46 protein-coding genes and 1 pseudogene are annotated in these 57,671 nt (G+C 71.3%); 24 read left to right on the forward strand and 23 right to left on the reverse strand.

What is annotated here, in order from left to right; genetic code table 11:
- Window positions 1–1,291, reverse strand: a 1,291-nt coding sequence (locus tag ACIQAK_RS31435; protein ID WP_366392522.1) for a condensation domain-containing protein, incomplete at its 3' end; no start/stop codon positions are given.
- An 845-nt stretch (window positions 1,292–2,136) separates the two neighbouring features.
- Between ACIQAK_RS31435 and glyA the strand changes: the two genes are divergently transcribed.
- The 7 genes from glyA (at window position 2,137) to ACIQAK_RS31470 (ending at window position 14,353) form a co-directional block, all read left to right on the forward strand.
- Entirely contained in the window at window positions 2,137–3,468 is a 1,332-nt protein-coding gene (gene glyA, locus ACIQAK_RS31440; protein ID WP_366392521.1) for a serine hydroxymethyltransferase, read from the forward strand.
- Between the two features lie 116 nt (window positions 3,469–3,584).
- Window positions 3,585–7,622, forward strand: coding sequence for an amino acid adenylation domain-containing protein (locus ACIQAK_RS31445; protein ID WP_366392520.1), 4,038 nt, complete (start codon window positions 3,585–3,587; stop codon window positions 7,620–7,622).
- 672 nt (window positions 7,623–8,294) lie between these two features.
- Window positions 8,295–9,059, forward strand: a complete 765-nt coding sequence (locus ACIQAK_RS31450; protein WP_366392519.1) for a DUF4097 family beta strand repeat-containing protein — start codon at window positions 8,295–8,297, stop codon at window positions 9,057–9,059.
- A 292-nt stretch (window positions 9,060–9,351) separates the two neighbouring features.
- A complete protein-coding gene (locus tag ACIQAK_RS31455; protein ID WP_366392518.1) occupies window positions 9,352–10,698 on the forward strand; it encodes a lysine N(6)-hydroxylase/L-ornithine N(5)-oxygenase family protein in 1,347 nt (448 codons plus the stop codon).
- 261 nt (window positions 10,699–10,959) lie between these two features.
- Window positions 10,960–11,520: a hypothetical protein gene (locus ACIQAK_RS31460; RefSeq protein WP_366392517.1), complete on the forward strand. Its 561-nt coding sequence runs from the start codon at window positions 10,960–10,962 to the stop codon at window positions 11,518–11,520.
- Window positions 11,521–11,638: 118 nt separating this feature from the next.
- Window positions 11,639–12,400, forward strand: coding sequence for a DUF4097 family beta strand repeat-containing protein (locus ACIQAK_RS31465; RefSeq protein ID WP_366392524.1), 762 nt, complete (start codon window positions 11,639–11,641; stop codon window positions 12,398–12,400).
- A 288-nt stretch (window positions 12,401–12,688) separates the two neighbouring features.
- Window positions 12,689–14,353, forward strand: a complete 1,665-nt coding sequence (locus ACIQAK_RS31470) for an MFS transporter (RefSeq protein WP_366392516.1) — start codon at window positions 12,689–12,691, stop codon at window positions 14,351–14,353.
- A 208-nt stretch (window positions 14,354–14,561) separates the two neighbouring features.
- Here ACIQAK_RS31470 and miaA read toward each other — a convergent pair whose 3' ends face one another.
- Window positions 14,562–15,500 carry a tRNA (adenosine(37)-N6)-dimethylallyltransferase MiaA gene (miaA, locus tag ACIQAK_RS31475; protein WP_366392515.1) on the reverse strand — a complete coding sequence of 313 codons (939 nt, stop codon included), beginning with the start codon at window positions 15,498–15,500 and terminating at the stop codon, window positions 14,562–14,564.
- A gap of 170 nt (window positions 15,501–15,670) precedes the next feature.
- On the opposite strand from miaA, the gene ACIQAK_RS31480 reads away from it, so the two are divergent.
- On the forward strand, window positions 15,671–16,018 hold the full coding sequence (locus ACIQAK_RS31480) for an antitoxin (protein WP_366392514.1): 348 nt from the start codon (window positions 15,671–15,673) through the stop codon (window positions 16,016–16,018).
- 59 nt (window positions 16,019–16,077) lie between these two features.
- On the opposite strand, the gene ACIQAK_RS31485 is transcribed toward ACIQAK_RS31480, so the two are convergent.
- On the reverse strand, window positions 16,078–16,782 hold the full coding sequence (locus ACIQAK_RS31485) for a class III extradiol dioxygenase subunit B-like domain-containing protein (RefSeq protein ID WP_366392513.1): 705 nt from the start codon (window positions 16,780–16,782) through the stop codon (window positions 16,078–16,080).
- A gap of 45 nt (window positions 16,783–16,827) precedes the next feature.
- Complete coding sequence (gene miaB, locus ACIQAK_RS31490) at window positions 16,828–18,348, reverse strand: tRNA (N6-isopentenyl adenosine(37)-C2)-methylthiotransferase MiaB (protein WP_366392512.1); 1,521 nt, start codon at window positions 18,346–18,348, stop codon at window positions 16,828–16,830.
- Between the two features lie 100 nt (window positions 18,349–18,448).
- On the opposite strand from miaB, the gene ACIQAK_RS31495 reads away from it, so the two are divergent.
- Window positions 18,449–19,447, forward strand: a complete 999-nt coding sequence (locus ACIQAK_RS31495; protein WP_366392511.1) for a TAXI family TRAP transporter solute-binding subunit — start codon at window positions 18,449–18,451, stop codon at window positions 19,445–19,447.
- Window positions 19,448–19,594: 147 nt separating this feature from the next.
- Here ACIQAK_RS31495 and ACIQAK_RS31500 read toward each other — a convergent pair whose 3' ends face one another.
- Both ACIQAK_RS31500 and ACIQAK_RS31505 read right to left on the reverse strand, forming a co-directional pair.
- Window positions 19,595–20,992, reverse strand: coding sequence for a HAMP domain-containing sensor histidine kinase (locus tag ACIQAK_RS31500; protein ID WP_366392510.1), 1,398 nt, complete (start codon window positions 20,990–20,992; stop codon window positions 19,595–19,597).
- A gap of 18 nt (window positions 20,993–21,010) precedes the next feature.
- Window positions 21,011–21,703 carry a response regulator transcription factor gene (locus ACIQAK_RS31505; protein ID WP_366392509.1) on the reverse strand — a complete coding sequence of 231 codons (693 nt, stop codon included), beginning with the start codon at window positions 21,701–21,703 and terminating at the stop codon, window positions 21,011–21,013.
- A gap of 354 nt (window positions 21,704–22,057) precedes the next feature.
- Here ACIQAK_RS31505 and ACIQAK_RS31510 point away from each other — a divergent pair, with 354 nt between their 5' ends.
- The 9 genes from ACIQAK_RS31510 to ACIQAK_RS31550 all read left to right on the forward strand — a co-directional run bounded on the left by ACIQAK_RS31510 (window position 22,058) and on the right by ACIQAK_RS31550 (window position 29,630).
- The gene (locus ACIQAK_RS31510) at window positions 22,058–22,843 is read left to right on the forward strand and encodes an amino acid ABC transporter ATP-binding protein (protein ID WP_366392508.1); all 786 of its coding nucleotides are present in this window, start codon (window positions 22,058–22,060) and stop codon (window positions 22,841–22,843) included.
- 32 nt (window positions 22,844–22,875) lie between these two features.
- Window positions 22,876–23,799, forward strand: a complete 924-nt coding sequence (locus tag ACIQAK_RS31515) for a glutamate ABC transporter substrate-binding protein (RefSeq protein WP_366392507.1) — start codon at window positions 22,876–22,878, stop codon at window positions 23,797–23,799.
- A 155-nt stretch (window positions 23,800–23,954) separates the two neighbouring features.
- On the forward strand, window positions 23,955–24,602 hold the full coding sequence (locus ACIQAK_RS31520; protein WP_366392506.1) for an amino acid ABC transporter permease: 648 nt from the start codon (window positions 23,955–23,957) through the stop codon (window positions 24,600–24,602).
- A complete protein-coding gene (locus ACIQAK_RS31525; RefSeq protein ID WP_366392505.1) occupies window positions 24,599–25,543 on the forward strand; it encodes an amino acid ABC transporter permease in 945 nt (314 codons plus the stop codon). Before ACIQAK_RS31520 ends, ACIQAK_RS31525 begins: the two co-directional genes overlap by 4 nt.
- A 167-nt stretch (window positions 25,544–25,710) precedes the next feature.
- On the forward strand, window positions 25,711–27,432 hold the full coding sequence (locus ACIQAK_RS31530) for an FAD-dependent monooxygenase (protein WP_366392504.1): 1,722 nt from the start codon (window positions 25,711–25,713) through the stop codon (window positions 27,430–27,432).
- Window positions 27,433–27,464: 32 nt separating this feature from the next.
- On the forward strand, window positions 27,465–27,551 hold the full coding sequence (locus tag ACIQAK_RS31535) for a putative leader peptide (RefSeq protein ID WP_311307652.1): 87 nt from the start codon (window positions 27,465–27,467) through the stop codon (window positions 27,549–27,551).
- 74 nt (window positions 27,552–27,625) lie between these two features.
- On the forward strand, window positions 27,626–28,252 hold the full coding sequence (locus ACIQAK_RS31540) for a cysteine dioxygenase (RefSeq protein ID WP_366392503.1): 627 nt from the start codon (window positions 27,626–27,628) through the stop codon (window positions 28,250–28,252).
- Window positions 28,243–28,773 carry a rhodanese-like domain-containing protein gene (locus ACIQAK_RS31545; RefSeq protein ID WP_401849557.1) on the forward strand — a complete coding sequence of 177 codons (531 nt, stop codon included), beginning with the start codon at window positions 28,243–28,245 and terminating at the stop codon, window positions 28,771–28,773. Before ACIQAK_RS31540 ends, ACIQAK_RS31545 begins: the two co-directional genes overlap by 10 nt.
- A 200-nt stretch (window positions 28,774–28,973) precedes the next feature.
- Window positions 28,974–29,630, forward strand: a complete 657-nt coding sequence (locus ACIQAK_RS31550; RefSeq protein WP_366392501.1) for a hypothetical protein — start codon at window positions 28,974–28,976, stop codon at window positions 29,628–29,630.
- Between the two features lie 93 nt (window positions 29,631–29,723).
- Here the strand turns inward: ACIQAK_RS31550 and recX are convergent, their stop codons facing one another.
- Window positions 29,724–30,416, reverse strand: a complete 693-nt coding sequence (recX, locus tag ACIQAK_RS31555) for a recombination regulator RecX (RefSeq protein WP_366392500.1) — start codon at window positions 30,414–30,416, stop codon at window positions 29,724–29,726.
- 3 nt (window positions 30,417–30,419) lie between these two features.
- Window positions 30,420–31,550: a recombinase RecA gene (gene recA, locus ACIQAK_RS31560; RefSeq protein WP_366392499.1), complete on the reverse strand. Its 1,131-nt coding sequence runs from the start codon at window positions 31,548–31,550 to the stop codon at window positions 30,420–30,422.
- 459 nt (window positions 31,551–32,009) lie between these two features.
- Between recA and ACIQAK_RS31565 the strand changes: the two genes are divergently transcribed.
- Both ACIQAK_RS31565 and ACIQAK_RS31570 read left to right on the forward strand, forming a co-directional pair.
- Window positions 32,010–33,599, forward strand: a complete 1,590-nt coding sequence (locus tag ACIQAK_RS31565; RefSeq protein ID WP_366392498.1) for a S8 family peptidase — start codon at window positions 32,010–32,012, stop codon at window positions 33,597–33,599.
- Window positions 33,600–33,955: 356 nt separating this feature from the next.
- A complete protein-coding gene (locus ACIQAK_RS31570) occupies window positions 33,956–36,811 on the forward strand; it encodes an AAA family ATPase (RefSeq protein ID WP_366392497.1) in 2,856 nt (951 codons plus the stop codon).
- Window positions 36,812–36,987: 176 nt separating this feature from the next.
- Here the strand turns inward: ACIQAK_RS31570 and ACIQAK_RS31575 are convergent, their stop codons facing one another.
- The gene (locus tag ACIQAK_RS31575; protein ID WP_366392523.1) at window positions 36,988–38,115 is read right to left on the reverse strand and encodes an AI-2E family transporter; all 1,128 of its coding nucleotides are present in this window, start codon (window positions 38,113–38,115) and stop codon (window positions 36,988–36,990) included.
- A 160-nt stretch (window positions 38,116–38,275) separates the two neighbouring features.
- Window positions 38,276–38,470: a DUF3046 domain-containing protein gene (locus ACIQAK_RS31580; protein WP_366392496.1), complete on the reverse strand. Its 195-nt coding sequence runs from the start codon at window positions 38,468–38,470 to the stop codon at window positions 38,276–38,278.
- A 79-nt stretch (window positions 38,471–38,549) separates the two neighbouring features.
- Between ACIQAK_RS31580 and ACIQAK_RS31585 the strand changes: the two genes are divergently transcribed.
- Window positions 38,550–39,464 (forward strand): hypothetical protein, encoded by a 915-nt coding sequence (locus ACIQAK_RS31585; protein WP_366392495.1) that lies wholly within the window; start codon window positions 38,550–38,552, stop codon window positions 39,462–39,464.
- 65 nt (window positions 39,465–39,529) lie between these two features.
- Here ACIQAK_RS31585 and ACIQAK_RS31590 read toward each other — a convergent pair whose 3' ends face one another.
- The 3 genes and pseudogenes from ACIQAK_RS31590 to ACIQAK_RS31600 form a co-directional block, all read right to left on the reverse strand.
- A complete protein-coding gene (locus ACIQAK_RS31590) occupies window positions 39,530–39,835 on the reverse strand; it encodes an AzlD domain-containing protein (RefSeq protein WP_366392494.1) in 306 nt (101 codons plus the stop codon).
- Window positions 39,832–40,656: an AzlC family ABC transporter permease gene (locus ACIQAK_RS31595; protein ID WP_366392493.1), complete on the reverse strand. Its 825-nt coding sequence runs from the start codon at window positions 40,654–40,656 to the stop codon at window positions 39,832–39,834. Before ACIQAK_RS31595 ends, ACIQAK_RS31590 begins: the two co-directional genes overlap by 4 nt.
- Window positions 40,657–40,762: 106 nt before the next feature.
- Window positions 40,763–41,171: pseudogene (locus ACIQAK_RS31600) on the reverse strand (AraC family ligand binding domain-containing protein); the annotation flags it as partial.
- 102 nt (window positions 41,172–41,273) lie between these two features.
- Between ACIQAK_RS31600 and ACIQAK_RS31605 the strand changes: the two are divergent.
- The 3 genes from ACIQAK_RS31605 (at window position 41,274) to ACIQAK_RS31615 (ending at window position 47,770) form a co-directional block, all read left to right on the forward strand.
- Entirely contained in the window at window positions 41,274–45,959 is a 4,686-nt protein-coding gene (locus ACIQAK_RS31605; protein ID WP_366392492.1) for a DEAD/DEAH box helicase, read from the forward strand.
- Between the two features lie 100 nt (window positions 45,960–46,059).
- Complete coding sequence (locus tag ACIQAK_RS31610; protein ID WP_366392491.1) at window positions 46,060–46,920, forward strand: DNA-formamidopyrimidine glycosylase family protein; 861 nt, start codon at window positions 46,060–46,062, stop codon at window positions 46,918–46,920.
- An 85-nt stretch (window positions 46,921–47,005) separates the two neighbouring features.
- Entirely contained in the window at window positions 47,006–47,770 is a 765-nt protein-coding gene (locus tag ACIQAK_RS31615) for an SDR family NAD(P)-dependent oxidoreductase (protein WP_366392490.1), read from the forward strand.
- Here ACIQAK_RS31615 and ACIQAK_RS31620 read toward each other — a convergent pair.
- From ACIQAK_RS31620 to ACIQAK_RS31665, 10 genes are all read right to left on the reverse strand, one after another.
- Window positions 47,718–48,017: a hypothetical protein gene (locus ACIQAK_RS31620; protein WP_366392489.1), complete on the reverse strand. Its 300-nt coding sequence runs from the start codon at window positions 48,015–48,017 to the stop codon at window positions 47,718–47,720. The genes ACIQAK_RS31615 and ACIQAK_RS31620 overlap by 53 nt on opposite strands.
- A 264-nt stretch (window positions 48,018–48,281) precedes the next feature.
- Entirely contained in the window at window positions 48,282–48,458 is a 177-nt protein-coding gene (locus tag ACIQAK_RS31625; RefSeq protein WP_356749259.1) for a CsbD family protein, read from the reverse strand.
- 36 nt (window positions 48,459–48,494) lie between these two features.
- The gene (locus tag ACIQAK_RS31630; RefSeq protein ID WP_366392488.1) at window positions 48,495–48,965 is read right to left on the reverse strand and encodes a DNA starvation/stationary phase protection protein; all 471 of its coding nucleotides are present in this window, start codon (window positions 48,963–48,965) and stop codon (window positions 48,495–48,497) included.
- A gap of 252 nt (window positions 48,966–49,217) precedes the next feature.
- Window positions 49,218–49,601 (reverse strand): helix-turn-helix domain-containing protein, encoded by a 384-nt coding sequence (locus ACIQAK_RS31635; RefSeq protein ID WP_003965837.1) that lies wholly within the window; start codon window positions 49,599–49,601, stop codon window positions 49,218–49,220.
- A 109-nt stretch (window positions 49,602–49,710) separates the two neighbouring features.
- Window positions 49,711–50,220 carry a nicotinamide-nucleotide amidohydrolase family protein gene (locus ACIQAK_RS31640; RefSeq protein ID WP_366392487.1) on the reverse strand — a complete coding sequence of 170 codons (510 nt, stop codon included), beginning with the start codon at window positions 50,218–50,220 and terminating at the stop codon, window positions 49,711–49,713.
- The gene (gene pgsA, locus ACIQAK_RS31645; RefSeq protein ID WP_366392486.1) at window positions 50,217–51,062 is read right to left on the reverse strand and encodes a CDP-diacylglycerol--glycerol-3-phosphate 3-phosphatidyltransferase; all 846 of its coding nucleotides are present in this window, start codon (window positions 51,060–51,062) and stop codon (window positions 50,217–50,219) included. The genes ACIQAK_RS31640 and pgsA overlap by 4 nt, the downstream gene beginning before the upstream one ends.
- Entirely contained in the window at window positions 51,059–52,540 is a 1,482-nt protein-coding gene (gene rimO / locus ACIQAK_RS31650; protein WP_366392485.1) for a 30S ribosomal protein S12 methylthiotransferase RimO, read from the reverse strand. The genes pgsA and rimO overlap by 4 nt, the downstream gene beginning before the upstream one ends.
- A gap of 160 nt (window positions 52,541–52,700) precedes the next feature.
- A complete protein-coding gene (locus ACIQAK_RS31655) occupies window positions 52,701–53,501 on the reverse strand; it encodes a RodZ domain-containing protein (protein WP_366392484.1) in 801 nt (266 codons plus the stop codon).
- A gap of 309 nt (window positions 53,502–53,810) precedes the next feature.
- Window positions 53,811–56,639 (reverse strand): DNA translocase FtsK, encoded by a 2,829-nt coding sequence (locus ACIQAK_RS31660; RefSeq protein ID WP_366392483.1) that lies wholly within the window; start codon window positions 56,637–56,639, stop codon window positions 53,811–53,813.
- A gap of 173 nt (window positions 56,640–56,812) precedes the next feature.
- The gene (locus ACIQAK_RS31665) at window positions 56,813–57,496 is read right to left on the reverse strand and encodes a response regulator (RefSeq protein ID WP_366392482.1); all 684 of its coding nucleotides are present in this window, start codon (window positions 57,494–57,496) and stop codon (window positions 56,813–56,815) included.
- Between the last annotated feature and the right edge of the window lie 175 nt (window positions 57,497–57,671).

Here is a 57,671-nt window from a genome sequence, read left to right on the forward strand (position 1 = left end):
CCGAATCACCCACCACCGCACGCAACACCCGCACGAACCGCTCCGCGAAACCCACCACCGAACCCCGGTCGAACAACTCCGTCGCATACTCCAGGGTGCAGAGCAGCCCCCCGCTCGACGGGTCGGCACCGAAGCTGAATTCCAGGTCGAACTTGGCGGTGTTCGACGTCGCCATCTCCATCGACGCGGTGATGCCCGGCAGTTCGACGTCCACCTGAGCCGTGTCCTGCCAGGCGAACATCACCTGGAACAGTGGGTGATAGGCCCGGGAACGCTCGGGGTTCAGCGTCTCCACCAACCGCTCGAACGGCACGTCCTGGTTGTCATAGGCGGCGAGCGCCTTGCCACGCACCCGCTCCAGCACCTCGTCGAACGTCGGATTGCCCGACAGATCGACACGCAGCACCCACGTGTTAACGAAGAAGCCGACCAGACCCGCCAGCGCCTCGTCATTACGACCCGCGATCGGCGAACCGATCGACACATCCTCACCACCACCGAGCTGCCCCAACAACACCGCCAGCACGGCCTGGAGGACCATCGGTTCGGACGCACCGGTGCGCTGTGCCAACGCCCGGACGTCCGCACGGTCGGAGGCATCGACGGTGAACCGCAGGACTCCACCGTCGTGCCCGGGCACCAGGGGGCGCGGGCGGTCCGTCGGCAGCGGGAGCTGCTGCGGAGCTCCCGCCAGCTCCTGCCGCCAGTAACCGAGTTGGCCGGCCATATCGCTCTCGGGGTCGTTCTCGTCGCCCAGCAGCTCCCGCTGCCACAGCGTGTAGTCCGTGTACTGCACCGGCAGCTCGTCCCACACCGGCGGCCGTCCCGCACACCGCGCCGAGTACGCCCGCGACAGATCCCCCGCCAACGGTCCCATGGACTCACCGTCGAAGGCGATGTGATGCATGACCAGTACCAGAAGGTGCCGGGCCGGCCCGGATCGCAGCAGCAGCGCACGCACCGGGATCTCGGCCGAGAGGTCGAACCGGTACCGCGCCGCCTCGGAGACAGCCGCCTCCTCGGCACCCGGCACGACCTCGCGCGTACGGAGGCCGAAGTCGAGGTCGGCCTCGGGGACGACCCGCTGGTAGGGCACACCGGACTCGTCCTCGACGAACACCGTCCGCAGACTCTCGTGCCGGACCACCACATCCCGCAGGGCCGCCTCCAAGGCGTCCACGTCGAGCGGGCCGTCGAGCCGCAGCACGACGGGAAGGTTGTAGGTGGCGGAGGGGCCCTCGAAACGGTGGAGGAACCACAACCGGCTCTGCGCGAAGGACAACTGGATCATTTCGCCTCTGCTTCCTTGGTCATCTGTTCGCGGACCGGGCCGGCCGGGGCACGCGCGGACGAGCACACTGCGTCAGCCCCCTGGGACTGACGCGGCCACGGCGATCCGAACTGCGGATAAACCGCAGCGGTACGGAGCAACGGAAATATCTGCGGTAATCCATCAACATGTCCCGACGCCTACACGCAGGCGTTCCGGTCAGGAGCGGTAAGGGTTCGCGAGTATCCAGGGAACGCCTTAAGGGACATCAATGGGCATGCATTCCCCGAGCTTCCGGCGTGGGCGCCGCACGGTCAAGCGGATTCACCCTCGTACCGCGCGGTCCCCGGGCATCCTGGTAATTCCGCTCCGCCCCGCCCTGCTGTCCCGTCGACCGGACAGCAGGGCGGCAGGGCGTCAGCAGGGACACGCACCAGCGTTGCCGACCAGTACTCTGCCCGCAGGAGCGCCGACCGGTTCACGAAATCGTTCGCCTCCGGCCCGGTCAGCACGTAGTGATATTCCGCGAAATCCGCTCGCCCCGTGCGGATCGGTCCGGGGCTCCGGACAATCGACCGGTACACACCACCGCGGGACGTGTCCGAGCGGCACCGCCGCTTATCCGCCCGCCCTTCAATTTCCCCGCGCCGTGCACATCGCACCGCGCGGTTGCGATGTGACACCACAGAGATTCATCCAGGTTGCATTGACTCAGAGACGCAGAGGTGCAGGAGATGGGCCGTCGATCGGACACCACAACCAGGGAACCGGCGCGCCAGGGCGCCGGTCGGGCACTGGCAGAGAGGGGCGTTCCCAGGGCGGCGCCCGTGACAGCGGGCGAGCAGGCGGAACTCACACGGGTCGGCATGGAGTCCCTGGGACGCACCGACCCCGAGCTGGCCGAGATGCTGGACGCAGAGGTGGCGCAGCAGCGGTCGACACTGGCCATGGTCGCGTCGGCGAGCATCGCGCACCCGTCGGTGCTGGCCGCGGGCGGGGCGGCACTGTCGAACGTCACGGCCGAGGGCTATCCGGGCGCCCGCTACCACCCCGGCGCCACCCAGTTCGACCGGGTCGAGAGGCTCGCGGTGTCGCGGGCCAAGCAGCTGTTCGGCGCGCAGTACGCGAACGTCCAGCCTCACTCCTGCTCCTCCGCCAATGTCGCCGTCCTGGCGGCGCTCGTCCCTCCGGGCGGCACGTTGCTCGCCCTTGACCTGGACGCCGGCGGGCATCTCACCCACGGATCCTCCGCTTCGGTGACGGGCCGTCACTTCAGCGCCGTACACTACGGTTTGGACACCACCGGCCGTATCGACTTCGGACAGGTCGAGGCCCTGGCCCAGGAGCACCGGCCGAAGGTGCTGATCGCCGGCGCGAGCGCGTACCCTCGCACGCTGGACTTCCCCCGCTTCCGCGAGATCGCCGACTCCGTCGGCGCGTTCCTCGTGGCGGACATCTCGCACATCGCGGGGCTGGTGGCCACCGGGGAGCACCCCAGTCCGATCGATGTCGCCCACGTCACGACGATGAGCACCTACAAGCAGCTGGGCGGTCCGCGCGGCGGGCTGATCCTCATCGGGCGCGAGCACCGCGCACCCGGCCCGGACGGGGCCACGCCCCTGTTCCGGCTGATGCAGCGCGCGGTGTTCCCCCAGTTCCAGGGCACGCCGAGCCCGGCCTCGATCGCCGCGAAGGCGCGGGCGTTCGCGGTTGCGTCGGGCCTGGAGTTCTTCCGTACCACGCAGTTGATCGTGGACGACGCCCGACGTCTGGCGGAAGAGCTGTCCGGGCTCGGCCACCGGGTGCTCACCGGCGGCACCGACAACCACATGATACTGACAGACGTGACCGTGCACGGGCTGACAGGCGTCATCGCCGAACGCGCCCTGGAGCACTGCGCGATCCTCGCCAACCGCAACCGGATCCCCGGTGATCGAAAGCCGCCGCTCGTCACCAGCGGCCTGCGGCTCGGCACGAACATTCTGGCACAACGCGGTATGGGCCCGGACCTGATGAAGGAGTGCGCGCACCTGCTCCACGCGGTGCTCTCGGCCACAACCGCGGTCAACGACACGGAGTTCCGCATCGATCCCCTGGTCGCCGAGGAGGTCCGTTCAGCCGTCGAGGAACTGTGCGCCCACCACCCTCTGCCATCCGCCCTGCCCGAATCCACACCGGCGACGGGTGCGGGCCGGTGAGCGTCGCTTCTCCGCTCGGGGACGTCACGGGCGACATCTCTGTGCTCATGCCCTCCGACCGGCCGCGGCGGCCGGACGCGCGGCCCCGGTGCTCGGCGGTGGTGCGAGGGGAGTCCGTGTTCCCCGGGACGCTCGACGGGGCCGCGCCGGAAGAGATCCTGCTGGCGGGGTTCGCCTCCCTCCTCCACCGCTGCACCGGCCAGCAGACGATCGGGCTGCGCAGGACGGAGGGCTCGGACCCGGCAGTCGGCGCGCGGGTGACGTTCGGTCCTGGCTCAGGACTGCGCTCCGTGGCGGCGGCCGTCGCCACGGACCCGGACGGGGTCCGCGCATCGGTGGGCATCCACTTCGCGCGCGCTGACGACGACACCTCCCCGGCCCCGGGCACCGAGCTTGAGCTCGTTGTCCGCCCGGATCCGGCAGCGGGGGTCCGCCATCTCGAACTGCACTACGACGAAAGCCTCTTCGACAGGGACACAGCAGCCCGCTGGCTCGGCCACTGCGTGACGCTGATCGGCGACGGCATCCGCTCACCGGACGCCCCGGTCCGGCGCCTGCGGCTGATGGACGAGGCGCAGCTGCACCGGGTCCTGGTGGAGTGGAACCGAACCGGGACCGATCTGCCCCAGGACGTCTGCCTGCACCAGGCGTTCGCAGCGCGGGCAGCGGCGGCACCCGACGCCCTCGCCCTCGTCCACGCCGAGGAGCGGTGGTCGTACGGCCAGGTCGACACCGAGGCCAACCGGCTGGCGCACCATCTGCGTTCCCTGGGCGTCGGACCCGACGACCGGGTGGGCCTGTGCCTGGACCGGTCGCCCGGCCTGCTGATCGCCCTTCTCGGCGTGCTGAAGGCCGGCGGAGCGTACGTGCCCCTCGACCCGGCCTACCCGGCGCGCCGTATCGCGGCGATGGTGGAGGGCACTTCCTGCTCGGTGATGATCAGCCGCACCGATCTGGCGGGCGGGCTTCCGGAGGCGAGGACCGCCGGCAGCACTCCGCTGGTCCTCCTGGACCGGGACGCGGCCGTGCTGGCGGCGGCGGCCGGCAGCGCCCCGGACGCCCCGTGCGACCCCGAGCACCTCTGCTACATCATCCACACCTCTGGATCCACGGGGACACCGAAGCCGATCGCCCTGCGGCACCGCGGAGTCATGAACAACCTGGCCGACCTCAACACCCGGTTCGAGGTGGGCCCCGGCGATGCTGTCCTGGCGCTCTCCTCGCCGAGCTTCGACATGTCGGTGTACGAGTTCCTCGGCCTCACCGTCGCCGGTGGCACCGTGGTCCTCCCGGAGGCGTCGCGGGTGCACGATCCCGAGCACTGGATCGAGCTGATCCGGACGCACGGGGTCACGGTCTGGAACTCCGCTCCGGCGCTGCTCGGGCTGTTGGCGGACGCCGTGGAGCAGACGGGCGCCGAGCCGTTCCCGCAACTGCGCCTGGCACTGCTCGGCGGCGACTGGGTGCCGGTGCCTCTGCCCGGCCGGGTCCGCGGGTTCGCTCCCGGGCTCCGGTTCGTCGTGATGGGCGGCGCCACCGAGGCGTCGATCCATTCGACCCTCTTCGAGGTCGAGGACACGGACCCCGAGTGGAAGAGCATCCCCTACGGCCGCCCGATGGCCAACCAGCGCGTCTACATCCTCGACCCCGACCTGCAACCTGTGCCGCCCGGGGTGGCCGGCGAGCTCTACCTGGCGGGCACCGGCCTGGCCCGCGGCTATCTGGGGCAGCCCGAACGTACGGCGGAGCGCTTCGTCGAGTGGTCGTACGGCGAGGTCCGCGACGAGCGTCTGTACCGGACCGGGGACCTCGCACGCTACGACGGCGGCGGCCTGATCGAGTTGCTCGGCCGGATCGACTTCCAGGTGAAGGTGAACGGGCTGCGGGTGGAAGTCGGTGAGGTCGAGGCCGTCCTGCGCACCGCGCCCGGAGTACGGCAGACGGCGGTGGCAGCCCGGGGTGGGCGGCTCGTCGGTTACGTCGTCCCCGTGAACCCGGCGACGGCGGCGGGCCCGTGGACCGCGGACCTGCGTGCCCGCACAGCCGAACGGCTGCCGTCGTACATGGTCCCGCAGGCGATCGTGGTTCTGGAGTCCCTGCCGCTCACGCCGAACGGCAAGCTGGACCGTGCGGGCCTGCCCGAGCCCCCTGCGGACGACGCCGCGTACCGTGCTCCACGCACCGGTCCCGAGGAGATCCTGACGGCCGTCTTCGCCGACGTCCTCCGCAGGGAGCGGGTAGGGATCGACGACGACTTCATCGCGCTCGGCGGTGACAGCGTCCGCGCCATCCAAGTGGTGACCCGAGCACGGGCGCGGGGCCTGGAGGTGACGGCGCGGCAGGTCCTGGAACACCGCACCGTGGCCGCCCTGGCGCCCGTCGCGGGGCACCGGGTCCCCGACGACACCACCGGTGCGCCGCACGGGCCCCTGGTAGCGGTGGGCGAGCAGGACCTGAGGAGATGGCGAACGCGCCACCCCGGCCTCGCGGAGGTCTGGCCGCTGACCCCCATGCAGGCCGGCATGCTTTTCGACTCGATGCTCAACGACACGGGCCGGGACACCTACCACGTACAGACGCTGTACCGCCTGACGGGGAGGATCGACTCCACGGCGCTGCGCACGGCCGCCTCGGCTCTGTTCGAACGACACCCGGCGCTGCGCGCCGCGTTCGTCCGGGACGACACGGACGAACTCGTGCAGATCGTGGTGGACGGGATCGCGCTGCCGTGGCGGGAGATCGATCTCGGCGTCCTCCCGGACGACGAGCGCGAGAAGGCGTTCCGGCGTTGGCTCGCGAAGGACCGGGCGGACCGCTTCGACCTGGCCCGTCCGCCGCTGCTTCGCATGACACTGGTGCGGTTCGACCGCGACCGGGCGGTGCTGGTGCTCAGCGCACATCACGCGCTGCTCGACGGCTGGTCGGAGCAGGTGCTGGGGCAGGACCTGCTCCGGCTCTGTGCGGCGGGAGACGAACCGGCCGCCCTTCCGGCGGCCGGTGGCTTCCGCGACTTCCTGGCGTGGCTGACCCGGCAGGACGCCGAGGCGAGCGCGCGTGCCTGGGCGACGGAGCTCGACGGGGTGGGCACCCCGACGCTGATGGCGCCCGGAACTCCGGCGCACGCGTACCCGCGGGCGAAGGGGGTCGACGAGGTGGTGATCGCGCTGTCTTCCCGGGAGCGCGAGGCCTTGGCAGGTGTCGCGGGGCAGGGCATCACGGTCAATACCCTGGTCCAGGGTGCCTGGGCCGTGCTGCTGTCCTCCTTCACGGGCCGCGAGGACGTCGTCTTCGGGGCCACGGTATCGGGCCGGCCGGGAACGCTCGCCGGGGTGGAGTCGACCGTGGGACTGTTCATCAACACCATCCCGGTCAGGGTCGAATGTACGGCCGACCGGTCGGTGGGAACCCTGCTGGCCCGCCTCCAGGAGCGCCAGACCGCCCTGCTGGACCACCACCATCGCGCCCTGAGCGACATCCACCGGGACACCGGAACGGAGGCGCTGTTCGACACGCTGCTCGTGTTCCAGTCCTATCCGGCGGATCCGGCCGGGGAAGAGACGACCGCGGCAGCCGGTTTCGAGATCACGGGCGTCGAGTCACTGGGCGGAGTCAACTACCCACTGGCCCTCTTCGTGGAGCGTGACCGGATGACGCTCCAGTACCACCGCGACCGGTTCAGCCGAAGCGCCGGCCAGGCGATCGCCGATCGGTTCCGTGCGATCCTGGCCCAGCTGACCGCTCATCCGGCCGGGTCGGTGGGGAACGTGCGAGGCGCCACGGAAGCCGAGCGCGGACTGCTGGCCGCCCGCCCGGCCGAACCCGGTACTCCCCCGGCCGAACCCGGTACGCCCCCGGCCGTACCGGGGCCCGCAGTGGGCGGGTACCGGGCGGGGCGTACCCCGCGGGAAGTGGCGCTGTGCGAGCTGTTCGCCGAGGTCCTCGCTGTCGATCGGGTAGGCATCGACGATCGCTTCCCCGACCTCGGGATGAACTCCCTGCTGGCCGGGCGCCTGGTCAGCTCCCTCCGCAGGCAGCTGGGCCTCACGGTGTCCATCCGGATGGTCTTCCAGCACCCGACGATCGCGCAGCTCGCGGAGCACGTACAGGCGGGGGAGGCCAAGCCGAAGCCACGGCTGCGCAGAATGACGCGATAACCGGTTGCCACGCGACGTGGCCGGTACCTGTCCGGACCTGACGCCGGGCAGGTACCGGCCCACGTCCGCACAGCTGCGCGTTCCCCCCACCCCGGCCTGCCGAGCGGCGTGGGCACCCCCGGCCCCTCGCGGCACCGTCCCGGACCGAACCGGTCTCTCACCGCCTCCCTGCCGTACCTGGTGATGCCACTATGGCGCACCTATGCGCCACCGCCGCTCCGGGGCGGCAGGCAACCTGTCCGCCATCACAGGCATCACCGTCGAACACGCCCTCACCGACACAGACGCCGGACACGGCTGCGGCGGGCGGCCCAGGCATGCAGGGATGTCGGCCTTCGGCTTACGCAGAGTGTCCGAAGATCTACTCCCCGCAGAGACCCGCCCCCCGCTAATGTGGCGCCACATGGCGTCACAGCGAGCGGGACAGCTCACGCCCCACTTCCCTGAGTCCGGGAGGCGGGGCCGCCTCCCAGCGGCAGCGGCACTCCCGGCGTCCGGTCCGGCACCCGGAGACGCCTGCGGCGCGCGGCGAACACTCGGTCGGGGCAGAACTTCCGGAAGGGCCAGGCCGTGCTGACATTCGACACACCCGGGCCGATCCGGGCGGTTCTCCAATTGACCTTCGGCCGGGTCTGGATCCATGCGACGGACCGGGGGGACACCACTGTCGGCATGTACCCACGCGACCCCGACGACCCGGCCGACGTCCGCATGGCCGAGGAGGCCCGCGTCGACTACCGGAGCGGCCGTCTGCTCGTGAGCGTGCCGGAGCCCCACAAGGGTTCCGGCGCGGCCGGTGCGGTGACCGTCGTGGTAGAACTGCCCACCGGCTCAAGCATCCACGGCGACGCGGTGGCCACGGATTTCTGGTCCAAGGGGACCCTGGACGAGTGCCGCCTGGCAACCGGACTCGGTCACATCCGGCTCGACCGCACAGGCGCCGCACATCTCAGCGCGGCCCTCGGTGAGGTCACGGTCAACCACGCGACCCGAAGCCTTGAGGTGACGGCCGAGAGCGGCGACGTGCGGGTCCACCGGATCGACGGCAGAGCGACCGTCAGGACCACCGGTGACGGCGACATCACCATCGACCACGTTACCGGAGTGGCCCGCGTCCACGCGGAGACCGGTGACATCCGCATCGGCTCCGCGCACGCCGGCGTGGACGCCCGGACGACCCAGGGGAACATCTGCCTGGAAAAGGTCGTCCGCGGGTCCATCTCGGCCGATGCCACCTTCGGGGCAATCGATATCGGCATCGCCGAGGGAACAACAGCACAGTGGGACCTGGACTGCGGGGCCGGCAAGGTATATAAGGCCCTTTCCCTGCTGGAGAGCCGACCACCGTCCGACGAACACATCCACGTGCACGCCCGTACAGTCATCGGCGACATCGTGGTGCACCGTTCACCCGCGGGCCCCGGGCGGCCCGATTGACGGCACCCGGAGCTGTGCCCCCTGCCCCTGTCCCGTCGGCAGGACAGCACAGATCCGCCCAGAAAGAGCACAGCCCCTTGAAGGGATTTCCGATGCCCACTAAGTTGGCGCCCCGGTGAGTTCCGGATAAATAGCAGCTCATGCGTCCAGGCAGACAACGGATTCGCTCGAGACCATCAGTCGCGTCATGAAGCACCGGTATTCCCGGCCTGCGTCCTCTTCGATTACGGTCATCAACTCGTAGAAGATTCCGCGGCAGCCCTGTCACAGCCACGCCAAGGGAGAATTTTCCATGGGTACTTCTGATATCGAGACTTACGACCTGGTCGGTGTCGGATTCGGACCGTCGAATCTGTCGCTCGCCGTCGCCCTGGAAGAACACCGGGAGAACACCCCGGGGCAGCCGCTGAAAGCCGCCTTCTTCGAACGGCAGCCCTCGTTCGGCTGGCACCGCAACATGCTGCTCCCCAACACGACCATGCAGATCTCCTTCCTCAAGGACCTGGCCACCTTCAGAAATCCAGTCTCGCGGTACAGCTTCGTGTCCTATCTGCACGCGGCAGGACGACTGACCCAGTTCGTGAACAACAAGGAATTCTTCCCGACCCGCCAGGAATTCCATCAGTACCTGGAGTGGGTGGAATCCAACTTCAGCCACCAGGTCTCGTACAGCTCCGAGGTCACCGCCCTGCGGCTACCGGAAGGCAACGGCACTGTCACGCCGGATTACGTTCAGGTCGAGGTCAGGGACACGACCGGCTCGGGTTCGCGACTCGTCAACGCCCGCAATCTGGTCATCTCGACGGGTCTTGTTCCTCGCATGCCCGACGGCATTCAGCGGGACGAGCGGGTCTGGCACAGCTCGGAGTTCCTGGAGCGCTTCCGCGCCATGAACGGCGACGACCTCAAGAACGTCGCGGTGGTGGGAGCCGGCCAGAGCGCGGCCGAGATAGCCCGCTTCTTCCACGACACGCTGCCGCACGCACAGGTGACCGCGGTGATCCCGTCGTACGGATACTCCGTCGCGGACGACACACCCTTCGCCAACCAGGTCTTCGACCCGAGCGCGGTCGACGACTACTACTTCGGCACCGAGCTGACCAGGGAAGCGTTCTGGCGCTACCACAAGAACACCAACTACTCGGTGGTGGACGACGAGTTGATCAGGGACCTGCACAAGCGCTCGTACCAGGAGGACGTCAGCGGCAGCAAGCGCCTGCGGTTCTTGAACCTGACCCGGGTGGCAGCGGTGCGGCGCGCCGGCACCGAGACCCGGGTGACCCTGCGGTCCCTGATCGAAGGCGAGTCGCGGGAGCTGGAGACCGACGTCCTCGTCTTCGCCACCGGTTACGACTCCATGGAGCCGGGCCGGCTTCTGGGCGATCTCGGCCGGCACTTCCAGCTCGACGGGGAGGGCCTCCACCGGGTCGAGCGGAACTACCGGATCGCCACCGCCGGCACCCTGCCGTTCGACGTATACCTCCAGGGCGGCACCGAACACACTCATGGACTGACGTCTTCGCTCCTTTCCAACCTCGCCATCCGTAGCGGCGAGATCGTCGAGTCGGTGGTCCGCCGACGGGCCCAGCGCGAGTTGACCCGCCGCACCCCCGTGACAGCGGGCGAAAGCGCGGGCTGACCCTGCCTCCCTGCCCACCCCAGGACGTCCCCTCGGCGCTGCCGACGGGACGTCCCGCCTTTCCCGCAGCCCGCGAGACCGCGCCGCGTCCGCTCCCGGCCGCGCCACCCGAGCCGGCCTGACGCCATCGGAAGGCAGTTTGGCGCCAAGCTGGACTCACGTGCGTTCCTTCGACACCTACCTGCTCCAGCGGTGGCAAGGCGACCGGGCGACCCATGGTGACAGCTTGCGTTGGAGCCAAAGCGGTGCCATCATGATGCCATGGACTTGGCGCGATACATCGACAACTTGCGACGGGAGCTCTCGGTCGCGGCCGAGACTGGAGGTGAGGAGGAGCGCATTCTCGCCGAGCGACTCGTCGCGCAGCTCTCGTCGTCGATCCAGCTGACACTGCTGGAGGTCCTGTCGGACGCGTCGGACGAAATCTCCCGGGAGCTCATGCCCGGATCCGTCGAAATCCGGCTCCGGGGGCTCGATCCAACGTTCATCGTCACTCTTCCACCCGAGGATCACGGGTACGACGAGGCGGAGGACGAGGGGTTCGATTCCATGAGCGCCACGGTGGCGCCACCAGGTCCGGCCACGGCGCCGTCCTCGCCGAACGGCGAGGGTGGAGCCACCGCCCGTATCAACTTCCGGCCTCCGGAGTATCTCAAAACCGCGATCGAGGAAGCCGCCAGCCGTGAACGGCTGTCGGTGAACGCCTGGCTGGTGAGAGCGGTCTCCTCGATGCTCGAGCCGAGCGACCTCAACCGCCCCCAACGCCGTGCCCAGCGGCGTGCGCCGCGTCAGGTCCAGCGCTACACGGGATGGGTGAAGTAGCCGCCCGGCCCGCGAGGCACCGTCTCATCCTCCTTCTCCCACCACAGGGACACCACTCGTCCTCCCCCGGAGCGCAGTCATGCCTGTTTTCGACACGTCACTACCGGTTTCCGTGACCATGGAACTCGGGGTCGGGCACGTTCGTCTGCACGCGAAGCACCGCGATGACACCGTCGTGGTCGTGGTGCCGAGCGACGCCAAGAACGAGGCGGACGTCAAGGCCGCCGAGCAGACCGTGGTGGAGTACGGGAATCAGAGACTGCTCGTCAAGGCGCCCAAGCAGCGCGGACTGTTCGGTCGGATCGGATCGATCGACATCACGATCGACCTGCCGCACGACTCGGAGCTCTCCGCCACAGCCCGGGAGGCCTCGTTCTACAGCACCGGCCGGCTCCTGAGCTGCCGCATCAAGACCTCCACCGGCGATGCCCAGTTCGAGGAGGCCGGGTCGTTGGTGGTGACCACGGGGGTCGGCGACATCAGCATGGACCGGGCCGACGGTCCGACCGAGGTGACCACAGGTTCCGGAGCGGTCCGGATCCGTGAGCTCGTCGGAACGGCCGTGCTCAAGAGTTCCAACGGATCCATCGTGGTCGACCGAGCATGCCAGTCCCTGGAGGCCAAGGCGGCCAACGGGGACATCCGGATCGGTGAGATCGTGCGCGGTTCGATTGTGCTCGGGACATCGATCGGCCAGCTCGAGATCGGCATCGGACCGGACACCTCGGCGCGGCTCGACATCCGTTCCGTTTCCGGGAGTATCCACAACTTCATGACCCCGACCGACGGCCCCGAGCCGTCCGACGAGACCGCCGAAGTGTTCGCCAGCACGACGGTCGGCGACGTCACCATCCGCCGCAGCACAAGACCACGCGGCTGACCGGCCGGACTCCTTCGTCCCCGGCCTGCTGAACAGCCCTCGGCCACAAGCCCGGTGAACCGCCTTCCCGTAGGTCCGCCGTGTCCGCTCCCGGCCCCGACGCGCACTTGTGCGCCGTCCACCGCCTTCGGGACCCGCCCCCCGCACGTCACGGCGGGGCACGCCCACCGGGCCGGCTTCGCCATGCCTGCGGACCGCCGACGAACCGCGCTACGACCCGAAGATCCCCGGGGCACGCCCTTGCTCGACGCATCCCATGCACGTGTCCCTCCGCACAAGGAGCCCATCATGAGTGAAGCAAAGAAGTTAACCGCGCAGAACCCTGTGGACCCCCCTCGGGGGGACACGCCCGCCGCCCCTGGCAGGACCCCGAAGGAGGCGTGGCTGAGCCTGGTCACCGTCGGCCTGGGCATCATGATGGTGCAGCTGGACGGAACGGTGGTCGTCGTCGCCAACCCCGCCATCGCGGAGGACCTCGACGCGGGGCTCAACAGCCTTCAGTGGGTGATGACGGGCTATCTGCTCGTGCTGGCCGGTCTGCTCATCCCCGCAGGCAACCTGGTCGACAAGATCGGGCGCAGGAAAGGCCTGGTCATCGGCCTCGTCGGCTTCACGGCAGCGTCGATGCTGTGCGCGGCGGCCAACACCATCGAGCTGCTCATCGGGGCTCGTGTCCTCCAGGGCGTCTTCGGCGCCATGCTCATCCCGGCGGCACTCGCGGTCATCAAAGCCGCGTTCCCACCGGAGAAACTGGCCATGGCCATCGGCCTGTTCAGCGGTGTCACCGCGATCTCCCTGGCGGGCGGTCCGCTGCTCGGCGGTGTGATGGTCGAGCACCTCACCTGGCCGTGGGTGTTCCTGATCAACCTGCCGTTCGGTGTGCTCAGCGTGGTGCTGGCGATGGTCTTCATCAAGGAGTCGAAGCAACAGGACCCACAGCCGCTCGACCTTCCCGGCGGCTTGACCCTCTCCCTCTCGATCGTCAGCCTCGTCTGGGCGCTGACGCATGGTCAGGAAGACGGCTGGGGTTCCGTCAGCACCCTCGGCTACATCGGTCTCGGCCTGCTGCTGCTCCTGGCATTCATCATCCTCCAGATGAAGCGCGCCCATCCCATGGTGCCGCTGGAGCTGTTCCGGATCCGCTCCCTGTGGGTGGGTTGTCTACTGATGATCGTCACGATGTTCGCCTTCTACGCGATCATCTACTACCTGAACTTCTTCCTCCAGGGCATGCAGGGCAAGAGCCCGATGAGCGCGTCCGTCGCGCTGCTTCCGCTGACGCTGACCTTCATCATCTCGGCGCCGCTGGGCGGCTGGGCCACGGAGAAGTTCGGTGTGAAGGGCTCCCTGTCGTTCGGTGCCCTGTGCATCGCCGGCACATCCCTGCTCCTGCTCCGGCTGAACGGCGACTCGGGCCTGCTCACCCTGGGCCCGCCGCTGGTGCTCGGTGGTGTCGGCGTCGGCTTCATGATGGTCGCGGCGACGCAGGCGATCGTCGGCAGTGCTCCGGCCGACCAGGCAGGCACCGCCTCGGGCATGCAGCAGTCCATGTCACAGCTCGGCAGCCTGATGGGCACGGCGGTGTTCGGTGCCATCATCTCGGCACTGGTCAACGCCCGCTTCGCCGGCAAGATGGACTCGGCGTTCGGCGGCGACGGCGGCCAGACCGTCGACCAGCTCGCGGACGACAAGCAGGTCCAGAAGCTCGTCGAACTCGGCTTCCCGCCCAGTGCCCGCTCCGCGCTGGAATCGGAGCTGACAAGCGCCGGCATGAGTGCGGAGCAGGTCAAGGAGTTCTCCGCGACCGTCACCCAGGCCGCCCATGACACCTTCATCAGCGGCCTGCACACGGTCTTCCTCATCAGCGCGGCCGTCGCGGTGTTCGCAGCGCTGCTGTCGCTGCTGGTATCCAACAAGGACACCAAGGGCGACCAGATGGCCGCGTTCGTCTAGAACCGATCGGATCGGCCGCGGCGGTCACTCGACCGAGGGATCGCCGTGCGTGCCGGAGAAGCCCAGACGACGTGGCTTCTCCGGCACGTACTTTGTGTGATGGGACGCGGACGACCCGGCCGGCACGGCCGGTCGGCACCGGCCTTAGCGACGACCGGCCCGACCGCACCTGGGGCCCTGATCCACACGTCGCTCTCTCCTCACGCCATCAGGCTCTGACCGCTCGTTCGATCAACGTCAGCGCCCGGTGCGGGAGTTCTTCCCGGTCACGGTGGCCGCCGCCGAGCCACCGGACGCGCGGGTCGCGGCGGAACCAGGAGTCCTGCCGGCGCGCGAAGCGCTTGGTGGCGCGCACGGTCTCGGCCCGCGCGTCCTGCTCGGTGCACTCCCCCGCGAGCGCCGCGAGGATCTGCTGGTAGCCGAGGGCCCGTGAGGCGGTGAGGCCCTCGCGCAGTCCGTGCGCCTCCAAGGCGCGCACCTCGTCCACGAGCCCGGCCTCCCACATCCGGTCGACCCGCAGGGCGATGCGTTCGTCCAGCTCGGGGCGGTCGACGTCGACGCCGATCTGGAGGGCGTCGTAGACCGGCTCGTCGCCGGGGAGGTTGGCGGTGAAGGGCTTGCCGGTGATCTCGATGACTTCGAGGGCGCGGACGATGCGGCGGCCGTTGCTCGCGAGGATGGACCGGGCGGCCTCGGGGTCCGCGGCGGCGAGCCGCTGGTGCAGGAAGCCGGGGCCCCGGTCGGCCAGCTCCCGCTCGAGCCCGGCGCGCACCTCGGGGTCCGTACCGGGGAACTCGAGGGCGTCGATGGCGCCCTTCACGTACAGCCCGGACCCGCCCACCAGGACGGGCGTACGGCCCTGGGCGAGCAGCCGGTCGATCTCCAGCCGGGCGAGGCGCTGGTACTCGGCGACGCTGGCGGCCTCGGTGACGTTCCAGATGTCCAGCAGGTGGTGCGGGACGCCCGCGCGCTCGGCGGGCGTCATCTTCGCCGTACCGATGTCCATCCCGCGGTAGAGCTGCATGGAGTCGGCGTTGACGACCTCGCCGCCGAGTTCCCGGGCGAGGAAGACCCCCAGATCGGATTTTCCGGCCGCGGTGGGGCCGACGACGGTGATGACACGGGGGGCTGGGACGGGACGGTTCACCGGGACAGTCTCCCAAATATCCGGGGCCTTCCCGCACACACCCGGGATCCCGGCGGGGCCGGAGGAGAACGCTAAAGGGCGAGTAAAGTCGGCAGGAAGGGGCAGGTGACGGACAATGGGGGCGGGAGAACGCTCCCGCGGACAGTCCTCTCTGCACGGAAGGTGACCCAATGGGGTTCCTGGACAACCTGAAGGCCAAGCTGGGACCGGCCAAGGAAAAGGTCGGCGACCTCGCGCAGCAGCACGGGGGCAAGATCGAGCAGGGCCTCGACAGGGCCGCGCGCACGGTCGACCAGAAGACCAAGGGCAAGTACAGCGACAAGATCGACACGGGTACGCGCAAGGCCAAGGAAGCCGTGGACAAGCTGGGGCAGAAGGACGGCGGCCCCGGAGGTACGCACGGTACGCCCGGCACGCATGGCACCCCCGGTGCTCCGGGCACGCATGGCACCCCCGGCGCTCCGGGTACGCCCGGCGCCCCCGGCAGCACGCCGCCTCCGCCGCCGCCCGCCTACTGACCTGGCGCAGCGCGAGGCGCGACGGCGGTACCGGATCTCCGGTGCCGCCGTCGGTCCGTTCAGGACCAGACGGCGATGGTGTAGCCGACCCCGTAGGGCGCGTCCTCGTACAGCAGCCGCCCCCCGAGGCCCGCTCCCCGTGCGGCGCCGCTGAGGATCTGCCAGGGGGCCCGGCCCGCCGCCTTCAGCTCGTACGCCACCGAGGCGTCCAGCGCGTCGAGTGCGGCGAGGTCGGCGGCGCCCAGCGCCGCGGTGGCCCGGGCGTCGAAGGCCTCGGCCCGCTCGTCCAGGTAGCCGGGAGCCTTGAGCGTGCGGCAGGCGCTGCCGTCGCCCATCACCAGGAGCGCGACGCGCCCGGCGCGGGCGGCCAGCTCCTCACCGGCCCGGGCGCACTCCGCGGCGGGGCGGCGTTCGTCCACCGTGAGTCCCTCGACCGGCGCGCCCGCCCAGCCGGCCCGGTCCAGCAGCCACGCGCCGACGGTCAGGGAGTCCGGCAGCGGCGGTTCCTGCGCGGCCGGGCCCGGCTCGCCCAGGGTGACGTCCAGGTCGACGCCGAAGCCGCGGAAGGTGCCGTGCCCGCCCGCCGGACAGCGCCGGTCCTCCCCCGCCCCCACGACCACCAGCAGATCGGGACGGGAGGCGGCGAGCACCCCGACGGCATCGAGGCACGCGGCGCGCGCGATGTCGAGTTCGGGAGCGGCTCCGGCGGCGACCTCGGGCACCAGGAGCGGCGGACACGGGCACACGGCGGCGGCGACAAGCATGCCGGTCAGCGTACTTGCCGGGGACGCCGGCCGAGTCCGGAGCCGTCAGCCGATCCCGCAGGCCGGTGCGGCGGCGGTCGGGAGCGGGGCCGGGGCGCCGATGGTGGGGAGGCCGAGCATCACTCCGGCCGGCTTGGCGGCGGCCGCCGCCGTGCGCTTCTCCCAGGCGTCGCCCGCGCGGGTGGCCCGTACGGCGAGGGGGGTGCCCTCGGCGAGCAGGTGGTGCGGGGCGGCGTAGGTGACCTCCACGGTCACCACGTCGCCGGGGCGCACGTCCTGGGCGGGCTTGGTGAAGTGGACGAGGCGATTGTCGGGGGCGCGGCCGGAGAGGCGGTGGGTGGCGCCGTCCTTGCGGCCCTCACCCTCGGCGACCATGACCTCCAGGGTGCGGCCGACCTGCTTCTTGTTCTCGTCCCAGGAGATCTGCTCCTGGAGGGCGGACAGGCGCATGTACCGCTCCTGCACGACCTCCTTGGGGATCTGGCCGTCCATGTCGGCGGCGGGGGTCCCGGGGCGCTTGGAGTACTGGAAGGTGAACGCGTTGGCGAAACGGGCCTCGCGGACCGCGTGCATCGTCTCCTCGAAGTCCTCCTCGGTCTCGCCGGGGAAGCCCACGATGATGTCGGTGGAGATGGCGGCGTCCGGCATCGCGGCGCGCACCTTCTCGATGATCCCGAGGAAGCGCTCCTGCCGGTAGGAGCGACGCATCGCCTTCAGGACGCGGTCCGAACCGGACTGCATCGGCATGTGGAGCTGCGGCATCACGTTGGGCGTCTCGGCCATGGCGGCGATGACGTCGTCGGTGAAGTCGCGGGGGTGCGGCGAGGTGAAGCGGACGCGCTCCAGGCCCTCGATCTTCCCGCAGGCGCGCAGCAGCTTGGAGAAGGCCTCGCGGTCACCGATGTCGGAGCCGTAGGCGTTGACGTTCTGGCCGAGCAGGGTGATCTCGGACACGCCCTCGGCGACCAGGGCCTCGATCTCGGCCAGGATGTCGCCGGTGCGGCGGTCCTTCTCCTTGCCGCGCAGGGCCGGGACGATGCAGAAGGTGCAGGTGTTGTTGCAGCCGACGGAGATGGAGACCCACGCGGCGTAGGCGGACTCGCGGCGGGTGGGGAGCGTGGAGGGGAAGGCCTCCAGGGATTCGGCGATCTCGATCTGCGCCTCCTCCTGGATGCGGGCGCGCTCCAGGAGGACCGGCAGCTTGCCGATGTTGTGCGTACCGAAGACGACGTCCACCCAGGGGGCCCGCTTGACGATGGTGTCGCGGTCCTTCTGGGCGAGGCAGCCGCCGACGGCGATCTGCATCCCGGGGCGCTTGGTCTTCATCGGAGCGAGCCGGCCGAGGTTGCCGTAGAGCTTGTTGTCGGCGTTCTCGCGCACCGCGCAGGTGTTGAAGACGACGATGTCGGCGTCGCCGTCGGCGCCCTCGGGGGCCCGTACGTAGCCGGCGTCCTCCAGGAGACCCGACAGCCGTTCGGAGTCGTGGACGTTCATCTGGCACCCGTAGGTGCGCACCTCGTAGCTCTTCTGGACGTCCACTGCTTCGCTCCGGTTGCCGCTGCTCATGTGACCAGGGTAGGCGGTTGCCGGGCGCGCCCCTCCCGTGCCCGGCCCGCCCTCGCGCCCGGCCTGGCCAGTAGGGCGGTGAGCTGGCAGGATCGCGCGCATGTTCCACGCTCTGTCCCGATTCGGCCGACGCCGCACCCTTCAGACTGGCGCCGCGCTCGCGGTCGTGCTCGGGCTGCTCGCGTGGTGGCTCCTTCCGCTGGGGGAACGGACCCCGAGCGGGACGCTGACCTTTTCCACGGGGGTGCCGAGCGGCGTCTACCAGCGCTACGGGGAACGGCTGGAAGGCGCTCTTGCCAAGGACATGCCGGAGGTGTCGATAAAGCTCCGCAACAGCGAGGGCTCCCAGCAGAACCTGGCGCGGGTGGCCGAGGGTGAGGCGGACTTCACCATCGCCACCGCCGACGCCGTGGCGACCTATCTGAGCAACGGCAGGCCCGGCGCCCACCGGCTGCGGGGCTGTGTGCGGCTCTACGACGACTACGTCCAGCTCGTGGTCGCGCGCAACTCCCCCATCACCAGCATCGACGACCTACCGGGCAAGCGGGTCGGCGTCGGCCAGCAGGGCTCCGGGGTCCGGCTGATCGCGGACCGCCTCATGAACGCCGCGGGGATCCATCCGAAGCGGGACGTGACGGCGGTGTCGGCGGGCATCGACACCATGCCGGACCGGTTGGTCAGCGGTGATCTCGACGCCTTCTTCTGGTCCGGCGGACTGCCGACCGGGGCGGTGCAGCAGCTGGCGGAGCGGTTCGCCGTCCGGCTGGTCCCGCTGGAGGACGCGCTGATCAAGAAGCTGCAGTCGGCGGGCGGCTCCACCCGCTACTACCGGTCGGCCGTGATGCCCGCCGACGCCTACCGCTACGCCCAGCAGGGCCAGTCGGTCACCACCGTCGCCGTCGCCAATCTGCTCGTCACCACGGACCGTACGGATCCGGCCATGACCGAGGCGTTCACCCGGACCGTGATCAACAGCCGGGACCGGATCGGCCGCGAGGTGCACGCGGCGCAGCTGGTGGACCTGCGGACGGCGATCTACACGGACCCGCTGAAGGTGCACGAGGGCGCCAAGCGTTACTACCGCTCGGTCAAGCCCTGAGCCGGTGCCTACTCGGAGCGAGCGTCCGCGACAGGCGCGTCCGCCGGTTGTGGAGCGCCCGCGAGACTCAGGGGGGGTCCGCGAGACTGAGGGAGTCCGCGTGAGGCTCAGGGGACCCGCGTGAGGCTCAGGAGGTCCGCATGAGGCTCAGGGGATGTGCGGCAGCTCGCGCGGCACCGAGACGGTGACCCGCAGGCCGTGCGGCTCGTGGTGTTCGTACGTGATCGAGCCGCCGCCCGCGGCGAGCAGCACCCGGGAGATGGAGAGGCCGAGCCCCGACCCGCTCACGTTCTGGTGGCGGGTGCTGCGCCAGAAGCGGTCCCCGACGCGTTCCAGCTCCTGCTCGGTGAGGCCGGGCCCCAGGTCGGCGACCACGACGGTCGTCGCGGTGGTTCCGGGGGCGACCTTGACCCGTACGTCCTGGCCGGCCGGGGTGAACTTCAGGGCGTTGTCGATGACCGCGTCCAGCGCGCTGGAGAGGGCCACGGGGTCGGCCCAGGCGGTCGCCGCCGGGGCACCGTCCTGGATGAGGCGCACGCCCTTCCCGTCCGCCATCGGGCGCCAGGAGGCGACGCGCTCGGCGGTGAGCGGGACGATGTCGATCAGCTGGAGGTCCGCCTCGGCGTGCTCGGCCAGGGCCAGGTCGAGCAGGTCGTCCAGGACCCGGGCGAGCCGCTTGCCCTCGGTGCGTACGGCGGCGATCTCCTCGTTGCCCTCGGGCAGTTCCAGGGCGAGGAGTTCGATGCGCAGGAGCAGGGCGGCGAGCGGGTTGCGCAGTTGGTGCGAGGCGTCGGCGACGAAGGCCCGCTGCTGTTCCAGCACGTCCTCGACGTTGTCGGCCATCTCGTTGAAGGACCGGGCCAGCCGTCTCAGCTCCGGCGGACCGCCCGCGGCCGCGACCCGGGAACGCATGCGGCCCACAGCGATGTCGTGGGTGGCCGCGTCCAGGACCCGTACCGGCAGCAGCACCCAGCCGGTGAGCCGGACGGCGGCACCGACCGCGACCAGCATGGCCAGGGCCTCGCCGACCGCGATCAGCAGCCAGGTCCGCAGGATCCGGGAGCGCATCTCGTCGGTGGGCGAGTCGATGACGACCACGGCGACGACGTCACCGTCGCGCACGACGGGCGAGGCGACGACGACGCGGCCGTCCTGCCAGGGCCAGACCTGCGGGGGGTCGTGCGAGCGGCGGCCGAGCAGCGCCTCGCTGAAGGCCGTACGCCCCTCCCCCTCGGTGGGCAGCGTCCAGGTGTCGGGGGCCTTGGCCAGGGCCACGTCGTTGGGGTGGAAGACGCCGGCCCGGATGCCGTACACCGCGGCGTAGACCTCCAGGTCGGTGACGAGCGTCAGACGGTGCTCGTCGTTGGCCGCGACGTCGGCGGTGATGGATTGGGCCAGGGCCGCGAAGCGGGCGGTGTCGTCGATCCGGTCGATGACCAGGCGCTGCTGCTCGGCGGCGGCCACGCTCACGGCGAGCGGGAAGCCGAGGGTGAGCAGGACAGCCGCCATGAGGGCGATGAGCAGCGGAAGGAGGCGGGCGCGCACCGGGGAGGTACCCGCCTGTCACGCGGACGGCGCGACGAGCCGGTAGCCGACGCCCCGCACGGTCTCGATGAGGGCGGGCAGCCGCAGCTTGGAGCGCAGCGAGGCGACGTGCACCTCCAGCGTGCGCCCGGTCCCCTCCCAGCTGGTGCGCCAGACCTCGCTGATGATCTGCTCGCGGCGGAAGACCACGCCGGGCCGCTGCGCGAGGAGGGCCAGCAGGTCGAACTCCTTGCGGGTGAGCTGGACTTCGGCGCCGTCGACGCTGACGCGCCTGGTGGGCAGCTCGATCTGGACGGAGCCGAGCCGCAGGGCGGCGACCGGCGTGGGTGCGGTGTCCTCGCCGCTGGTGGTGCGCCGCGCGACCGCGTGGATGCGGGCCAGCAGCTCACCGGTGTCGTAGGGCTTCACCACGTAGTCGTCGGCGCCGAGGTTGAGGCCGTGGATGCGCGAGCGCACGTCGGCACGGGCGGTCACCATGATCACCGGGGTCGCGGTGCGCTTGCGGATCTTGCCGCACACCTCGTAGCCGTCCTGGTCGGGCAGGCCCAGGTCGAGGAGGATGACCCCGAAGGGCTCCTTCTCCGCGGGCAGCAGCGCGCGCAGGGCCTCCTCGCCGTTGCGGGCGTGGACGACCTGGAATCCGTGCCGGGCGAGCACGGCGGACAGGGCCGCCGCGACATGGTCGTCGTCCTCGACGAGCAGCAGTCTCATGGCCCTCCTCTCCGTCTCCCCGAGCCCCGGGACGTGTCACCGGGCGTTACTCAAGTGTCGCCCCGCTTCACCCGGAGAATCTCCGGCGGAACTTTCCGTTCAGCGGTGCTTCACGTCTTTTGCCGCACAGGGCATCCACGCCGATGACCGGTACGCCAGTCAAGGGGTTGCCGGTTGCAGCGGGGTATCCGTTACGCACCCGGTACGCCCCGGCACCCTTCGGGGCGTCCCCTTCACACGGAGTGTCCGGTTGCCGCCGGATCGTTATGCTCAATTTCCGCTCAGATGTAATGACGCTGGTCGCACCGCGTCATTAGTGTCCTTGGCACCCGAGGAGGACGGAGCAAGAAGCCGATGAGCGGAGTTTCAGTGACCAAGGCCGCCGAGGATGCCGCGCCCGCGGGCGACGACCTTGTCGTACTGAGCAACGTCAACAAGCACTTCGGCGCGCTGCATGTGCTCCAGGACATCGACCTGACCGTCGCCCGTGGCGAGGTCGTGGTCGTCATCGGGCCCTCCGGGTCCGGGAAGTCCACGCTGTGCCGCACGATCAACCGCTTGGAGACGATCGATTCGGGTGCGATCTCGATCGACGGCAAGCCCCTGCCCCAGGAGGGCAAGGAGCTGGCGCGACTGCGCGCCGACGTGGGCATGGTCTTCCAGTCGTTCAATCTCTTCGCCCACAAGACGGTGCTGGAGAACGTCATGCTGGGCCAGACCAAGGTCCGCAAGGCCGACAAGAAGGCCGCGGAGGAGAAGGCCCGGACCCTGCTCGACCGGGTGGGCGTCGGCGTCCAGGCCGACAAGTACCCGGCACAGCTCTCCGGTGGCCAGCAGCAGCGCGTGGCGATCGCGCGCGCGTTGGCGATGGACCCGAAGGTCATGCTCTTCGACGAGCCCACCTCGGCTCTCGACCCTGAGATGATCAACGAGGTCCTCGAAGTCATGCAGCAGCTGGCCCGGGACGGGATGACGATGATCGTCGTCACCCACGAGATGGGCTTTGCCCGTTCGGCCGCCAACCGCGTGGTGTTCATGGCGGACGGGAAGATCGTCGAAGAGGCCACGCCCGAGCAGTTCTTCAGCAATCCGCGCAGCGACCGGGCCAAGGACTTCCTGTCGAAGATCCTTCACCACTGACGACAACGACCTACGGCATAAGGAAATCTCACATGAAGCTCCGCAAGTCGGCCGCCGTCGCGGCCATCGCTGTGCTCGCCCTGACCGCGACCGCGTGTGGTGGCAAGGAGGGTTCCGCCGGTGACAAGCCGGGCGGCACCAAGCCCGGTTCCTCCGAGGCCCCGGCGCTGCCCACGTACACCGTGGCCAAGGACGTCGCCCTGGACTCCCCGGTCTTCAAGAAGGCCAAGCAGCGCGGCAAGCTGATCATCGGCGCCAAGGCCGACCAGCCCTACCTCGGCTTCGAGGACCAGTCGACCAAGGAGCGCTCCGGCTTCGACATCGAGATCGCCAAGATGATCGCGGCTGACCTCGGCTTCTCGGAGAAGCAGATCGAGTGGAAGACCGTCGACTCCGGCATCCGTGAGACGGCGATCTCCAAGGGTCAGGTCGACTACTTCGTCGGCACCTACACGATCAACGACGAGCGCAAGAAGCAGGTCGGTTTCGCCGGCCCGTACTACAAGGCGGGCGCCGACCTCCTGGTCCGCAAGGACGACTCGTCGATCACCGGCAAGGACTCGGTGAAGGGCAAGAAGGTCTGCTCGATCGTCGGTTCCACGCCGCTCCAGGAGATCAAGAAGCCGGCGTACGGCGCGAACGTCGTCGAGCTGGCCAAGTACTCCGACTGCGTGCAGCAGGTGCTGACCAAGCAGGTCGACGCCCTCACCACGGACGACTCGATCCTCAAGGGCTACGCGGCCGCCAACCCCGACAAGCTCAAGGTCGTCGGCAAGCCGTTCACCGAGGAGCCGTACGGTGTCGGCCTGAACAAGGACGACAAGGTCCTGCGCGACGCGATCAACGACTCGCTGGACAAGCACGTCAAGGACGGCACGTACAAGAAGATCTACGAGGCCACGCTGGGCCTGTCCGGTTCGGACTACACCGAGCCGCCGGCGATCGAGCGCTACTGACGCCGTCCGCCGATCCCCGGCCGACGCCCCGTCACTGACGCACCGCGTGTGACTCAGGCGTCCCGTACGCCGCCGCCGCTCCTGTGGGCCACGGCGAGCGTACGGGGCGCCCCTTCCCCTGCCCTGATGCCGCAGACCGCCGACGCGGAGACCTCATGAACGTACTGCTCGACAATTTCCCAGAGTTCCGCGACGGCTTCATAGGAACCGTGTCGATCACCGCCGTCAGCTCGGTTATCGCCCTGGCCCTCGGTGTCATGATCGCCGGATTCCGGGTCTCGCCGGTGCCGCCGCTGCGGTACTTCGGCACCGCCTGGGTGACGCTGATGCGCAACACCCCGCTGACGCTGCTCTTCCTGATCTTCTTCTTCGTCGTCCCGGAGATCCTCTTCCCGGGGATGAGCCCCTTCGTGCTCGGCTCGCTGGCCCTCGGTTTCTACACCTCGTCGTTCGTCTGCGAGGCGGTCCGATCCGGCATCAACACCGTGCCGCTGGGACAGGCCGAGGCGGCCCGCTCGATCGGCATGACCTTCGCCCAGACCCTGCGCGTCGTGGTACTCCCCCAGGCGACGAGGACCGTCATCCCGCCGCTGAGCAGCATCTTCATCGCGCTCACCAAGAACTCCGCGATCGCCGGCGCCTTCAGCGTCGCCGAACTCTTCGGCTGGCAGAAGCTGATGAGCGACCGCGGTTACGACATCGTCCCCGTCTTCATCTGGGTGGCCCTCGGCTACCTGGTGGTCACGTTTACCATCAGCGGCCTCTTCCGGCTGCTGGAGCGTCGCATGGAGGTCGCCCGATGAGCGCCAGCGTTCTCTACGACGCCCCGGGCCCCAAGGCCGTCGTCCGCAACCGGATCTACGCCGTCGTCGGCACCCTCGCCATCGCCGCGCTGATCGGCGTCAGCCTGGTGCGGCTCGCCGACAAGGGCCACCTGGCCCCCGAGATGTGGGACATCTTCAACTACTCGGGCATCCGGCAGAACATCGCCGACGCCCTCGTCGCCACCCTCAAGGCGTTCGCTCTGGCCGCGGTCGGCTCGCTCGTCCTCGGCGTACTGCTCGCGGTGGGACGCCTCTCCGACCACAAGCCGGTCCGCTGGGCGGCGACCACCTTCATCGAGCTGTTCCGCTCGCTCCCGCTGCTGATCACGATCTACGCCATCTGGGTCGGCCTCCTCACCGACTACTCGATGTGGGCGCTGGCGGCGGGCCTGTCCGTCTACAACGGCTGCGTCCAGGCCGAGGTGCTGCGCGCCGGCGTCAACGCCGTGCCCCGGGGCCAGAGCGAGGCCGCGTACGCGCTCGGCATGAGCAAGACCCAGGTCATGGTCACCGTGCTGATGCCGCAGGCCGTCCGGTCGATGCTGCCGACGATCATCAGCCAGCTCGTGGTGACCCTCAAGGACACCTCGCTCGGCTTCATCATCCTGTACCCGGAGCTGCTCCAGACCGCGCGTCTGATCGCCTCCAACACCCTGGTCAACGGCCAGTACCCGTACGTCTCGACGATCACCGTCATCGGCACGATCTACATCGCGCTGTGTCTGCTGCTCTCGTCGCTGGCGACCTGGATCGAGAAGCGCGGCCGCCGCGCCAAGACCGGTATCGCGGTGGCGCCGGCCGTCCAGGCCCCCGGAACCATCGACGCCACGGCCGGCACGTTCGGCCCGTCCTCCGAGGGCGCAGGGGGCGCAGGCACCGGAGCCGACGGTGCCGGTGGGGCCGGAGTGACGAAGGACTGACCTTCCGGGTCCTCATCCCGGCAGAAGCATTCGAGGCAGCGGCGCACGCGTCGCTGCCTCGGTCACTTGACGCAAGCACCCCCAGTGGGTTGCATACGTTCTGTGATCACGCACCCGGCTTCCACTGCCACGTTCCGCATGACCGTACGGGCCGGAGGACACACGCCGTGGACCCGGTGATCGTCGTCGGCGCCGGGCCGGTCGGTCTGACGCTGTCGCTGGCCCTCGCCGCCCAGGGCGTCCCGTGCGTGCTTCTGGACGAAGGGCCGGGCACGGAGGAAGTGCGTCTCGCCCGCACGGTCGTGCTGCGTGAGGACACCACCGACCTGGTGGAGCGTCTCGGCGCCGCCCGCCTGGAGACGGACGGGCTGCGGTGGAGCGGATGGCGCTCGATGCGCCGGAAGCAGCTGGTCCGTGACGTACCGCTGGGTGCGGGCCCCGAGCACGTCGGTGACGAGGACGCCCCGGCCCTCGCGGCCCCCCTCCACGTCCCGCAGCACGCGCTGGCGTCGGGCCTGCGCGCGGCCGTCGCGGCGGCGCCACTGGTGCGGCTCGTGGAGCTGAGCCGCGTCGACACCTTGGAGCAGGACCGCGACGGCGTCACGGTGCACACCAGGGGGCCCGGTTCCACCTGGTGGCGCGGCAGCTATCTGGTCGGCTGCGACGGCGCCCGGTCGACCGTGCGCAAGCTCCTGGACATCAGGTTCCCCGGTCGTACGGCGGTGGAGCGGCACGCCGTCGCCGCGCTGCGGGCCGACCTTCCCTGGCCGGGCGAGGCGGTGTTGCACCGGCAGCCGCCGTGGCGCACCGGGGGCGCCGAGGTCAGCGCGCGGCCGCTGCCGGACGGGGTCTGGCGGCTGGACTGGCTGCTCCCGCCGCGCGGCGAGCTGGTCACCCCGGAGGCCCTGATCACCCGCATCCGGGACACCCTGGCCGGCTGGTGCGGCGAGACCCCGCCGTACGAGCTGCTCGACACCGGCGTCCACACGCTCCACCACCGCCTTGCCCGGCGCTGGCGGGTGCGGCGGGCGTTCCTCGCGGGCGACGCGGCACATCTGCTGGGGGCGCTCGGCACCCAGGGCCTGGACGAGGGGATCCGGGACGCCGAGAACCTGGCGTGGAAGCTCGCCCACGCCTGGCATCACGGCGGCGCCGACCCGCTGCTCGACAGCTACCCGGCCGAACGCCGGGCCGCGGTGGCCGCCCGACTGCGCGCCGCGGACCAGTCCCTGCCGATACTGCGGGGCGGCGGGGGGCTGCGCACGCTGGTACCGGGGGCGGCCCGGGGCCACGACACCCTGCTCGCCGACGGCCACCTGGGCCGCGGAGCCCTCGGTGCGCCCCCTTCGTACTCGCACTCCCCCCTCGCACCACCGCACACCGAGGCGCACGCCGCGGTCGGTACGCCCCCCGGCGCGCCGGTCGCCGATGTACGGGTGACGGCACCGGACGGGACGGCGGTCCGGCTGCGCGAACGGCTCGGGCAGGGCCACCCGCTGGTGATCCTGGTGGCACCCGGCACCGGGGTGTGGGACCGGCGGCACTGGCTGACCGCCGGCATCATGCCGCGCCTCGTGGAGGCCGTGGAGGCGTTGCCGTCCACGGCGGAACTGCTGGTCACGGAGAGCTATCCGGGTGCGTCGGCCCACACCGTCCTGCTGGTGCGGCCCGACGGACATCTGGTGGCCGCCTTCGCCGGCGTACGGCCGGCGGAGCTGTTCGCCGCCGCGCGGGCGGCACTGGGCGGGTCGCCCGGGGCGGGGAGCGGCTCCGACTCCGGCCCCGCGGAGCGCGAGGACGGGGAGAGCGGCGCGGACGGACGAGGGGCGGCGCGCGCGCCGGGACCGCGCGACCGGGTCCACGCCGACCGGGCCGCCGGGATCAATTGACCGTCACGGGCGCACATGGTGTACTCCAGATCATGACCGACACCGACGTGCGCCTGTGGCGGAGGGTCCATATGGACCTCCTCCGTTACGCGGGCTGCGTGTGTCGCCCGTCCTGCTGAATCGCCTTCCTCCGCCTCGTCCGTGCCGCTCGCCGCACGGCCGGGGCCTCGCGCGAACTCTCAGGACGGTCCCTGTGTCTTCCCCCTCGCCCGCCGTACCCACGGCTGCCTCCGTACCCTCTCCCACCGCCCCGACGTCCCCTGCCATTTCTGTGCCGTCCGCTCCCGCCGTTTCCGCGCGGGTCGGCTCGGCCGCCTCGGCCCTCTCGGGCCCCACGGTCGCGGAGCTGCTCGACTTCGTGCGCCGCACCGCCGAGGACACGGCGCTCGTCGCCTCCCTCCCGCTCGATCCGGAGGGGCGCACCTGGGTCCGGCTCGACGGGCCGGGCGGCAGCGAGGCCTGGCTGATCGGCTGGCCGCCGGGGACCGGGACGGGCTGGCACGACCACGCCGACTCGGTCGGCGCCTTCACCACCGCGGCGGGCGCCCTCAAGGAGCACTCGCTGGCCGTACGGCTGCCCACCGACGGCTGGAAGACCCTGGAGCTGAACGACGGGGTGGACCGGTCCCGGGAGCTGGCGGCCGGTCAGGGCCGGGCCTTCGGGCAGAACCACGTGCACGAGGTCCTCAACGAGTCCGACAGCGTGCATGCCGTCTCCGTCCACGCGTACTACCCGCCGCTGCCACGGATCCGCCGGTTCAGCCGCACCGGCGCGGTGCTCCGGCTGGAGCAGACCGAGCGCCCGGAGGACTGGCAGTGAGCGGCGAGGACCGGGCCGGGGAGGCCGAGGGCGTGGCCGCTGCCGAACGCGTGGGCATCGACGAGCTGCTGGAGCGGGTCCGGGCCGGTTACGAGCGGATCGAACCGCACGAGGCTGCCGCGGCCGCCGAGGACGGGGCGCTGTTGGTGGACATCCGGTACGCGGCCCTCCGGGACCGGGACGGGCTGATCCCCGGCGCGCTGGTCGTGGAGCGGAACGAGCTGGAGTGGCGGCTCGATCCGCAGGGCAGCCACCGCGCCGCCGAGGCGGTGAGCCATGACCTTCCGGTGGTCGTCATCTGCAACGAGGGGTACGCGTCGAGCCTCGCCGTGGCGTCGCTGCGCCGGCTCGGGCTGCACCGGACCACCGACCTGATCGGCGGCTTCCAGGCCTGGCGCGCGGCAGGGCTCCCGGTGGCCCCGGCCTCCGACACCGACGCCGGCTCCGACGCCAGCACCGACGCCAGCACCGGTTCCGGCTCCGAGGACAGGGCCGAGAACAGCACCGACACCGGCGGCTGACGCCGGAGCGTTACGGGAGGGGGCGGCCACGGGCGTGACGTGGCCACCCCCTCCCGCACGTCTGGCCCACCTCTGAGCGGGACACACCCGCTCCAGGGTGGTAGGACACACCCGAACGCCGCATTCCGGTAGAGCCATCGCCGTGCGCGACCGACATTCGCCTCATACCGAGGACCGAAATGTACGGAGATGACGCACTCATGGCGACCCCTGTCCTCACTCCCGACCAGCTCGACGCCCAGGTCTCCCAGCTGCACGGCACACAGGCGTGGCAGGAGATCGTCTCGGGGTGGGAGTACACCGCCTCCGAGCCCGCGCTCCTCCCGACCGAGCGCCCGGAGCCGGCCCCCCACCGGCCCCCGTCACCCGCAGAGGCCCGCCCTGCCGACTGGCGGAGCCTGCTGTCCGTCCCGGTCGAGCAGCTCATCGACGACTCGCTGCGGGCACTGCCGACACCGTCTCCGCCCGAACGCCCGCTTCCCGGCCGGCTGGGTGCGGTACTGCCCGACCGCGTCCACGCCTGGCGGCGGGTCGGCCAGGGAGATCTGAGGCCCTCCGTCCACCTCGGCTACGCACGGCAGATCCTGGCCGAGTGGGGCTGGCAGAACACCCCGTACCGGCTGCGCAACGCCCGTGGCGCCCGGTGCGTCTGCGGCGCACTGCTCACCGCCCACCGACTCGGCTACGGCTCCCTGACCACGGTGGACCGGGCCGGCGCCTGGCTGATCACCGAGCTCCGCTCCCAGGGGTGGCCCGGGCTGATCGGCCCGTGGAACCGCGTGCCCGGCCGTACCGCCGCGGACGCGCTGGCCCTCATCGACGGAGCCGCCCGCCGCGCCTCTCTGGCCGGACACTGACGACGGCGCCCTGCCGCTCTCCCCCCGTCCCCGAGTCCGTCCCCCGGGTCCCCTTCCACGAGGTGGCCTCTCCTCAGAAGGGCTTGCCTCTGGTCAGAAGGGCTCGTCCAGGCCTTCCGTGTCCTCGCCCTCCTCCTTGAGCGCCTGGCGCACCACCCGCAGGGCCATGCCCTCCCCGTACCCCTTGCGGGCGAGCATCCCCGCCAGGCGGCGCAGCCGCTTGTCACGGTCCAGGCCACGGGTGGAGCGGAGCTTGCGGGCCACCAGCTCCCGGGCCGTCTCCTCCTCCTGGTCGGGGTCGAGCCGATCGACCGCTTCGTCGATCACGGACGGGTCGACGCCCTTCGTCCGCAGCTCGCGGACGAGGGCCCGGCGTGCGAGCCCCCGGCCGTGGTGCCGGGACTCCACCCACGCTCCGGCGAAGGCCGCGTCGTCGATCAGCCCGACGTCCTCGAAGCGGGAGAGGACCTCCTCGGCGGCCTCGTCCGGGATCTCCCGCTTGCGCAGGGCGTCCGCGAGCTGCTTGCGCGTTCTCGGTGTCCCGGTGAGCAGTCGCAGACAGATGTTGCGCGCCTGCTCGACCGGGTCGCGCGGCTCCCTCTTCTCCCGCTCCCCCTTCTCCCGCCGGCCCTTGTCCCGCTGGTCAGGCGGCTCCCCCTGCTCGGCCCTCGACGAGGAAGGGGAGCCGCTGCTCCTGGTGCCGGAGCGGGCACGGCGGCCCGCCCCTTCGCCGAACCCGGTGCCGGGCTCCGCGGGGCCCCCCGGCCACTCCGTACGACGTGTCACGGCCTAGCTCTTGGCCGCCGCGGTCTTGGCGGGCTTCGCCTTGGTGGCCGCGGCGGTCACCGGCTTCGCCGCACCGTCCGCCGCCGCCCCCGCGGTCGCCGCTCCCTCTGCGGCCGGCTCGGCGGACTCGGCCTCCGGCCGGACACCGACCCCCAGCTTCTCCAGGATCTTCTTCTCGATCTCGTTGGCGAGGTCGGGGTTGTCCTTGAGGAAGTTGCGGGCGTTCTCCTTGCCCTGGCCGAGCTGGTCGCCCTCGTACGTGTACCAGGCGCCGGCCTTGCGGACGAAGCCGTGCTCCACGCCCATGTCGATCAGCCCGCCCTCGCGGCTGATGCCCTGGCCGTAGAGGATGTCGAACTCGGCCTGCTTGAACGGCGGCGCGACCTTGTTCTTGACGACCTTGACGCGGGTGCGGTTACCGACCGCGTCGGTCCCGTCCTTCAGCGTCTCGATACGCCGGATGTCGAGGCGCACCGAGGCGTAGAACTTCAGCGCCCGGCCACCGGTCGTGGTCTCCGGCGAACCGAACATCACACCGATCTTCTCGCGGAGCTGGTTGATGAAGATCGCCGTGGTCTTGGACTGGTTGAGCGCGCTGGTGATCTTGCGGAGGGCCTGGCTCATCAGACGGGCCTGGAGACCCACGTGCGAGTCACCCATCTCGCCCTCGATCTCCGCACGCGGCACCAGGGCCGCGACGGAGTCGATGACGATCAGGTCGAGGGCGCCGGATCGGACCAGCATGTCGACGATCTCGAGCGCCTGCTCACCGTTGTCCGGCTGGGACAGGATGAGGTTGTCGATGTCGACGCCGAGCTTCTTGGCGTATTCGGGGTCGAGGGCGTGCTCGGCGTCGATGAACGCCACCGAGCCGCCGAGCTTCTGCGCGTTCGCCACGGCGTGCAGCGTCAGCGTCGTCTTACCGGAGGACTCCGGTCCGTACACCTCCACCACGCGGCCGCGCGGCAGACCGCCGACGCCGAGCGCGACGTCGAGGGCGGTCGATCCCGTGGGGATGACCTCGATGGGCTCGTTCGGCCGCTCGCCGAGCCGCATCACCGCGCCCTTGCCGAACTGTCGTTCAATCTGTGCGAGAGCGGCGTCCAACGCCTTCTCGCGGTCGGTTCCTGCCATGGGTTCCACCCGATTTGCTTGAGTCGATCGCTTCACGTCAAAGACGCTAACCCCTGCCACTGACAATGGGCCTCGTCGTCCTCCCGGCCTGTGGACAACTCCACGGTCGGGCCCGGAAAAACCCGGCCGAAATCCATGAGAATGGATGTTCGATTTCGGTGTCAAGCGCACCACGCGGGGTCCGGCGGGCCGGACGGGCGGGGCCCGGCGGCCGGAACGGTTGGGTACCCCCACGCATTGTTCGACCTGCCCCCAGGGCTCGATTCTTCCTGAGGCGGCGGTGGCTCCACCCCTCGTACATCTGCCGGCCCCCCCAAGTTCGGCATCCGCCGTACGAGGCCGACGTCCCATCGTCCGGAGCCCCCGCCGCGCCCCTTCCTTCGCCTGTGCCCGGTGTTCGCCGTGCACGGCCTCCCGCCGGACCCGAGCCGGTCCGGCCGACCCCTCAGGAGGAATCGCATGGTGTCTCAAGCTGCGGTGTGGCGTGTCGCCGCTGCCGCGTGTGCCGTCGGCGCACTGATCGCCGGCGCCGGTACGGCCGGGGCGGCACCCACGCCTCCGCCCGGCGAAGGCCGCATCCTGGGCGCCGACCGCGCCGGTGCGGTGCCGGGCTCCTACATCGTCACCTTCGAGGACTCGGTGGCGCGGGCGGATGTCGACAAGGCGGCGAGGTCCCTCGCCGGCCGGCACGGCGGCAAGGTCGGCCACACCTACACCGCCGCGCTGCGCGGCTTCTCCGTGCAGGTGGACGAGGAACAGGCCCGGCGGCTGGCCGCCGACCCCTCCGTGGCCCGGGTGGAGGCCGACGGAGTCGCGTACGCCCTGGGCACCCAGAACGACCCGACCTGGGGCCTGGACCGCATCGACCAGCGTGATCTGCCGGGCGACCGGAAGTTCACGTACCCCGACACGGCCTCCGACGTGACCGCCTACGTGCTCGACACCGGGATACGCACCTCGCACCGGGAGTTCGGCGGCCGGGCGGTCAACGGCTACGACTTCATAGACAACGATGCCGTCGCCCAGGACTGCAACGGGCACGGCACGCATGTGGCGGGCACGGTCGGCGGCGCGACGTACGGCGTCGCCAAGGCCGTGAAGCTCGTAGGCGTACGGGTCCTGAACTGCCAGGGTTCCTCCGGCTCCACCTGGGCCCCGGTGCTGGCCGGCATCGACTGGGTGACCAAGAACGCGGTCAAGCCGGCGGTCGCCAACATGAGCATCGGCGGCGGGCGGACCGCCTCGGTCGACGACGCGCTGGCCAAGTCGATCGCCTCCGGCGTCACCTATGTCGTCGCCGCCGGCAACGACGGGGCCAACGCCTGCAACACCTCCCCGGCGGCCGTGCCGAGCGCGGTGACGGTCGGCGCCACCGACAGCCGTGACGCCCGGTCGATCTGGCCCAGCGGAAAGTCCTCCAACCACGGCACCTGCCTGGACCTGTTCGGCCCGGGCTCCGACATCGTCTCCGCCTCCCACCTCAACGACACCGGCTCCCGCTCCGACGGCGGCACCTCCATGGCCTCCCCGCACGTGGCGGGCGCAGCGGCCCTGCTGCTCTCCGCCAACCCCTCCTGGACGCCCAAGCAGGTCCACGACCGGCTGATCGCCGACGCCACCCCGAACAAGGTCACCGACGCCAAGACCGGTTCGCCCAACCGACTGCTGTACGTCCCGAACGACGGCACCACGCCTCCGCCCACCGGCAAGACCTTCGAGAACACCACCGGCTACCCGATCCGCGACAACGCGACCGCCGAGTCCCCGATCACCGTGAGCGGCATCACGGGCAACGCGCCCGCGACGCTGTCCGTCACGGTCGACATCCGGCACACCTTCCGCGGTGACCTGCGGGTCGACCTCGTCGCCCCCGACGGCGGTGTCTTCCGGCTCAAGGACCACAACGCCGACGACAGTGCCGACGACGTACGCGGGACCTTCACCGTGAACGCCGCCGCCAAGCCCGCCGACGGGACCTGGAAGCTGCGGGTGAGCGACAACTGGGTCAACGACACCGGCACGCTGAACTCCTGGTCGCTGCGGTTCTGACCGATCCCCTTCCCGCAGCACCCACCGGACCGCCGGTGATCCACGTCCCGAACCCTGGTGGATCCCGGCGCACCCGGCCGGTGAGGCCTCTCCGCGCACTCACCGCCGGACGGGGGGCGTCTGCGGCGTCCGCACACGCGCCGCAGACGTCTCCCCCCTTTCCACCATCGCCGCGAAAGGCCATCATTCGCGGAGATCCGTCATTCGATGGAGATCCGTCAGGCGCGGAGATCCGTCATTCGGCGGCGATCCGTCATGCGCGACGAGCCATCAGCAGCCGGCGGGCGGCCCGGCCGAACCGACCCGGCCGCCCCCGCCCGCCATGCCCCTGCTGCCCACGGGTGCGGAAGGAAGCCGTGAACGCCGACCCGCCGACCTCCGCTCCGGGCATCCTTGTCGGACGCTCCGCGCTCCTGGACGACCTCCGCGCGGAACTCGACCGCCGGCCCGCCGTCGTGGTGATCACCGGTGAGGCAGGGGTGGGAAAGAGCCGGCTGGTCCGCGAACTCCTCACCCGGACCCCGCCGTCGGGCACCGTGAGGCTGGTCGCCCGTTGCCAGGAGTCGGACGCCTCCTTCCCGTTCGCACCGCTCATCGGGGCACTGAGCCCCTGCCGGCCCCGCCCGGCGGACCTGCCACCGGTGACCGGCGCTCTGCGCGGGCTGTTGCCCGACCTCGCGGACCTCCTGCCGCCCGTACCCCCTCCCGCGGACGATCCGCGCACCGCATCCCACCGCGTTCTCCGGGGCCTGTGTGCGCTGACAGCGTCCCTGGGGAGCGTGGTTCTGGCCGTGGAGGACCTCCAGTGGGCCGACGAGTCCACCCGCGCCTTCCTCCGTACGGTCGTCTCCGATCCTCCGGCGCAGCTGGGACTCGTACTCACCGCGCGCAGCCACGCAGGAGCGGAGGGAAGCGGCGAGTTCCCCTTCCCGCTGCGCCCACCGGCCCATGTCGCGCTGGCCGAACGGCACCTCCTGCCGCTGTCCGTGGCGGAGACCGGTGCGCTGGCCGCCGGCCTGCTCGGCGCGCGGGCGGTGCCGGAGGAGTTCGCCGACCGTCTGCACCGGTGGACGGGGGGCCTTCCTTATGTGATCGAGGAGGTGCTGCGGGGCTGGCCCGGCCCCACGGCGTGCTCCGCGGGGGCAGCGGGGGTGCCGGAGCCGCCCCTGCCCGCGTCCGTACGCCGTGGGGTGGTGGAGCGGTTGCGTCACCTTCCTGTGGACGCGCGGCGGGTGGTCACAGCGGCAGCGGTTGTCGGCGACCCCGCGCCCGTACACCTGCTGGGAGCGGTCGCGGGGCTGGACGAGCGGGAGACCCGCGGTGCGCTCGCCGCGGCACTGGAAGAAGGCGTCGTGCGGGCGGCGGGCGGTAGGTACGTCTTCCCTCACGATCTGGCGCGCCGGGCCGCGTACGAGGCGGTCGCCGAACCGGAACGGCCCGTACTGCACCTGCGTGCCGCCCGCGCCCTCGCCCGGCACACCAGCCCCCTCCCGCTGGTGCGGATCGCCGAACACCACCGTCTCGCCGGCCGCCCTACGGAGGCGGTGCGGTGCCTGGAGGCGGCGGCGGACCGGTCCGCCCGAAGCGGGGACGCCGGTACGGCCACGGCCCACTACCTGGACGCCCTGCGCGGCGGCCCCTCGGCCGTCGTGCGCGACCGGATCGCCCTGAAGCTGGCCCGCGTCGCACTGAACGCCCGGCCCGGCCCCCAGGTACCCACCGCCCTGCGGCAGGTGCTCGACCAACGCTCGCTCGGGCCCGGGCCGAGCGGCGAGATCCGGTTGCTGCTGGGCCTGTTGCTGCGCAACCAGTCGGGCTCCGGGCTGGAGGCGCTGGAGGAGATAGCGCGGGCCGTTCCCGATCTCCTCGCCGTGTCGACGGGGCAGGCCGCACGGGCGCTGGCGATCATCGCCATCCCCTCCCTCAAGGGCTGGCCGGTCGGCGAGCACCGGCGCCTGCTGGCCGAGGCGGAGCGGCTGCTGCCCCAGGTCGACGAGGAGGACCTGCGTTCGACCGTGCTGGCCAACCGCGCCACCGCCCTGGCCCTGATGGGTGACCCTTCGGCGTGGGAGGCGGTGGCCGATCTGCCCGTCGCCCTCAGCGGCGAGGCGGCGGCCCGGGTGTACGCCAACCTGGCGGGCGCCGCGACCGCCCTGGGCCACCTGGAGCGGGCCCGCGCCTTCCAGGCCCGTGCGTGGCAGGCGCTCGGGACGAACCGCGCTCCGTATCTCGAAGCGTTCGTCGAGACCACGGACATGCTCGCCGCGTTCACGGGCGGGCGGTGGGCGGGTCTGGAGGAGCGGGCCGAACGCGCCGAGGGACAGTACCGGGACGTGCCCGACTTCCACGCGGAGGCCCTCCTCGTCTGCGGGCTGCTGCGCTTGCACACCAAGGGGCAGACGGATGTGGCGCGTCGCCTTCTGGGCCAGGCCGTGCACACGACCGCGCTGGACACCGGCATCGTGCTGACCTCCGCCGCGGCCGCCGTGGTACGGGTCCATCTCGCCGCCGACCGCCCCGCGCGGGCCGTCCAGGCGATGGAAGGAGCCCTGCACCACGTCCGCCGTACCGGTGCGTGGGTGTGGGCGACGGCCCTCGCGCCGCCGGCCGTGCAGGCGCTGATCCGGGACGACCGGGCCGAGGAGGCCCACCGCCTCGTCGCGGAGCTGGCGGAGGGTATCGCCGACCGGGACGCGCCGGCCGCCCGGGCCGCCCTGCTGACCTGCCGGGCGCTGCTCACCGCCACGAACGGCCCCCAGGCCGGGGCCGGGGCCGAGGGGTCCGACGCCCTGTACGCGGCCGCGGCTGACGCCTGGACGGCCCTGGAACGGCCCTACGAGGCCGCGTACGTCAAGGAGGCGTGGGGGCTCCGGCTGCTGGCCGCCGGGGAGGCGGGCGGGCGCACCGTGCTGCACGAGGCGATCGCGGCCTACCAGGACATCGACGCCGTATGGGATGTGCTGCGGTGTCAGCGCGGGCTACGGGACCACGGACAGGTCACCGTCCGCAGACCCGGCGCCCTGGGGTACGGCGACCATCTCTCACCCCGGGAGCGGGCCGTGGCCCGGCTGGCCGCCCTCGGCCTCTCGAACCGGGAGATCGCGCGCGAGCTGGTCCTCTCGCACCGGACGGTCGAGCACCACGTGGCGCGGGCCCTGCGGAAGCTGGGGGTGTCGTCCCGGACCGAGATCGGCTCGCTGCTCGGACTCTGAGGAACCGCGTGTCCCTGTTCTCCGACCCGGAACGACGGGGAACGACGCGAGGCCCCTGTCGGGCGTTTGCGGTGTCGTAGAGGGTCAGACCCGGAGGTGGCGCGCTGGAACGGGCAGTCGCTCTCCCGCGGGCAGCTCGTCGGTGCCCGGCCTCCGACGTGGGCCCCGGGCGGGGCTCAGCCGCCCGTCCGGCCGGGCCCGCCCGGCGCTCGGCGTATCCGTGAGAGCACCGGTCCCCCGCGCCGCGGGCGGTGGCCGCCGTGCACCCGGGGGTCGTCGGTGACGTCGTACCGCTTCACATAGGCCCCCAGGAACGCCTGGAGGGTGGCGATGGCGGGGATGGCGACCAGTGCACCGACGGCCCCCAGCAGGGCCGTTCCGGCGATCACCGAACCGAACGCGACCGCCGGGTGGATGTCGACGGTCTTCGCGGTCAGCTTGGGCTGGAGGACGTAGTTCTCGAACTGCTGATAGACGACGACGAATCCGAGCACCCACAGCGCGTACCAGGGGTTGACCGTGAAGGCGATCAGCATCGGCAGAGCGCCCGCCAGGTACGTACCGATGGTGGGGATGAACTGCGAGACGAGCCCCACCCAGACCGCGAGCGCCGGAGCGTAGGGCACGCCGAGGACGACGAGCAGGATGTAGTGGGAGACGCCGGAGATCAGTGCCATGAGGCCGCGCGAGTAGATGTAGCCGCCGGTCTTGTCGACCGCGATCTCCCAGGCGCGCAGCACCTCGGTCTGCCGGGCGGGCGGCAGTACGGAGCAGAGCGCGCGGCGCAGCCGGGGGCCGTCGGCCGCGAAGTAGAACGAGAACAGGAAGATCGTCAGCAGTCGGAACAGCCCGCCGAGGACCGTGGTGGAGACGTCGAGCACTCCGGTGGCGCTGTTCTGGACGTACTTCTGAAGCCAGTCGGAGTGCAACAGGCTGTCCTGGACCTCGACCCGCGAGAGCTCGGTGCGGAAGGTCTGGTTGACCCAGTTGATCACCGAGTCGATGTACTGGGGGAAGTCGTCGACCATGTCGACGATCTGGCCGGCCAGCATCGATCCGAGCAGGACGACGAAACCGGCGCTGAAGATCATCAGGCCGATGAAGACGAGGAACGTGGCCATCCCCCGGCGCATTCCGCGCGCCGACATCCGTCCCACCGCCGGCTCGATGGCGAGCGCGAGGAAGAACGCGATCAGTACGTTGGTCAGCAACCCGATGACCTGGTGGAACGCCCAGCTGCCGAGCTGGAAGCAGGCATAGAGCGCCAGGGCCAGCACCATCGCTCGCGGCAGCCAGCCCGGCATACGGGCGGGACCCGGGCCGGACGGCGGTGCGGGAGGCTCGGCGGGCGCGGCGGGCGGGGCGGTGGGCGGCTGGGCCGGAACGGTCTCGTCTGTCGATGACACGGGACAAGTCTCGCCTACGCCACCGACAGCCCCTCCCCCGGACGGACGCAGGCGGGGGTCAGCGCTTGTCGGCGGGGACGTCCATGGACGCGCAGACCGCGCGCCAGACGTCCTTCGCGTCCCAGCCGGCGTCCAGTGCCTGGTGCACCGTACGGCCGCCGAGTTCGGCCATCACATGGTCACGGGCGAAGGAGTCCGCGTACCCGGCACCGAAGTGGTCCGCCATCCGCTCCCAGAAAATCGTCAACCGCATGCCACCAGTATCGCGCTCCTGAGAGTGCAGCATGTCCACCAGGCATGTGCCTCGACCCCTCTCCCCCTACGGTCGGTCCATGGCTGAAACTGGAGCACACCCCCTGGTCCACGCCGAGCGATTCATCTGGCTCACGGCCCGCGTCCTCGAACAGCGAAGGTTCGCCCACCGCTTCCTGGACGGCGACCCGGAGCCGGTGGAGACGGCGCTCGCCGCGTACCGCAACAAGGACGGCGGCTACGCCCACGGGCTGGAACCCGACCTCCGCGGTCCGGTCAGCCAGCCGCTGCACACCGCACACGCGCTCACCGTCCTCGACTCGATCGGCCGTTGCGGTGGACTGCCCGTGGAGCAGATCTGTCGCTATCTGAGCGACGTGTCGACCAGAGAGGGCGCGTTACCCGCGCTGCTTCCCACGCAGCACGGATATCCCGCGGCCCCGTTCGTCCCGATCGTGGACGAACCCCCGGCCGAACTGCTCGCGACCGGTCCGATCGTGGGGCTGCTGCACCGCAACGAGGTGTGGCACGCCTGGCTGTTCCGGGCGACGGACTTCTGCTGGAACGCCGTGGACGCCCTGGAGCAGTCGCACCCGTACGAGATCGAGGCGGCGATCGCCTTCCTGGACGGGGCACCGGACCGGGCCCGCGCGCAGCGGGCGGCGGACCGGCTCGGCCGGCTGGTGCGCGGGCAGCGGCTGGTGGTGCTGGATCCGTCCCGGCGGGCGGAGTATCCGGTGGCGCCGGGCTACGCGCCGGGCGAGCACCACTTCCCGCACGACTACGCCCGTACGCCGACGTCGCTGGCCCGCCGCTGGTTCACCGACGAGGAGCTGGAGCGCTCGCTGGACCACTTGGCTGCCGAGCAGCAGGAGGACGGCGGCTGGCCGGTGAACTGGCGGCGGTGGGCGCCGAGCGCCGCTCTGGAGGGCCGGTCCCTTGTGACGCTCAGGGCCCTGGAGACGCTGCGGGCCTACGGCCGTCCGCCGGGCTGACCGGGCCCTCCCGCCCGTTGCGACCGACCGCGAGCCGACCGCGCCCCTCGCTCAGCACCCCTCGCTCAGCCCAGTGCGCGGACGCCCGCCGTGACCAGCACGGCCGCGCCGACGACCACCAGGAAGGGTGCGCGCAGGACCAGCGCGAGCGCTGCGGCGGTGAGTCCGGCGGCCCGGGCGTCGAGGACGAGCTGCTGCCCGTCGCCGAAGGTCTGCTGAGCGGTCAGAGCGGCCAGCAGCGCCACGGGCAGCAGGGTCGCCATCCGCCGTACGAGCGGTCGCTCCAGCACTCCGGCGGGGACCAGCAGGCCCGCGTACTTGGCGAGGTAGCAGCCCGCCGCGGTCAGTCCGACGGCCATCCATACGTTCACGAGTCCCGCCCGCCCTTCGTCGTCGTCGGCTGCGTCGTGGTGCCGTCCTCCGTGCCCGGCCCCCGCTTGCGCCGCCCCATCAGGAAGAGGACGAGGGGCGCCGCGAGTGCGGACAGCAGGACCGGTACGCCGGCCGGCAGGACGGGCAGCAGCGTCAGGGCCAGCAGCACCGCGAGACCCGCGGTGACGCGTTCGGTGGTGGTCTTGAGCATCGGTGCCAGCAGTGCGAGGAAGACGGCGGGACTGGCGGCGTCCAGGCCCCAGGCCTCGGTGTCGCCCAGCGCCTCGGCCCCCATCGCACCCCCCAGGGTGGTGAGGTTCCACAGCACGTAGAGGGTGAGCCCGGTGACCGTGAAGCCGAGGCGCGCGGCCCGCCGGGTGGGCTGGGCCACCGTGACCGCGGTCGTCTCGTCGATCACCCAGTGGGCGGCGAAGGGACGCACCGCTCGGGGAAGGGCGAGCAGCTGGGAGAGCCGCAGGCCGTAGAAGGCGTTGCGGACGCCCAGGAAGAACGCTCCCGCCGCCGCGGTGTACGGGTTGCCGCCCGCGGCCAGCGCACCGACCAGGGCGAACTGCGAGGCGCCGGTGAAGACGAAGAGGCTCAGGGCGCAGATCTGGAGCAGGCTGAGTCCGGAGCCGGCGGCGGTGACGCCGAAGGCGAAGCCGGAGAGCCCGACGGCGATACCGACGCCGAGTGCGTCCCGGACGACGGCCGAGTCGGGTCTGTCCGGTCGGGCGTCCGGCGCCGCCGGGCCGGGCGGACCGGCGGATATGGCACCGGCCCGGCCGGTGCTCTCTGGGGGTGCTGTCTGTTCTGCCACGTGCCGCACCTTACGGGGGGCTACAGGGCCCGGTCTTGTACGTTCTCGCGCCCCCGCGTCGTCCTTGGGTGGACGCCTGCGGGACACGGCATCCCTGGAGCGCGCCGCGCTCGTGCCGGTACGCGCCACACTCGCGCCGGTACGCGCCGGGCGGCACCCCCACGATCCGGGTGAAGTGCCGGTTGAGGTGGGGCTGGTCCGTGAAGCCGACGGCGGCCGCGGCATCGGCGGAGGCGGTGCCCGCGTCGAGCAGACGGCGGGCCCGCCGCACCCGGGCGGGCGGTGTGCGGCACCTCGGGGTTGATCATCACGACGGTCCCGGGGACCATGTGCACCGTGCCGCCGGGCAGCCCCACGTCCTCGACCCCGCGGGTGACCGCGCCGAACACGTACCCCTCGTGGCTGTGCCGGGGGAAGGTGCGGCGGACGTACCGGGCGCGCAGGAGATCGAGGTCGGGCAACTCGGCGTACGTCCAGTGCCGTGCCCACTCCTTCGCCCGACCCGCTCCCGCCATGGCCATGTTCTCGCAGGTCCCAGCCGTGCGGCGGAGGGTGCAGGGGTGGCTCCGGGCGGTGTCGAGGGCCCGTTGTCAGTGGCGGGGTGCACGATGGGGGACATGACCGGCTCCGCTCTCGATGGTTTCTCGCCCGCGACCCGCAGCTGGTTCGCGGGCGCCTTCAGCGCGCCCACCCCCGCGCAGGAAGGAGCCTGGCGGGCCATCGGCGAGGGCAGCGACGTGCTGGTGGTCGCGCCGACCGGTTCCGGCAAGACCCTGGCCGCGTTCCTCGCCTCGCTGGACCGGCTGGCCGCCGGGCCGCCGCCCGCCGAGGCCAAGAAGCGCTGCCGTGTGCTGTACGTGTCCCCGCTCAAGGCGCTGGCGGTCGACGTGGAGCGGAATCTGCGCTCCCCGCTGACCGGCATCCGCCAGGAGTCGGTGCGCCTCGGCCTGCCCGAGCCGGAGGTGCGGGTGGGCATCCGGTCCGGTGACACCCCGCCCGCCGAGCGGCGCTCGATGGTGACCCGGCCGCCGGACATCCTGATCACCACGCCCGAGTCGCTGTTCCTGATGCTGACGTCCTCCGCCCGGGACGCGCTAGCGGGCGTCGAGACGGTGATCCTCGACGAGGTGCACGCGGTCGCCGGTACGAAACGTGGCGCCCATCTCGCCCTGTCCCTGGAGCGGCTGGACGAGCTGCTGCCCCGGCCCGCCCGGCGGATCGGGCTCTCCGCTACGGTCCGGCCGGTCGGGGAGGTGGCCCGGTTCCTGTCGCCGCAGCGCAAGGTGGAGATCGTCCAGCCGCCGTCCACGAAGGAGTTCGACCTCTCGGTGGTCGTCCCCGTGGAGGATCTGGGCGAGCTGGGGGGTTCGCCGGCCACCGACGGGGACGCCGCCCAGGCGGAGAAGCCCTCGATCTGGCCGCATGTCGAGGAGCGCATCGCCGACCTCGTCCAGTCGCATCGCTCCACCATCGTCTTCGCCAACTCCCGCCGGCTGGCGGAGCGCCTGTGCAACCGGCTCAACGAGATCGCGTACGAGCGGGCCACCGGCACCGCCTTCGACCCGGACAACCCCGCCCCCGACCTGCCGGAGGCGCACGCCCCGGCGGAGGTCATGGCCCAGTCCGGCGCGGGCCGGGGCGCCCCCGCCCTGCTGGCCCGTGCCCACCACGGTTCGGTCTCCAAGGAGCAGCGGGCCCAGGTGGAGGAGGACCTCAAGGCGGGCAGGCTGCCCGCGGTGGTGGCCACCTCCAGCCTGGAGCTCGGCATCGACATGGGCGCGGTCGACCTGGTCATCCAGGTCGAGTCCCCGCCCTCCGTCGCCTCCGGTCTCCAACGGGTGGGCCGGGCCGGGCACCAGGTGGGCGCGGTCTCCACCGGAGTGGTCTTCCCGAAGTACCGCGGCGACCTGGTGCAGGCCGCCGTCGTCACCGAGCGGATGCGCGAAGGGGCCATCGAGGCGCTGCGCATCCCGTCCAACCCGCTGGACGTCCTCGCCCAGCAGCTCGTCGCCATGGTCGCCCTGGACAGCTGGCAGGCGGACGACCTGCTGGCCCTGGTCCGCCGGGCCGCCCCCTTCGCCTCGCTCCCCGAGTCGGCGTTCACAGCCGTCCTCGACATGCTGGCCGGCCGCTATCCCTCCGACGCCTTCGCCGAGCTGCGCCCCCGGGTCGTGTGGGACCGGGTCGGCGGTACGGTCACAGGTCGCCCGGGCGCGCAGCGGCTCGCCGTCACCTCGGGCGGCACCATCCCGGACCGCGGCCTCTTCGGGGTCTTCCTGGCCGGCGCGGACCCGAAGAAGGGCGGCGGGCGGGTCGGTGAGCTGGACGAGGAGATGGTCTACGAGTCGCGGGTCGGCGACGTCTTCACCCTGGGCACCACGTCCTGGCGGATCGAGGACATCACCCGGGACCGGGTCCTCGTCTCCCCCGCCCCCGGCGTTCCGGGCCGGCTGCCGTTCTGGAAGGGCGACCAGCTGGGCCGCCCCCTGGAGCTGGGCCGCGCCCTGGGGGCGTTCCTCCGCGAGATCGGCGGGCTCTCCGAGGAGGACGCCCGGCTGCGGCTGCTCGCCGCCGGGCTCGACGCCTGGGCAGCGGACAACATCCTGGCCTATCTGGACGAGCAGCGCCGGGCCTGCGGCCACGTCCCGGACGACCGGACGATCCTGGTCGAGCGGTTCCGCGACGAGCTGGGCGACTGGCGGGTCGTCGTGCACTCCCCCTTCGGCGCCCAGGTGCACGCCCCCTGGGCGCTCGCCCTCTCCGCCCGCCTCGGCGAGCGGTACGGGATGGACGCCCAGGTCATGCACGCCGACGACGGCATCGTGCTGCGGCTCCCCGACGCGGACATGATGGGCCTCGACCTCTTCGACTTCGACGCCCCGCCCCCGGGGGACGCGGAGAGCGACGGACCGGCACCGGGAGCCTTCTCCTACGACAGCGAGCAGCCCCCGGTCGGCGCCACCGACGTCGTCTTCGACCAGGGCGAGGTGCAGCAGATCGTCACCGACCAGGTCGGTGGCTCGGCGCTGTTCGCCGCCCGCTTCCGTGAATGCGCCGCCCGCGCCCTGCTGCTGCCCCGGCGCTCCCCCGGCAAGCGCACCCCGCTCTGGCAGCAGCGCCAGCGCGCGTCCCAGCTGCTCCAGGTGGCCTCCGAGTTCGGCTCGTTCCCGATCGTCCTCGAAGCCGTCCGCGAGTGCCTCCAGGACGTGTTCGACGTCCCTGGACTCACCGAACTGATGGGTGACCTGGAGGCGCGCCGGGTCCGGCTGGTCGAGGTCACCACGCAGGAGCCCTCGCCGTTCGCCCGCTCCCTCCTCTTCGGTTACGTCGCCCAGTTCCTGTACGAGGGCGACTCACCGCTGGCCGAGCGGCGGGCCGCCGCACTCTCCCTGGACTCCCATCTCCTGGCCGAGCTGCTGGGCCAGGCGGAGCTGCGCGAGCTGCTCGACCCCGAGGTCTTGACCGAGCTGGAGCAGGAGCTCCAGTGGCTCACCGAGGACCGGCGGATCAAGGACGTCGAAGGGGTCGCGGATCTGCTGCGCATGCTCGGTCCGCTGACCGACGCCGAGCTGGCCGAGCGGGGGGCCGAGTCCTCGTGGGCGCCGGAGCTGGCGTCGTCCCGCCGGGCGATCCAGGTCCGGATCGCCGGGGCCGACCACTGGGCGGCGATCGAGGACGCGGGAAGGCTGCGCGACGCCCTGGGCACCGCGCTCCCGGTCGGTGTGCCCGAGGCGTTCACCGAGCCGGTGAAGGACCCCCTCGGCGACCTCCTCGCCCGCTTCGCCCGGACCCACGGTCCGTTCACCGCCGCCCAGGCCGCCGAGCGGTTCGGGCTGGGCACCGCCGTCACGGACGGCGCGCTGCAACGGCTCGCCGCCTCCGGGCGGACCGTCCAGGGCGAGTTCCACCCGGCGGGCATCGGTCAGGAGTGGTGCGACGCCACGGTGCTGCGCCGACTGCGCCGGCGTTCGCTGGCCGCGCTCCGCCAGGAGCTGGAGCCGGTGGAGCCCGCCGCGCTCGCCTCCTTCCTCCCCCAGTGGCAGCACTTCGGTTCGAACGGTCTGCGCGGCATCGACGGGCTGGCCCGCGCCGTCGAACAGCTCCAGGGAGCCCCCGTTCCCGCCTCCGCCCTGGAGAAGCTGATCCTGCCGAGCCGGGTCATGGGCTACACCCCGGGGATGCTCGACGAGCTGACGACGACGGGCGAGGTGATCTGGGCCGGTGCGGGGGCGCTGCCCGGCAAGGACGGCTGGCTCTCGCTCCACCCCGCCGACAGCGCGCCCCTGCTCCTGCCCGCCCCGCACCCGCTGGAGCTGTCGGCGCTGCACGAGTCCCTGCTCACCACCCTGTCCGGTGGATACGGCCTGTTCTTCCGGCAGATCGCCGACCAGGTCCGGGCCACCACCCACCCGGACTGCTCCGACCAGCAGCTCGCCGACGCCCTGTGGGAGCTGGCCTGGTCCGGCCGGCTCACCAACGACACCCTCGCCCCGCTGCGCTCGCTCCTGGGCTCCGGGCGGACCGCGGGCTCCACCGCCCATCGCGCCCGGCGCAACGTCCCGCGCGGGCGGTACGGATCCCTCACCGCGGCCGCCCGGCCCGCCTCCCGCACCGGCCCCCCGACGGTCTCGGGCCGCTGGTCCCTGCTGCCCCCGCGCGAGCCGGAGCCGACCCACCGCGCGCACGCCCTGGCCCGAACCCTGCTGGACCGGCACGGTGTGGTGACCCGTGGCGCGGTGCAGGCCGAAGGGGTGGAGGGCGGGTTCTCCGCGACGTACCGCATCCTGGCCGCTTTCGAGGACAGCGGGCAGGCGAGGCGAGGCTATGTGGTCGAGGGGCTGGGGGCCGCCCAGTTCGCGATGGACGGGGCGGTGGACCGGCTGCGGGCGGCCGCCACGGCCCGCGACCGCCGGGACCCGGGCACCGCGCCCCAGGCCCTGGTGCTCGCCGCCGCCGACCCGGCCAACGCGTACGGGGCCGCCCTGCCGTGGCCGGAGTCCCCGGACGGCGCCGGGCACAAGCCGGGCCGCAAGGCGGGGGCGCTGGTGGTCCTGGTCGACGGCGAGCTCACGCTCTACATGGAGCGCGGCGGCAAGTCCCTGCTCGCCTGGCCCACCGACCCCGAGTCCCCCGCCCTGCTGGCGGCGGCCGAGGCCTTGGCCGCGTCCGCCCGCGCCGGTGCGCTCGGCACCGTGACGGTGGAGCGGACGAACGGGGTCTCCTCCCTCACCTCGCCGCTGGGCCGGACCCTGGAGGCGGCCGGATTCCTCGCCACTCCGAAGGGGCTGCGTCTGAGGGCCTGAGCGGTCCGGCCCCCGGCAGACCCGCCCTCGATGCCACCGCCGAAGCGTTCCCGCCCCCGACCGCGCCCCACCGAGGCGTCCGCGCAGCCATCATGGAGGTATGCCCGAAGGAGACACCGTCCTGCAGACCGCCGCCCGGTTGCACGCAGCACTGGCGGGACGGGTCCTGACCCACGCCGATCTGCGCGTTCCCCGGTTCGCCACCACCGACCTGAGCGGCCACGCGGTCCTTGACGTCACCGCACGCGGCAAGCACCTGCTGACCCGCCTAGAGGGCGGGCTGACCCTGCACAGCCATCTCCGCATGGACGGCGCCTGGCGGGTGTACGCACCGGGTGAGCGCTGGCGCGGCGGCCCGGGGCACCAGATCCGCGCCGTTCTGACCAACGCCGACCACACCGCCGTCGGCTACCGCCTCCCCGTACTCGAACTGCTGCGCACCAGCGAGGAGAGCAAGGCCGTGGGCCACCTCGGGCCGGATCTGCTGGGTCCGGACTGGGACGCCGACCTCGCCGTGGAGCGGCTGCTCGCCGCACCGGACCGTCCCCTCGGTGACGCGCTCCTGGATCAGCGCAACCTCGCGGGTATCGGCAATGTCTACAAATGCGAGCTGTGCTTCCTGGCCCGCGTCACCCCCTGGCTCCCCGTGGGCGCCCTCTCCGAGGGGACCCTCCCCCGACTGGTCGCCCTGGCCCACCGGCTCCTCGACGTCAACCGGCACCGCCCCACCCGCACCACGACCATCCGCGCCGAGCGCCGCCCCCGCCCGGACACCCCGGCCCCCACCGAGCCCACACCCCCCAAACGGCCACTTCCGCCGCTGCGGGTGCAAGAACCCCTGTACGTGTACGGCCGGGCCCGCCGCCCCTGTCTGCGCTGCTCCACCCCGATCCGGAAGATCGACCAGGACGACCGGCCCACCTATTGGTGCCCGGGCTGCCAATCAGGCCCTACCCCTTAGCGGGTGTCCGGCGCCGAAGGGCGGCCGGCACAAAAGCCGCCACAGTAATTGACGGCCCGTCAGACACCGCCGTACGGTCCCCTTCATGCCCCTCTCCGCGTACGACCTCACGGGCCGCGCCGCGTTCGTCACCGGTGCTGCGAGCGGTATCGGCCGGGCGAGCGCGGTCCTGCTCGCCGAGGCCGGAGCCACGGTCCACTGCGCCGACCGCGACGAGAGGGGCCTACGCGGAACGTACGAGCTGATCACGAGCGCGGGCGGCACGGCCCGCACCCACCCGCTCGACGTCACCGACCGAGAACGGGTCCGTGCGGCCGTCCGGGCGGCGGGAGAGCTCGACATCCTGGTCGCCGTGGCCGGGATCATGCACACCAGCAGCGTCCTGGAGACGGAGGACGACGACCTCGACCGGGTGCTGGCGGTCAATTTCAAAGGGGTGCTGTACGCCTGCCAGGAGGTGGCCCGCTCCATGATCGCCCGCTCCGCGCCCGGTTCGCTGATCACCATGGCGTCCGGTGCCGTGGACTCCGCGAGTGCGGGCCTGCTCTGCTACAGCACGGCGAAGGCGGCCGTGGTCCAGCTCACCGAGACGCTCGCCACCGAGCTGGGCCGACACGCCATACGGGTGAACGCGGTCGCACCGGGCTGGATCCGTACGCCGATGACCGACCGGCATGGAGTTGAGGGGCAGCGGCGGGCGGAGGCGACGATGGCGCGGCTCTCCCCCCTGGGCCGGGTCGGCGAGCCCGAGGAGGTCGCCCACACCGTGCTGCACCTGGCCTCCGACGCGTCGGCCTTCACCACCGGCCAGATCCTCCGCCCGAACGGCGGCGTCGCCATGCCCTGGTGAGTCGGGCCGCCAGGCGCCCGGATCCGGCCCGTGCAGCCCGCTCAGTCGGCCCTGCCCGTTCGGCAGGCTCCTCCGCACCCCCCGGGACCGCCGGCGCCACATGAACCGGCAGCAGGCTCAGCCCCCAGCCGCCCGCCGCCACCGCGCCCTCAACCACACCTGCCTGCTCCGGCTGGAGCACCAGCCTCAGCACCGCCCACCACCACAGCCCGCCGAGGACCAGCGCCGGCACCCATCGCCGTCCCATGGCTGCCCTCCTGCGGCCGACGTCTTTCGGGCAGTTTCCCCTGGCAGGGGCGCCGCTGCATCCAGAAGCCCGGACCTGAACGACCCTGGAGGCCGGCCCGAAGACCAACCGAGGGCCCGGCCCGGAGGCACACCCGAACGTCCCGTCGGCGCGGCACACACCCCTGAGCACCCCGAGTGCCCCCGCCGGTCATCGGCGGGGGCACTCGGGGTGCTCAGGCATCCGGAGGAATCCGGTGCTCAGGGCGGGCAGCGGCGCGAGGCGCTACTTGTCGTTGTCGTTGCGCAGCGAGTCCGTGACGCCCTTGGCGCGGTCACCGGCCTCGTCGACCTTGTCCTTGGCCGTGGCCTTGGTCTGGTCCGCCTTGCCCTCGGACTCCTTGCGGTGGTCGCCGGTCAGCTTGCCGACGGCCTCCTTGCCCTTGCCCTTGAGCTTGTCCATGGCGTTGTCACCAGTCACGATGTCGGTTCCTTCCGCTCAGGCACTTTCGGCCTGGAACATCCAGGCGTGCTTCTCGAGATCTGCCGTCAGTGAGATCAGGATGTCCTGCGTGACGGGGTCCGGCGCGTCGGTCACCTCGATGCGTTCCCGCATCCGGCCGATGACCACGCCCAAGGCGTCCACGAGCGCCTTCACGGCGTCGGTGTCCTTGATCCAGCCGTCGGGGACGGGCCGGATGGCGGTCTCCTTGGCAACGGATGCCGAGCGCCCGTCCGGGTTGACCCCGATCGCGGAGGCACGCTCGGCGACCGTGTCGGAGTGCTGTCGGGCCGTGACGACCACATCGTCGAGCTGGAGGTGCACGGACCGGAATCGCGGGCCGACCACGTTCCAGTGGATCTGCTTCGCCACGAGGGAGAGGTCGACCAGATCGACCAGCGCGCCTTGCAGCGCTTCTCCGACGAGCTTGAGATCGCTCTCGGACAGCGGACTCTTTACCACAGACATGCACAAACTCCCATCCGTCAGGCGTACTGCTGACTGTCGTCAGGCGTTTCGCTGACCGTTTCGGCGCACCACCCACGATGGCACAAAAGAAATAAAACAGTCATGTTGGCCTCCACCTCCGTCTGCCCCTTCTTTCGCGCCGCACACACGTGGAGCCCACACGAAAAGGGCAACGCGGCACATCGAAAAGTCCCGGCCGGCCCCTGTGGGGGCCGGCCGGGACTTCGGTCGAGCACTGTTGCCGCGCGCGGATCAGGCGGCGACGACGTCCACCGCTTCTGCGGGCGCCTTGATGGTCACCCGTCCCGACGGCACTCCTGCGACCGACGAAACGGAGACGGAGTTGAGCATGGGACGAACCGGTACTGGGACCGGATCACTGGCAGCCGCCGACTCGGCCAGCTCAGCGAGCGAGAGCTCGTCGCTCACTTCACGCATGAGCTCGGACATCCGTACGTCAAGCGCGTCGCAAATCGCGGAGAGCAGCTCGGAGGATGCCTCCTTCTGCCCCCGCTCCACCTCGGACAGATAACCGAGTGAGACCCGGGCGGACGAGGAGACTTCGCGCAGAGTACGGCCTTGGCGCTGGCGCTGCCGACGCAGCACGTCACCCAGCAGGCGACGGAGCAGAATCATCGGTGGCTCCCTCCTCGGACCGCGTAGCCGCATCCTTCACGCCCTACCGTACCGCCTTGTGCTGCGGCCGTGCGGGGAGCGATGTCGTGTTCACTCAGGGCTGCAAACATCAATTCCCCCCGATCTGTTCCGTATCCTGTGCCCGCGTATTCTCGCCGAGTTCGCGCGCCAGCAGGTCGAGGGCGCTTCGTACACTCTCTCTACGGATGTCCGCCCTCGAACCATTCAACCGCAGAGCGGACACTTTCTCGACGCCGGAAGGTCCCGCTACGGCAACGTAGACCGTGCCGACGGGCTGTCCGTCCTGCGGCTCCGGGCCCGCGACGCCGGTCGTGGAGACACCCCAGTCCGCGCCGAGAGCGCCCCGCACACCTGCCGCCATCTGCCGCGCGACCTCGGGATCGACCGCCCCGCGCTCCGCCAGCAGGGTCCCGTCCACCCCCAGGACCTCGCCCTTGAGGGCGGTGGCGTACGCCGTCACCGATCCTCGGAACGACTGCGAAGCTCCGGGTACGGACGTGAGTTCGGCCGCCAACAGGCCGCCGGTCAGCGACTCCGCCACGGCGAGGGTCTCCCCGCGCTCGACGAGCCGGCCCAGCACCCGGGCAGCGGCTGTCACCGCTCGGCCTCCGCGGCGTCCCGCGCACTCACGGCGGGCTCCACCGGCGTGGACCCACCGGACAACCGCACAACCGGACCGGAAGCACCGACGCCGGAAGCCCCAGCAGCACCGGTACCGGCGGCGCCGGCACCCACAGCGGCACCAGGAGATCCGGCCGCCTCGTTCAGCGCCTCCGCGGTCCGGCCGACGGCGGCGCGCTCGGCGGCGAGGCTCCTACGGCGCAGGACGACGGCCTGGCGTACGTAGTCGAGTCCGGTGACGACCGTCAGCACGACGGCCACCATCATCACCCAGAAGCGCAGGGTGGCCAGCGGGCCGGTGAGCACCAGGACGTACATCCCGGCCGCCGTGCCCTGGGCCAGTGTCTTCAGCTTCCCGCCTCTGCTGGCCGGGATGACCGCGTGCCGGATCACCCAGAACCGCATCAGCGTGATGCCCAGTTCCCGGGCGAGGATGACGCCGGTGATCCACCACGGCAGGTCGCCCAGGACGGACAGACAGATCAGCGCCGCGCCCATGATCGCTTTGTCGGCGATCGGGTCGGCGATCTTCCCGAAGTCCGTGACCAGGTTGTACGCCCGTGCCAGATGACCGTCGAAGAGATCGGTGATCATGGCGACGGCGAAGGCGGCCCAGGCGAAGGAGCGCCAGACGGGGTCGTATCCGCCGTTGTGGAGCAGCAGCATGACGAAGCCGGGAACGAGCAGCAGCCGCACCATGGTCAGGATGTTGGCGATGTTCCACAGGCCGGCCTGGTTGACGGCCGCGGGCCCCAGCTTGCCGCCGCGGACCGGCTTCGCGCCGGAACCGCCCGCCGCGGATGCCGGGACTCCCGTCATCTGGCTGCCTCCGCAAGCTCGTGGTGTTCGGCCACCAGGTCGACGCCCTCGGTGCCCACTGCCTCTGCCTCGACCATAAGGCCCGGCACGAGACCCTCGCGTGTGGTGAAGACCACCTGGCCGTCCGTTTCCGGGGCCTGGTGCGCGGCACGGCCGACCGCGACCTCGCCGTCCTCGTCCGATTCGACGGACTCCACCAGCACCTGGAGGGTCTCCCCGACGCGCTCCTCGGCCCGCTGCGAGGTCAGCTCCTCGGCCAGCTGCGAGATGTGGGCGAGCCGCTCGGCGATGGTGTCGGCGTCCAGCTTGTTCTCGTAGCCGACCGCCTCGGTGCCCTCTTCGTCGGAGTAGCCGAAGACGCCGATGGCGTCGAGCCGGGCGCCGGTGAGGAAGCGTTCCAGCTCGGCGAGGTCGGCCTCGGTCTCGCCGGGGAACCCGACGATGAAGTTGGAGCGGGCGCCGGCCTCGGGGGCCTTGCTCCGGATGGTGTCCAGGAGCTCCAGGAAGCGGTCGGTGTCGCCGAAGCGGCGCATCGCGCGCAGCACACCGGGGGCGGAGTGCTGGAAGGAGAGGTCGAAGTACGGGGCGACCTTCGGCGTCGAGGTGAGGACGTCGATGAGGCCGGGGCGCATCTCGGCCGGCTGGAGGTAGCTGACGCGGATGCGCTCGATGCCGTCCACATCGGCGAGCTCGGGCAGCAGGGTCTCCAGGAGGCGGATGTCGCCGAGGTCCTTGCCGTACGAGGTGTTGTTCTCGGAGACGAGCATGACCTCCTTGACGCCCTGCTCGGCCAGCCAGCGGGTCTCCTGGAGCACGTCCGAGGGCCGCCGCGAGATGAAGGAGCCGCGGAAGGAGGGGATGGCGCAGAAGGAGCAGCGGCGGTCGCAGCCGGAGGCGAGCTTCACCGAGGCGACGGGGCTGGTGCCGAGCCTGCGGCGCAGTGGTGCGCGCGGTCCGGAGACCGGAGCGATGCCCTCGGGAAGGTCCTCGGGCGCCGGGGCGGGCGTCTCCTGGGCGTGCCCGGGCAGCGCCACGGCGGCGTCCTGCCGCTCGGCGGGGCTGATCGGCAGCAGCTTGCGGCGGTCGCGCGGGGTGTGCGAGGCGTGGATGCCGCCGTTGAGGATGGTCTGGAGCCGGTCGGAGATGTCGGCGTAGTCGTCGAATCCGAGGACGCCGTCCGCCTCCGGCAGGGCCTCGGCGAGATCCTTGCCGTAGCGCTCGGCCATGCAGCCGACGGCGACCACCGCCTGGGTCCGGCCGTGGTCCTTGAGATCGTTGGCTTCGAGCAGGGCGTCGACGGAGTCCTTCTTGGCGGCTTCGACGAACCCACAGGTGTTGACGACTGCGACATCCGCGTCGGAGGCATCCTCGACGAGGTCCCAGCCGTCCGCTGCCAAGCGGCCTGCAAGCTCCTCCGAGTCCACCTCGTTACGGGCGCAGCCAAGAGTGACAAGGGCGACGGTACGGCGTTCGGGCATGGACTCAAGACTACTTCGTCCCGGCGCCCCTCCCGCCGTGCAGGGTTGCCCGTCCTCCCACCTGCTACGGGGAGTGACAGGCACCGGGGCCGACGGGGAACACCGACGGGCGCCCGGCACCTGGCCGGACGCCCGTCGACGGGGTGGGAGAGGCGCGGGGTCAGCCGGCCTCGGGGTCACCCTTGGTGTACGAGAGCCGCTGGACCTGACCCGGCTCGAAGCGGTCCTGAAGCTTCTTCCCGTTCACGAAGAGCTCGATCGCCCCGGCGTTGCCGAGGACGAGATCGATGCGCTCCTTGTCCTGGAAGGTCTTGGACTCACCCTCGAGCAGCAGCCCGTCGAAGAGCAGCCGTCCGTTGTGGTCCTTGACGGAGATCCAGCTCTGGCCCCGGCTCGCGCCGAGCTTGACCGTCACCTTGTCCCGGGGGGCTGCGGCGATGGCGCTCTCGGACGGCACGGGGCCGGGGTCGGACGGCTTGGTGGTGGTGGGTTCGGCCGCGGTCTTGTGGGGCTTCGCGCCCTCCGCGACCTGGGCGGTGTTCGAGGGCTTGTCCTCGCCGCTGAAGAGGGTGAAGCCGACGAAACCGACCACGGCGACGATGGCCGCGACCATGGCCGCGGTCCAGTTGGGCCGCCGCGGTTCGGAACGGATGCACTCGGCCTCGAACAGCGGCGCCGCGGGGGTCGGTGCGGGACGGCCGCCGTGGTCGGCGTCGTACCGCTCGACCAGGGGTTCCGGGTCGATCCCGACGGCACGGGCGATGTTGCGGATGTGGCCGCGGGCGTAGACGTCGCCGCCGCAGCGTGAGAAGTCGTCCTCCTCGATCGCGTGCACGATGGGAATGCGCACCCGGGTGGAGCTGCTGACTTCCTCGACCGTCAGACGTGCGGCGATACGAGCCTGCTGAAGGGCACGACCGATCGAAGGCCGGTCGTCTTCGGGGGAGTTGCCGATGGACACGGGGGCGCCTTTCGAGCGTGAGCCACCTGCTGGATGTTCAGTCTAGGGGGGGTACGAAAGGGAGGGGCAACCGGGAGCGACGGCTTTGTACGCCATCGGGTTCGCCGGACGGCCCCGCGGACCTCTCCGCGGACGGAGCGGGGACGGGACCGTGCCCCTTTCGGGGACTGGGCAACCGGGAGTGGGCCGAACAGGGTAAGGAACAGCGGGCTGGGCGGGAGGGAGGAGCATCGTTCCGCCCCTCCCTCCAACTTGACGTACGACCGCACGAAACGGTTGCCCACAAAACCTTTACGGGCTGATGAACCTTTACGGAGCGGATTCCCCGCGGATGACGGCCAACACCCCGTCGAGCTCGTCCGGTTTCACTATGACGTCGCGCGCCTTGGAGCCTTCACTCGGTCCGACGATGTTGCGCGACTCCATCAGGTCCATCAGCCTCCCCGCCTTGGCGAAGCCGACCCGCAGCTTGCGCTGGAGCATCGAGGTCGACCCGAACTGGGTGGAGACGACCAGCTCGGCGGCCTGGCAGAGCAGGTCCAGGTCGTCGCCGATGTCCTCGTCGATCTCCTTCTTCTGCTTGGTACCGACCACGACGTCGTCCCGGAAGACGGGAGCCATCTGGTCCTTGCAGTGCTGGACGACCGCCGCGACCTCGTCCTCGGTGACGAACGCGCCCTGCATACGGGTGGGCTTGTTCGCGCCCATCGGGAGGAACAGCCCGTCGCCCTTGCCGATGAGCTTCTCGGCGCCGGGCTGGTCGAGGATGACCCGGCTGTCGGCGAGGGAGGAGGTGGCGAAGGCGAGCCGGGAGGGCACGTTCGCCTTGATCAGGCCGGTCACCACGTCGACGGAGGGGCGCTGGGTGGCGAGCACCAGATGGATGCCGGCGGCGCGGGCCAGCTGGGTGATGCGGACGATCGAGTCCTCGACGTCCCTCGGGGCGACCATCATCAGGTCGGCCAGCTCGTCGACGATCACCAGCAGGTACGGGTACGGGGACAGCTCCCGCTCGCTACCCTCGGGCGTCTTGGCCTTCCCGGTGCGCACGGCGTGGTTGAAGTCGTCGATGTGCCGGTAGCCGAAGGCGGCGAGGTCGTCGTAGCGCAGGTCCATCTCCCGCACGACCCACTGGAGCGCCTCGGCGGCCTTCTTGGGGTTGGTGATGATCGGGGTGATCAGGTGCGGGATGCCCTCGTACGCGGTGAGCTCGACACGCTTGGGGTCGACCAGGACCATCCGGACGTCCTCCGGGGTGGCCCGCACCATGACCGAGGTGATCAGGCAGTTGATGCAGGAGGACTTACCCGATCCGGTGGCACCGGCGACCAGGACGTGCGGCATCTTCGCCAGGTTGGCCATCTCGTAGCCGCCCTCGACGTTCTTGCCGAGCGCCACGAGCATGGGGTGGTCGTCCTCGGCCGCGTCCGCGAGGCGCAGGACGTCGCCGAGGTTGACCATCTCCCGGTCGGAGTTGGGGATCTCGATGCCGACGGCGGACTTCCCCGGGATCGGCGAGATGATCCGCACGTCCGGACTGGCCACGGCGTACGCGATGTTCTTGGCGAGCGCCGTGATCTTCTCGACCTTCACGGCCGGGCCGAGTTCGATCTCGTACCGGGTGACCGTGGGGCCGCGGGTGAAGCCGGTGACGACGGCGTCGACCTTGAACTCGGTGAAGACGTTGGTGAGCGAGGCGACGACGGCGTCGTTGGCCGCGCTGCGCGTCTTGCCGGGCCCGCCGCGCTCCAGCAGGTCCAGCGAGGGCAGCGAGTACGTGATGTCGCCGGAGAGCTGGAGCTGCTCGGCGCGGGCGGGCAGGTCCCCGGTCCGCTCGGGGACGGGCTTGGTCAGATCGGGTACGCCGCCGGGGTCGGCGGGCACGGCGGCGGAGGCGGCCCCCGACCGGCCCGCGCCCCGGCCGGTGCCCGCTCGCCGGTTCCCGCCCGCGCCGTCGTCCTGCTCGGCCTCCCGGGCCCCGGGCACGGGCGTGCCGGTACGTTCCCGGTCGCGGTCCACCGAGACACCCTGGGTGAGGTCGGCGACGACCGGCGAGGGCGGCATGCCGTTGAGCACGGCCCCGTCGAGTGCGGCGGCCGCCGCGGCGGCGACGTCCACCGCGTCCAGCGGGCGGTTCATCGCGGGCTGCGCGGCGGGCCTGCGGGGCCTCCTGCGCCTGGTCTGCGCGTCCGCCTCCACGCCGTCGTGGTCGTACACGGCGTCCGGGTCCTGGCGGCGCGCTCCGGCCCGGCGGGTCCGCTCGGGCAGCGCCTCGCGCCACTGCTCGTCGTAGCGGTCGTCGTCGTCCTCGTACATCTCGCCGGGTTCGTACGCCGGTTCCACGATGCCGAGCCGGACCCCGAGCTGCCGCAGCCGGCGCGGGATCGCGTTGACCGGGGTCGCGGTGACGACGAGAAGGCCGAAGACGGTGAGCAGCACCAGCAGTGGTACGGCGAGGACCTCGCCCATCATGAAGATCAGCGGCTTGGAGGCGGCCCAGCCGACCAGCCCGCCCGCGTCCTGCATCGCCTCCGTCCCGTCCTCGCGGCCCGGCGACCCGCAGGCGATGTGGACCTGGCCGAGGACGCCGACGACCAGGGCGGAGAGCCCGATGACGATCCGGCCGTTGGCCTCAGGGCGCTCCGGATACAGGATCAGCCGTACGGCCATCACGCCGAGCAGTATCGGTGCGAGCAGATCGAGCCGGCCGAACGCCCCGGTCACCAGCATCTCCACCAGGTCGCCGACCGGCCCTTGGAGGTTGGACCAGGTGCCGGCGGCCATGATCAGCGCGAGGGCGAGGAGCAGGAGCGCCAGGCCGTCCTTGCGGTGGGCGGGGTCAAGTCCCTTGGCGCCGCGCCCTATGGAGCGGAACACCGCGCCGACGCCGTGGGCGGTGCCGAGCCAGAGCGCGCGCAGGAGGCGGTAGACGCCGTTGGTGGGGGACGGTACGGGTTTGGGCGCGGGCCTCCTGGCCACCGCCTTCTTCGCGGGCGTCCTCTTCGCGGGCGCGCTCGCCTTCCTGGGGGCGGTCTTCTTGGCGGGCGCGGCTTTCTTCGCCGGCCCAGGAGTACGGCCGACGCGCTTCGCGGTGCCCGCCGTGCCCTGGGAACCCTTGCCGGACGTACGTGAGGCCATGGTGCCGAGGTTACCGCTGTCCCCGCCCGTGAACACGTTCGCCTGACTGTTCACCCGACCGTGTCGCCGTCCGACGTCCGGGAACTGACACGCACTCATGCGGCGGACCGCTTCGGGCACCCCCGGAAACACCCCTGACCGGGCCTGTTCCGGCCCGATACGCACCAAAGGCGCTAGTTCGGAGCGGGCAGGATCCCGGCGCCGCCGCCGGTGCCCGGCTCCAACGCGTCGAGCGCGCGGCGCAGGCCGGTGAGCTTGCGTTCGAGATGGGCCGCCGTGGCGACCGCCGCCGCGTCGGCAGATTCGTCGTCGAGCTGCTTGGAGAGGGCTTCCGCCTGCTCCTCGACCGCCGCGAGCCGCGCGGAGAGTTCGGCCAGCAGACCGGCCGGCTCCTTCTCGTGCCCGCCGCCCGCGTGGCCGTCGCCCTCCAGCTGGAGCCGCAGGAGCGCGGCCTGCTCGCGGAGCTTGCAGTTCTTCATGTACAGCTCGACGAAGACCGAGACCTTGGCGCGCAGCACCCACGGGTCGAACGGCTTGGAGATGTAGTCCACCGCGCCGGCCGCGTATCCCCGGAAGGTGTGGTGCGGGCCGTGGTTGATCGCGGTGAGGAAGATGATCGGGATGTCCCGGGTCCGCTCCCGCCGCTTGATGTGGGCGGCTGTCTCGAAACCGTCCATGCCCGGCATCTGGACGTCCAGCAGAATGACCGCGAAGTCGTCCGTGAGCAGCGCTTTGAGCGCCTCCTCCCCTGACGATGCCCGGACCAGTGTCTGATCGAGCGCAGAGAGGATGGCCTCCAGCGCCAGCAGATTCTCCGGCCGGTCATCGACCAGGAGGATCTTGGCCTTCTGCACCATGGCCCGTCCTCCTCGCCCCGGAAATGCACCGGGTGCCGCCCCAGGGGACGACTCCCTTACGCCGTCCGTCCTTGTGCCGGTCATGGTAGCCGCACCCCGCCCGTCACCACACCCTGTCACCGCGATGTCACTGTGCACGTACCGCAAACGCGGTGGGAGACCAGAAGGTTCCCCG

Source organism: Streptomyces sp. NPDC088706, assembly GCF_044752765.1.
Taxonomy (GTDB): Bacteria; Actinomycetota; Actinomycetes; order Streptomycetales; family Streptomycetaceae; genus Streptomyces.

What these genes read in the sequence shown, in the direction of transcription:
- glyA (WP_366392521.1), top strand. Translation starts at nt 2,137, where the DNA reads ATGGAGTCCCTGGGACGCACCGACCCCGAGCTGGCCGAGATGCTGGAC.
- ACIQAK_RS31450 (WP_366392519.1), top strand. Translation starts at nt 8,295, where the DNA reads ATGTACCCACGCGACCCCGACGACCCGGCCGACGTCCGCATGGCCGAG.
- ACIQAK_RS31455 (WP_366392518.1), top strand. Translation starts at nt 9,352, where the DNA reads ATGGGTACTTCTGATATCGAGACTTACGACCTGGTCGGTGTCGGATTC.
- ACIQAK_RS31460 (WP_366392517.1), top strand. Translation starts at nt 10,960, where the DNA reads ATGGACTTGGCGCGATACATCGACAACTTGCGACGGGAGCTCTCGGTC.
- ACIQAK_RS31465 (WP_366392524.1), top strand. Translation starts at nt 11,639, where the DNA reads ATGGAACTCGGGGTCGGGCACGTTCGTCTGCACGCGAAGCACCGCGAT.
- ACIQAK_RS31470 (WP_366392516.1), top strand. Translation starts at nt 12,689, where the DNA reads ATGAGTGAAGCAAAGAAGTTAACCGCGCAGAACCCTGTGGACCCCCCT.
- ACIQAK_RS31480 (WP_366392514.1), top strand. Translation starts at nt 15,671, where the DNA reads ATGGGGTTCCTGGACAACCTGAAGGCCAAGCTGGGACCGGCCAAGGAA.
- ACIQAK_RS31485 (WP_366392513.1), bottom strand. Translation starts at nt 16,782, where the DNA reads ATGCTTGTCGCCGCCGCCGTGTGCCCGTGTCCGCCGCTCCTGGTGCCC.
- miaB (WP_366392512.1), bottom strand. Translation starts at nt 18,348, where the DNA reads ATGAGCAGCGGCAACCGGAGCGAAGCAGTGGACGTCCAGAAGAGCTAC.
- ACIQAK_RS31495 (WP_366392511.1), top strand. Translation starts at nt 18,449, where the DNA reads ATGTTCCACGCTCTGTCCCGATTCGGCCGACGCCGCACCCTTCAGACT.
- ACIQAK_RS31505 (WP_366392509.1), bottom strand. Translation starts at nt 21,703, where the DNA reads ATGAGACTGCTGCTCGTCGAGGACGACGACCATGTCGCGGCGGCCCTG.
- ACIQAK_RS31510 (WP_366392508.1), top strand. Translation starts at nt 22,058, where the DNA reads ATGAGCGGAGTTTCAGTGACCAAGGCCGCCGAGGATGCCGCGCCCGCG.
- ACIQAK_RS31515 (WP_366392507.1), top strand. Translation starts at nt 22,876, where the DNA reads ATGAAGCTCCGCAAGTCGGCCGCCGTCGCGGCCATCGCTGTGCTCGCC.
- ACIQAK_RS31520 (WP_366392506.1), top strand. Translation starts at nt 23,955, where the DNA reads ATGAACGTACTGCTCGACAATTTCCCAGAGTTCCGCGACGGCTTCATA.
- ACIQAK_RS31525 (WP_366392505.1), top strand. Translation starts at nt 24,599, where the DNA reads ATGAGCGCCAGCGTTCTCTACGACGCCCCGGGCCCCAAGGCCGTCGTC.
- ACIQAK_RS31535 (WP_311307652.1), top strand. Translation starts at nt 27,465, where the DNA reads ATGACCGACACCGACGTGCGCCTGTGGCGGAGGGTCCATATGGACCTC.
- ACIQAK_RS31550 (WP_366392501.1), top strand. Translation starts at nt 28,974, where the DNA reads ATGGCGACCCCTGTCCTCACTCCCGACCAGCTCGACGCCCAGGTCTCC.
- recA (WP_366392499.1), bottom strand. Translation starts at nt 31,550, where the DNA reads ATGGCAGGAACCGACCGCGAGAAGGCGTTGGACGCCGCTCTCGCACAG.
- ACIQAK_RS31565 (WP_366392498.1), top strand. Translation starts at nt 32,010, where the DNA reads ATGGTGTCTCAAGCTGCGGTGTGGCGTGTCGCCGCTGCCGCGTGTGCC.
- ACIQAK_RS31575 (WP_366392523.1), bottom strand. Translation starts at nt 38,115, where the DNA reads ATGCCGGGCTGGCTGCCGCGAGCGATGGTGCTGGCCCTGGCGCTCTAT.
- ACIQAK_RS31580 (WP_366392496.1), bottom strand. Translation starts at nt 38,470, where the DNA reads ATGCGGTTGACGATTTTCTGGGAGCGGATGGCGGACCACTTCGGTGCC.
- ACIQAK_RS31585 (WP_366392495.1), top strand. Translation starts at nt 38,550, where the DNA reads ATGGCTGAAACTGGAGCACACCCCCTGGTCCACGCCGAGCGATTCATC.
- ACIQAK_RS31605 (WP_366392492.1), top strand. Translation starts at nt 41,274, where the DNA reads ATGACCGGCTCCGCTCTCGATGGTTTCTCGCCCGCGACCCGCAGCTGG.
- ACIQAK_RS31610 (WP_366392491.1), top strand. Translation starts at nt 46,060, where the DNA reads ATGCCCGAAGGAGACACCGTCCTGCAGACCGCCGCCCGGTTGCACGCA.
- ACIQAK_RS31615 (WP_366392490.1), top strand. Translation starts at nt 47,006, where the DNA reads ATGCCCCTCTCCGCGTACGACCTCACGGGCCGCGCCGCGTTCGTCACC.
- ACIQAK_RS31620 (WP_366392489.1), bottom strand. Translation starts at nt 48,017, where the DNA reads ATGGGACGGCGATGGGTGCCGGCGCTGGTCCTCGGCGGGCTGTGGTGG.
- ACIQAK_RS31625 (WP_356749259.1), bottom strand. Translation starts at nt 48,458, where the DNA reads ATGGACAAGCTCAAGGGCAAGGGCAAGGAGGCCGTCGGCAAGCTGACC.
- ACIQAK_RS31630 (WP_366392488.1), bottom strand. Translation starts at nt 48,965, where the DNA reads ATGTCTGTGGTAAAGAGTCCGCTGTCCGAGAGCGATCTCAAGCTCGTC.
- ACIQAK_RS31635 (WP_003965837.1), bottom strand. Translation starts at nt 49,601, where the DNA reads ATGATTCTGCTCCGTCGCCTGCTGGGTGACGTGCTGCGTCGGCAGCGC.
- pgsA (WP_366392486.1), bottom strand. Translation starts at nt 51,062, where the DNA reads ATGACGGGAGTCCCGGCATCCGCGGCGGGCGGTTCCGGCGCGAAGCCG.
- rimO (WP_366392485.1), bottom strand. Translation starts at nt 52,540, where the DNA reads ATGCCCGAACGCCGTACCGTCGCCCTTGTCACTCTTGGCTGCGCCCGT.
- ACIQAK_RS31660 (WP_366392483.1), bottom strand. Translation starts at nt 56,639, where the DNA reads ATGGCCTCACGTACGTCCGGCAAGGGTTCCCAGGGCACGGCGGGCACC.
- ACIQAK_RS31665 (WP_366392482.1), bottom strand. Translation starts at nt 57,496, where the DNA reads ATGGTGCAGAAGGCCAAGATCCTCCTGGTCGATGACCGGCCGGAGAAT.